We start from the raw sequence: 57,671 nt of genomic DNA, 5'->3' as shown, positions 1-57,671 counted from the left end.
CCGGGGAATTTGGTAAATGAAACATTTTCCGTCCTTTCATCACTGATCAACACCTCTTGTTTTTCATTGATCAATATACCGTACACTCTTACGTTAAATGGAAACATGAGTTAATTATGTTTGTATATATTTAGTTTTTTTATTTATAGTGGCATAAAGCCGTTGTCAATAGCAAGTTCGTCCAATCCGATATACGAATAATGTCTAGGAAGGAACCAGCCTATCGCTTCCATAATGTTCGTAAACTCTTTTTCTGTGCTAAATTGGTTGGCAACGATATTGAATGCTAAATCTTGTGTAGCATTTTCCTCATCTTTATAATTACGTGCCAGCAGCATAATTTTAGCATTCTTTACACCATGGTAATCCAAAAATTCACGTATTTGTGTACGTACTGTTTGTGGAAGAATAGTTTCAGCTGGCTGCCCAACTAATATTTCCTCATCTTTGCCAATAATTGTTGGTGTGTTTTTCTTTGAAAAAATGCTCTCATCCGTGTAAAATTCTTCATTCAGAAAGAAGTTGACCAAATCGCCATAGGTGAACACCCAATCTGGATTTTCATGCTGTGTATTAATTGCAATACCAAAACCCCTTGGTAACACAAAATCTTTTAGTCGATTTTTGATGACGAACGCTTGAAAGTTCTGATCTTTTGGAGCGCTTTCGAGTTGGAAATAAGGAAATCCGTCCGGACCAACAACCACTTCTGTCTCGGCTAATTTTAATGTACATTCAGCAATATTTTTTAAAAATGTATCCCGCCATTCCTCATCCCGATCTTCAAAAGGAATCTCCATCAGACTATTCACGATGATAGTTTTTTCCAGGTCTCCTAGACGGTTATCATCTCCGTTGTTACTATCATCAAATAAATGTATTGTATTCATCTCGAATTGTGATTTTATGATTTTCAAGTAAAAGTAAAAGAATATTTATTAATTAACGACGTTTTCTCGATTTTGAAGAACCTTTCCGCGGATTGGTTTGACTACTAGAAAGCATTTTCTCCCAGCTTAGCAAGTAAGGGTGCTGATCGTCAATTCTAATGTGCCGTTTTAAGGATAGTTGCAATTTGATCCATTTTTCGTTGTCTTCAGCGTCGCAAAACGTGAATGCTTTTCCGTCAGCGTCAGAACGACCAGTCCGGCCAATCCGATGGGTATATAGCTCTGGCGAATCTGGAACTTCGTAATTGATGATCGCTTCCAGATCAGGAAAATCTACTCCGCGTGCCAAGAGGTCTGTTGCAATTAAAACACGTATATCTTTTCGTCTAAACTGAGCAATGATCTCTTCTCGTTTTTGCTGCGACTTATCACCATACAAAGCCAAACAAGAAACACCATTTCGGTTTAAAGCAGTTTCAATCCGTTCGACTCCTTGCACCGTTCGCGTGAAAACGATGACCTGTCGTGAAATCCTGTTTTCAAGCAGATGGCTCAATAAACTCTTTTTATCATTCTTGTCGACATAAAATACAGATTCCTCTATTTGACCTTTTTTTAAGGCTGTATCAATAATGATCTCGACCGGGTTGTTTAACTTTTTTCGAACAATTTTTTCGATTTCGGCGGTTTTTGTGGCTGAACTAAAAATAGATTGTCTTTCAGCAGGCAATTTATTGATGATTTTGTTGATATCCGCCGCAAAACCGAGATCAAGCAATTGATCGAATTCATCGATCACCAAGGTATCTATCCTCTCTAAATCAATAATTCCCTGATCCAGAAAGTCCAGCAAACGACCCGGAGTCGCAAGGATCATATGCGCTTGAGGATAAACGTCCAATTGACTTTCATAAGTTCCACCGCCATAAAAGCTGGCGATGATCAAATCCATACCTTCGATAAAATTCGTTATGCGCTGTTGGGTTTGAATACAAAGTTCCCGTGTTGGGAGCAGTACAAGTACAGATGGACGGGCAGCGGTAACTTTAGTTTGTAAACGTTGAATAATTGGGATCGCGTAAGCCTCAGTTTTCCCCGTTCCGGTCGGTGCAATCGCTAAACAATCCCTGCCCTCTAAAATGGCTGGTATAGCTCTTTCTTGAACAGGTGTAAGCGAAAAAAGCTTTCGTTTTTCAAGATTAGCGCTAAGGAATTTATCGAGTTTTAGTGTTGAAAAATTCAAAATAATGAATATAAAATCCAAAAATAGAAATTAAAAAGGACAAAGCTGATTTTACGTCGTTATAGGTATTAAAAAATCTATGTAAATTAGGAATTTTTATCAAAAAGTACTAATTTGATAAATTAGAATATTCTATTTCAAATAAGGACTGTCGATTGTCAATTTATTTGACAAACACCAATTATATAGAATAATATTTTTGTTAAATTTGTTGAAACAAAAAAGAATATGTTTGATACTACATTTGACCAAAACAATGAATCTATTTCCACTTTGAGCTTTGATGAGTTCAAAAAGATTATTGTGAATGATTATCGAACTGCCTTGGAAAGTCGTTACGTAAGTTTATTGGGACGTAAAGAAGTGCTTACAGGTAAGGCTAAGTTTGGTATTTTTGGCGATGGAAAAGAATTGGCACAAATCGCGATGGCTAAAGTTTTCAGAAATGGAGATTGGCGATCGGGATATTACCGTGACCAAACATTTATATTTGCTTCAGGCATCAGTGATGTATACCATTTTTTCTCTCAACTGTATGCCCACCCCGATGTAGAGGCAGATCCTTCTTCTGCAGGAAGACAAATGAATTGCCATTTTTCGACACGTGTTGTGGATGATCAGGGAAACTGGTTGAACCAAATGACTCAAAAAAACTCGTTTTCAGATATTTCGACAACAGGAGGGCAAATGGCAAGGCTGCTAGGGCTGGGCTTGGCTTCCAAATTGTATAAGCAGAATAGAAATTTGGATTACCTGTCTTATTTTTCAAATAAAGGAAACGAAGTTGCATTTTGCTCGATCGGCAATGCTGCTACTTCTGAAGGTGTATTTTTCGAAGTCATTAACGCAGTAGGGGTTCACCAGATTCCGACCGTGATTTCCATTTGGGATGACGGATATGGTATATCTGTACCTAACGAAATTCAAACAACAAAAGGAGATATTTCAGAAGTGCTTCAAGGATTTCAGAAGGAAGAATTGACCAATGGGATTGAAATATTCAAAGTGAGAGGATGGGATTATGCGGGATTATGTGAAACTTATGAAAAGGCTGCCCATATTGCTCGCGAGAAACATATTCCTTGTTTGATCCACGTGACCGAGCTGACACAGCCCCAAGGGCATTCTTCTTCAGGTTCACATGAGCGTTATAAATCTAAGGAAAGATTACAATGGGAGACTGACTTCGATTGCATTGCAAAAATGAAAGACTGGATAATAAGTTCGGGAATCGCCACTTTAGAAGAGCTTGAACAACTGGATCAACAGGCTAAAGATCATGTTCGTCAAGAACAGAAGCGAGCCTGGACTGATTATATCAAAACGTTGAGCCTGGAGGCAAAGGAAGCCATAGATTTACTTCAGGGTATTCCAAACGAACGCGCCGATTTTGCTTCCAAAAAATTGCAATCGATGGTTGAACCTTCTTTAAAAGAGGTGTACGGTCAGGTCCGCAAGGTGCTGCATGAACTGAAAGGACAGCATAGTGAGCAACGTCAGCAATTATTAAGTTGGTACAAAGAAAAGCAGAAGGTTAATAAGAAACGTTATAACTCTAAGTTGTTTACAGCTGGTGTCGATTCTCCTGCCCATGTAAAGATTGTTCCTGCTTTGTACAGTGAAGAGGCTAAAGTTGTCGACGGCCGTGAAGTCCTCAATTTGTGCTTTGAGGAGAACTTTAGACGGGACGAAAGGCTGTTGGCTTTCGGAGAGGATGTGGGTAAAATTGGAGATGTAAATCAAGGTTTTGCAGGATTACAGGAAAAACTTGGCGTACATCGTGTATTTGATACTGGTATTCGGGAGAATTCGATTATAGGGAAAGGGCTTGGTTTGGCAATCCGCGGGTTTCGTCCGATAGCGGAAATCCAATATTTAGATTACCTAATTTACGGCATTACAGTAGCAAGTGACGATTTGGCAACTTTAAGTTACCGTACCTTTGCTGGGCAAAAAGCACCAGTAATTATTCGTACACGCGGCCATCGATTAGAAGGTATATGGCACTCCGGATCACCGATGTCGGTAATTTTAGGCGCCCTGAGAGGGTTACATGTATGCGTGCCGCGTAATATGACCCAGGCAGCTGGTATGTATAACACCTTGTTCCGCTCAGATGAGCCAGCTATTGTTATTGAATGCCTGAATGGGTATCGTCTTAAAGAACGCTTGCCTGAGAATGTAGGTGAATTTACAGTGCCAATTGGCTATGCGGAATGTATAAGAGAGGGGCATGACATCACGGTAGTATCCTATGGATCCACTTTGCGTGTTGTTGAAGAAGCTGCCATGGAATTGGAACGCTTGGGTATATTTATTGAAATTATTGATGCGCAAACGCTACAGCCTTTTGACAAAGGAAAACTTTGTGTTGAATCTTTGAAAAAAACAAATAAACTACTTGTTGTGGATGAGGATGTGCCAGGTGGGGCTTCAGCCTTTATCTTACAAGAGGTGTTAGAGAAGCAAAATGGCTATTATCTATTAGACAGTCAGCCGCGAACACTCACTGCCAAAGCGCATCGTCCACCATACGGCTCTGACGGAGATTATTTTTCAAAACCATCTTCTGACGATGTCGTCGAGATGGTCTATTCAATTATGCATGAAGCTAACCCAGAAAAATATCCATCTATGTTTTAATAGATGGATATTTTTCTGGGTTTATTTAATCCTAGCGTTGGAATGAAATCTCTTATCAGCTGAATATACTTGCAGCACCGATCATTGCCGCTTTTTCGCCAAGTATGGCCGTGTAAATTTGGAACTTTTCAAATTCTTTTCGATCCGCGATAAAAATAGGTAGGGCTTTTGCAATATTGCCACCGACAATAAATAGTTCAGATGAATGTTTCTCTGAGAAAAACTGCATAAAATCAAATAGATGTTTAGCATATTCATCTTTGATGATTTGAAACTCCGCAGTTTCCCTGTAATGATCTAAAATTTCTTTCAGTCCGGTCACATCCTTACCTGCTATCTCTTTGAAACGTTTTACGAACCATCGTGTGACCAGAAATTCCTCAAAGATACAATCTTCATAAGGGCTATTCCATAGAGCCGCATCAAAAGCCTTCTCGCCTTTATTCCAAACCGCAGATCCAAGTCCAGTCCCCAATGTAATTCCTAGTATACGCTTATTCGTTTGAAGTTGTTGTACGAATATTTCACCTTGTAAGAAAGCCGCTGCATCATTGATAAAGTGAATAGACATAGGGGAAAGTCCTAGTTCATTACCTAGCAGAGTTTTAATATCTTGGTCGTAAAGATGGTCGTATTTGCTTTGTCCTTGTATCTTTGATATTCCATTTTCGTAGTCAAATGGTCCTGGCATGGCAATTCCGATGAATTGAACAGGAGCAGGAGAGGTGGCTATGGTATCACTGATGGCTGATGCCCAGGTTTGTAAAATCGTTTTAGCATCTCCTTGAGAAAAAACGTGGTTTCTGGCCACGTTTTCTAAGTATATATTCCATTGTTTTGTGTCAATGATACAGGCAGAAATATGTGTGCCTCCAATATCAACACCTACGACATAATTATCTTGCAGCATGTTTGTAACTTTGATTTTTAAGTAGATGATCCGCGATTACAAGTGCCGCCATAGCTTCCACAATAATTACTGCTCTCGAAACAACACAAGGGTCATGTCTTCCCTTGCCACTAGCAATAGCAGGGTTGCCATGGACATCTACCGTTTCTTGATCTCTCATGATAGTGGCAACAGGCTTAAATGCTACTTTGAACGTAATATCCATACCATTTGAAATCCCGCCCTGAATACCTCCAGAGAAGTTGGTATGGGTGTGCACTCGAGTTAAATCATGGTCATCTGCTACAAATATATCATTATGTTCGGAACCTCGCAACTCTGATCCAGCAAAACCTGAACCATATTCAAAACCATGTACAGCATTGATGCTCATCATTGCCTTGGCAAGATCCGCATGTAGTTTATCAAAGACTGGTTCGCCTAAGCCCACGGGGACATGTCTGATGACAGCCGATATCCGTCCACCAACAGTATCACCAGCTTTTCTGATCGAATCGATAAATTCAACCATTTCATTCGCTGTTGCTGGATCCGCGCAACGTGCGATGTTGGATTCCCGTAAATCAAGAAGGCTCTTTAGATCTTTTGTATCCACATTTGGAGCTTCAATAGTACCAACTCCAGAAACGTGGGCAAAGATTTCTATACCAAATTGTTTTAGAAAGCTCTTCGCTACAGCGCCCGCAGCGACACGGGCTGCAGTCTCTCTTGCAGAAGAACGTCCTCCACCACGATAGTCACGGATACCATATTTCATCTGGTAGGTGAAATCAGCATGAGAAGGTCTGAAAATATCTTTGATATGTGTGTAATCTTTCGAACGCTGATCTTCATTTGGAATGACAATCGCAATAGGTGTACCTGTTGATTTTCCTTCGAATACACCGGATAATATTTGTGCTGTATCACTTTCTTTCCTCTGCGTCGTGATTTTGGATTGACCTGGTTTTCGTTTGTCGAGCTCAGACTGGATAAAATCCTCGTCTATTGTTATATTTGAAGGGCAACCATCAATAATTACACCGATAGCTTTGCCATGTGATTCGCCAAAAGTGCTGATTCTGAATAAGTCGCCAAATGAATTTCCTGCCATAAAAATTAAATTTCAATAAACTTAGATAAATTTGCTTTTATATGCAATTGTAAAGCTTGAGAAGGGATTCAAATTTGTGGATTTTTCTCGTCTATTAGTCCTTACTGATTGCATTCATTATTTTGTTCAAGGCGAAAAGCCTGTTGGGGTATAATAGGTGGAAACAGGGATTATGTTGATTTAATCCCTGTTTTAATATGCTATTCAATGACAAAAGCTTGCGCCTGTAAATGATTCCAAAAATCAGGATATGATTTTTCTACAACTTGAGGTTCAGCAATCTTAATCTGGTCGAAAACTAATGCCAGTGGTGCGAACGCCATCGCCATGCGATGATCTTCGTAAGTATCGAAAGTAACCTCTTCAGGCTGATATACCTGCGCTGTTTTCAGATGGTAGGTATCGCCATCTTCAATTAGCTCGGCTCCAAATTTAGCAATTTCCTTTTGTAGTGCCGCGATACGGTCAGTCTCCTTAATTTTTAAGGTCTCCAAGCCCGTAAAAGATGCATCTCGTTTTAACGCAGCCGCTACAACAACTACAGTTTGTGCGAGATCGGGACATTCTTTAAAGTTAAATAAGCTTACATCCGAACCGATTACCTTTTTATTTAAGTGTAATCCGTCCGATTCAAAGCTCGATTGTACACCAAAATGCTCCATAATGCTTATAATGGCAATATCACCCTGTAAGCTGTTTTTTCTTAATCCGGGCAATACGATCGATGCGTTTGCATCTGCTAGTGCGACGATAGCGTACCAATAGGAAGCAGCGCTCCAATCTGGCTCGACATATATTGTTTGTTTCTCAAATGCCTGCGGCGCAATTTTAATCGCATTGTTTTTCCATTCATGCTGAATCCCGACACTTTTCAGCATATCCAAGGTCATTGATACATAAGGTCTGGAGGTTAATTCACCCTCAATCTCTAAAGTAAGCCCTTTTTTTAATGCAGGTGCAATTAATAAGAGGGCTGATATATATTGGCTGCTGATATTACCTTTAATCTTGACGCGGTCTTTTTCTTGAAACAGCCCGCCCTCAATTTTCAAAGGAGGGTATCCGACTTTCTTGTCATAGTGGATGTCTGCACCAATTTCTTTCATGGCATCAACTAATATACCTATAGGACGCTGTTGCATGCGTTCAGTACCTGTAAGGATAAAATTTCCTTTGACAAGGTTGAGGTAAGCCGTTAAGAATCGCATGGCCGTTCCCGCTGGACCGATGTCAATTGTGTTGAATCCTGGTTTCGGATCTGAAGCAATTTGTAGCACACGGTTTAACGTTACCGTATCTGCAGCTTCAGAAAGGTTGGCTATTTCAACTTGTCCTTTACTCAATGACTGGATAATAAGAGCACGGTTGCTCTCAGATTTTGAACCTGTGAGTTGAACCGTACCCTGTATTTTTTTTGAAGGATGCGTCAGCGTGATGACTTGTTGATTCATTATGCTTCTGCTGTTGGTTGTTCCTGAGTGTTCATGACCACATTTTGTTTGCGAATAGATTCGTTGTGAATCAATTCGAGGAATTTTGTCGCAAACTCACTTCCCAACGAAAGCGCCTCTGCTAATTTGGTGCGTTTTTGAACAATCTCATCCCAACGGTTAACTTGCAAAATTGTCACGTTGTTATCGCGTTTGTATTCACCTATTTTCTCCGCTATTTTCATGCGTTCACCAATTTTTTGGATGATCAAATCATCTAATTTGTCGATGTTGCTACGCAATTCTGCTAATTTATCTTCGAAGGAAGGATTGTCAGAAGCTGCTTTACGTAACGTCAAGTGGTCGATCAACTCGGCCAATGCAGCTGGCGTTACTTGTTGTTTTGCGTCAGTCCAAGCGACAGATGGATCAATATGTGATTCGATGATCAATCCTTGCATATCCATATCCATTGCTTTTTGTGCGATGTATGGTAACAATTCGCGGTTTCCACAGATGTGGCTTGGGTCGTTGATGATCGGTAGATTAGGACAAGCAGTTTTTAACTGAATCGCTAAATCCCACATTGGTTCATTACGGAATGCTGTTTTCTCGTAAGAAGAGAAACCTCTATGGATAGCACCTAATTTTTTGATACCAGCACGGTTGATACGTTCCAATGCACCGATCCACAACGATAAATCTGGGTTTACAGGGTTTTTAACAAATACTGGAATATCTACACCTTGTAAAGCATCAGCAATTTCTTGCACGGTAAATGGATTGGCAGTTGAACGTGCACCTACCCATAGTACATCCACACCAGCAGCCAAAGCTTCTTCCACGTGTTTTGCTGTAGCAACTTCAGTAGCTGTGAATAAACCTGTTTCTTCTTTCGCTCTTTTCAACCACTCCAAACCAATTGAACCGATACCTTCAAATTCTCCCGGACGAGTACGTGGTTTCCAGATACCAGCACGTAAAATATTTACTTTTCCGGTATTTGCCAACAAATGCGCTGTTGATACCAGCTGCTCTTCTGTTTCTGCACTACAAGGGCCTGCGATAATTAAAGGTTTGTCTCCTGTGTCCAACCAAGATTTTAAAGGAGTGATGTCTAATGTATTTTTCATGTTAAGTTTGATTATCTATTTTAATATTGTATGCGTAAATTGTTAATTATAGTTTTTCGTTTTTGACATACTCGCCCATAATATTGAAATTGACACTATGTTTGAGTACTTTACGTATTGCTGCTTCGTAGTCTGTTTGTTTTTTCCATTCTACGTCAACGAAAAAATCATATTCATTGCGTTTTCCGATTACCGGCATTGACTGAATTTTGCTCAAGTTGATATTCTGTTCGGCAAAGCATTGTAAAATAGTCGCCAGAGATCCTACTGTATTTCCTGTTTGGAATGATAATGACGCTTTATTGGCATTCTTATGTTCGACAACCTCATTAGATAATACGAGGAAACGCGTTGCGTTCTTTTTATTGGTTTCGATTCTCTTTTCTAATATTTCAAGACCATAGATTTCAGCGGCCAATGTCCCAGCGATTGCAGCAGTATCCGTTAATTTTCGCTCCGCAATCATTTTCGCAGTTGCAGCGGTATCAGATCCCTCGGTTATACGTACACCTTCAAGTTCAGAAAGAAATTCTTCACATTGGCGAATGGCAATTGGATGCGATTCGATGTGTTTAATATCCTTTAATTTAACGCCTGGCAATACCATGAGATTCTGTTGGATGTTTAGGTAAACTTCACCAGTAATATGGAACTTGTAATCTCTTAATAAATTATAATTCGGTAATAGACTTCCTGCAATTGAATTTTCGATCGCCATAACGATATAGTCGACTTTTCTTTGCTTCAGCAATTCACAAGTTTTTTTAAATGAATCACATTCTACAATTTCAACTTCTCTTCCGAAAAATTTAAATGCGGCCTCTTCATGAAATGAAGCCTTTGCTCCCTGTATTGCAATTTTTAAACTCATTGTTTTTTTGTTCGCTATGTTGTCTCCAAAAAAAAGAGTCCCGATCATTTGAACCGGGACTCTTCTTGTTTGTATTTTTTATGATTTATACACAATCTAATCCCGGCTCTTATTTTTAAAATAAAAGAAGTTAAAATAGAAATATGTATATGTTCTGTTCATCCTGTTGTTGTTTGACATTTCAAATGTACGAATGTTTTTGAAATATCAAAGAAAAAAATAATTTTTTATTATAAATATTAAGCTAATTTCATGGTTTTTTTATGTGTTTTTATGTGGTTTTCATGATTAAATTTTAGTGGTTTATTTGTGTTCTTTTTAAAGCGTTTATTTCTATTTAATTATGTTATATTGTTGTTTTTTAATGTTTTAAATTTTTGTCCTGTTGTTTTTCTTCGATGATAAATTGTGTTTTTGTATTGTTTTTTTATGTTAAAAATAGCTTTATTTTTATGTGATTTTTTACTGTTTTTTTATATTAAATTTATGTGTTTTTAATATTAATATTTCCGTTTTTTTTGACTGTTTTGTTAAAAAAGTATTTTACTACCTTTGGACAAACGCTGGATTTTATGCTAAAACGAAGTAATTTTTATGTACGTGTATGTATGATCTGTTTTTTATTGACAGGTTTTACTTTTAAAGGAGAGGAAAAAGAAGCGAGGGTAAAGCGCGTTATCGATGGCGATACCTTTGTCATTGAAAATGGAACCTCAAAAGGGGAGAAAGTTAGGCTGATAGGGGTAGATGCCCCGGAAACGAGGCGGACGGCACGCAAGGAAATCGGTTACTATGGTCAAGAAGCAAAGCAGTATTTAACGGCAATGTTGAATGGAAAAAGTGTTAAGTTAGTCTTTGACATTGGAAAACGGGATCGGTATGGAAGACTTCTTGCCTATGTGTATATTGGAAAGAAATTCGTCAATCGGGATTTGGTTGAACAGGGTTATGCAGTTCCTATACGCTAGCACCAAATGTACAATATGCAGATTTATTTGTAAAATTGGAACGTCAGGCTCGTCAGGAGAAACGTGGCCTTTGGAAATAAATGAATTTTGAATCATGATTTTTGTTTTATTCAGTGTCATCTGTAGCGTAACCGTTGCTGTTTTATTAAAATTGGCAAAACAAAATGGAGTCGAAACCAAACAAGTTATCGTTTGGAATTACCCCATGGCGGTTGCACTGGCTTATTTTGTATTGCAACCGAATCTAAAATCGCTCGTATGGGATGCTATGCCGGTTACGTTGTATACGATTCTGGCGATATTACTTCCAGGGATGTTTGTTTTTATAGCTTTGTCCATTCGCTATGGTGGTTTGGTCAAGACAGAGATTGCACAACGCTTATCGTTGTTTATTCCCTTGCTTGCATCATTTTTCTTCTTTCATGAAAAAATGGAGGGACATAAGATGCTCGGAATAGCCCTTGGTTTATTGGCTATCCTATGTTCTATTGGCTGGCAAAAAAATGAGCATAGTGGCTCGATGGGAGATAGTCGTTATAAAGCGCTTTATCCATTATTGGTATTTATCGGTATGGGCATAATTGATATCCTCTTCAAACAGGTCGCCTTGCATGTTAATATACCTTATATCAGTTCCATGTTTATTATCTTTGTGATGGCGATGTTTATTGCAATGGTGCTGTTGCTGTATTTCCTTTTTGTGGAAAAGCAACGTTTTTCAAAGCAAGCTGTGGGATATGGATTGGTTTTGGGCGTATTTAACTTCTGTAACATCCTATTCTATATGAAAGCGCATCGTGCCCTACCAGACAATCCATCAGTCGTATTTACTGGGATGAATATTGGTGTGATCTCATTGGGCGCTCTAATTGGCGTCTTATTTTTTAAAGAAAGGTTATCATTATTGAATTATCTAGGCATAGCGCTTTCTATTGTTTCAGTTTTAATCATAGCATATCTATGAGTTTATTTGAAGATACTTACCGGACTATTGATGCAAAATACGAGGGAATTTTTAGAGATAAGGGCAGTAAATTTATTGCTTATGCTTTTCCATTTAAATCCGAAGAGCAATTAAAAGATCTGATTTTGGAAGTGAAAGCGATTCATCCGAAAGCGAGACACCATTGTTGGGCTTATCGTCTCACGCCAGATCGTGCTGTCTTTCGTGTGAATGATGATGGAGAACCGTCGGGAACAGCAGGACGCCCAATTTTAAATGTGCTATTGTCTATGGATGTCACCAACATTACTGTGATTGTTGTACGATATTTTGGCGGTACATTGTTGGGCGTGCCAGGTTTGATTAATGCCTACAAATCGGCCACCCAAGACGCTTTGAACCAAGCAGAAATTATCGAGCGTACAGTGAATGACCATTATGGTATTACCTTCGATTACCTCCATATGAATGATGTTATGCGGATAATTAAGGAAGAAGGCGTAGGAGTTGAAAAACAGGAATTTGACAATCAATGTTATTTGGAGTTTGAAGTCCGAAAAACGCAGGTCAATCGAATTGTTGATCGGTTCACTAAAATTGAGGGCTGTCAGTTAACTTATTTATATACGCTATGATTAACGAATCGGAATTAGTTTTGAATGCAGATGGCAGTATTTATCATCTGAATTTGTTGCCAGAAGACCTGGCCAATACCGTAATTACTGTAGGCGATCCAGACCGGGTGGCGAAAGTTTCGGCGCACTTTGATCGCATTGAACTCAAAAAGGGGAAGCGTGAATTTATTACACATACCGGGTATTTGGGGAATAAACGGCTGACCGTAATATCCACCGGTATAGGTACGGATAATATAGACATCGTATTAAATGAACTGGATGCACTTGCAAATATTGATTTTGCCAGCAGAACCGTCAAGTCCGTGCTGACCTCGCTGGATATAATACGCATCGGAACTTCAGGCGCTGTACAACAAGATGTAGAAATGGGAACTATTTTGGCCTCTTCTTACGGTATAGGTCTTGATGCCTTGATGAACTATTATGAGGGTACTTATAACGATGAGGAAAAAGAGCTTGAGGCGGAATTAGGTAGGCATTTTTCGGCATTGAACTTGCAGCCTTATGTTGCCAAAGGGAGTAGAAGTCTTCAGGAACAGATAGCTTTTGATCTTCCCAAGGGGATCACATTAACCGCACCAGGTTTTTATGCACCACAGGGGCGTAATTTGCGGGCGAATAATAGCATTCCTAATTTTTTGAGTTTAGTAAATTCTTTTCATTACAAAGCGCTACGCTTAACTAACCTGGAGATGGAAACCGCCGGTATTTATGCATTGGCCAATCTATTTGGACATCAAGCTTTATCCATCAATGCTATTTTGGCAAATAGGGTGAACGGCCATTTTTCCGCTACGCCCGAACAAGTAGTCGATAAAGCTATACAGCTCGTTCTAGGACGCATTTAACTCTTTTTGGAGAACAACCTTGTGCAATAGACGGTTCGTGACGGATGCAATAAAAGAGTGGATGTTGTAGAAAAGATTCAAATCGAAAAGGAATTGTCTTAGACAATTCCTTTTCGATTTGAATCAAATTTAAGCATGATGAACAGCAAGATCGTGAAACTCCACAAAGATGAACCTCCGTAGCTGATAAAAGGTAGTGGTATCCCGATAACGGGTACAATACCTATTGTCATGCCGATATTGATAAACAAGTGAAAAAATAGAATAGAGGCTACACCATAAGCATATATCCTGGCGAAGGCCGAACGCTGTCGTTCGGCAATGTGAATAATGCGTAACAGTAGCGTAAGATAGATTAGTAATAAGGTAACCGATCCGACAAAGCCCCATTCCTCTCCAACCGTACAGAAAATAAAATCTGTACTTTGCTCAGGTACGAAATTATATTTTGTCTGGGTTCCCTGTAAATAACCTTTTCCCAAAAGCTGTCCCGATCCAATTGCAATTTTAGACTGATTCAAATTATAGCCCTTTCCCTTAGGATCTTCCATTTTGCCTAAAATGATGTCAATACGATCACGTTGATGTGATTGTAAGACATGATCATACACGAGGTCTACACAGAGAATAAATACTGCACATGCCGCAAAAAGTATACTGAGATTAATAATGTATTTCCTTCTCTTGCGGTAGTTCCACATCACGAGGCCAATGAGTAATGCCAAAACCAAAATAAGTATCCATGGATTGACCAATAAAGCAAGTACGAAAAGCAAAATGCAGAGACCTCCAAATATCAGAAGTTCATTATTCACATAGCCCTCCCGGTAGAACACAAAAATCAACGAAAAGAATGCGAGGGCAGATCCAGTATCGGGTTGTAACATCACCAGAAATACAGGAAATAATACTATACCGGCTCCCATAGCTAAAGTTTGCATCGTTGGAGCTTTATTGCTTTGAGAACTTAAAAAGTTGGCCAGCAACAGGCAGGTAGAAAGTTTCGCAAACTCCGAAGGCTGTAAGCGGAAAAAACCGAGGTCGATCCAGGCCTGGTTTCCACCAACATTTCGTCCGACGACCAACACGATCACAAGCAATACAGCAGTTATACCGTAAAATATTGGTGAGGCTGAGCTGAAAAATTTAGCGTCTATGATCAAAATGGACACCCCCAAGATAATAGCGGAAACAAGATATAAAGACTGTTTTCCATAATTCGTACCCAACGTAAAGAAATTGGGAAGTTCGGGGTTAAACACAGCCGCGCGGATATTGAATAAGCCGATTAAGCATAGCGCAAGCCAAAGGGTTATGGTCAGCCAGTCTATCTTTCCAAAGAAACTTGTTTTTTGATTATTCATATCTTCTCTTTATCTCGCTATGGTGAACAATTGTTTCTTTTGGTTTTGTCAAAGCGGCCAGCTGCCGTTTAGATTTTAACGTGTCCGTTTTGGATTTAACTGAGTCCGTTTTTTTTACATCCTTAGAAGCCTTTGGATCCACCACTTTTTTAGGCGCAGGAAGAAAATTTGCATTATAGATGCGGTCCTGGATATACTTAGGGGCAGTGATGGTGTCTTTGAGGTATTTCTCGACCATCATACTGGCAATAGGTCCTGCCCATGTCCCACCATAACCTGCATTTTCAACAAAAACAGCAATGGCGATTTTAGGATTTTCCCGCGGCGCAAAAGCAAAGAAAACAGCATGGTTTTCTCCATGCGGGTTCTGAGCCGTACCTGTTTTTCCGCACATTTCAATACCCGGAATACGATTGGACCAAGCTGTTCCTTCAGGTGTATTGACAGCATCGCTCATGCCCTGAATAACTACAGGATAGTATTTTTCATCGACACCGGCACTGATTTTTTCCGTGAATTCCTTCTTGGCAATTTTCTTTTCTCCAATTCCTTTAATCAAATGCGGTCTGTAGTAAAATCCTTTATTAGCAACGATAGCCATGATATTGGCCATTTGCAATGGCGTTATTCCCATTTCCCCTTGTCCGATGGATAAAGAAATGTTAAAACTTGAACGCCATTTATCGTTACCGTATCGTTTGGTATAAAAATCTGATGTCGGCAATAAACCTGGTTTCTCTCCGGGTAGATCAATGCCCAATTTATGACCAATTCCAAACTGCGTCACTGCATTGCGCCATAAATCATAAGCTTTAGGTCCCGAAAGGCCACGTCCATCAATCATTTTGGCATACGTAAAACCATAATAAGTATTGCATGATACGGCTACCGATCGCTGTAAAGTAGTTGATCCATGATAGTGGGTACAGCCCATCCATCCACGTCCACCACCATAACTGTATCCATGCGGGCAGAAGAATACCGTATTGCGATCAATCACACCCGCTTGTTGCGCAGTCAATGCAGATACTACCTTAAATACAGATCCGGGTGGGTAAGAAGCTTGAATAGGACGGTTAAACAGCGGTTTCGTTTCATCCTTTAATAATTTCATATAATTATTGCCAGATTGTCGTCCCACCATCATGTTTGGATTATAGCTCGGGCTGCTGACATAAGCCAAGATTTCACCCGTTGCAGGCTCGATAGCGACTATGGATCCCAATTTATTTTTCATCAGGTTTTCCCCTAGAATTTGAAGGTCTTTATCCAAAGAGGAAACCAGCCCTTCCCCTGCAACAGCGAGGGTGTCGTATTTTCCCTCCATAAATACACCCTTGGGGCGATTCAGCGCGTCGACCATCAAATTGTTAACACCGCGTTTCCCACGAATGAGGTCTTCATAGGAACGCTCTACGCCGCTGCGGCCGATATAGTCACCGCTGCGATAAAATCCATTGGAACGTTCAATATCCTTGTCATTTACCTCACTGACATAACCCAAAAACTGAGCCGCTATGCTATCGGGATAACTTCTGATTGTTCTCTTCTGCACATAGAAACCCCGAAATTGATATTGATACTCCTGATATTGGGCCCATGTCCGTACAGAAAGCTGTTTTTCAAAAATAGATGCACGATAAGGCGAATGTATTCTAGCCTTTTCCATCCGTTTGATAAAGCCTTCTTTATCGATATCTATCAATTTGCAAAACAGTGCCGTATCAATTTCTTTTACTTCACGAGGGGTGACCATAAGGTCATATACCGGTTCGTTCTGAACCAGCACCTTTCCTTTCCGGTCCAATATAACGCCTCGCGCAGGGTACACAATGACCTTGCGCATCACATTACTGTTGGCAGAGTGTATGTACGAATCGTCTATGATCTGTAAATAAAATAAGCGGGCCATCAGCGTCAATGTGATGGCGATAAAGATTCCGGAAACGACGTACTTGCGCGCAAAAAAACTGTTCATAGAAATAAATTTCTATCCATCGATCTACTATAACCGATCTTTCTTTTTATAGAATAATATGCTAAATAATAGCATGATAATTACCGTAAATATACAACTTAAAACGATACTCAATAAGGTGTATTGGAGGTGTTGGAAGGAAAAAGATTCTAAGAGATACAAAAATGTATGATGAATCAATGTTCCGAAGAAGATATAAGAAAAGAACCAACGGATATTCATGAATCCCAACATTGGGGTGAAAAAAGACTCGCGTTCTTCCACTTCGAGTGTAATTTTCATGAAGAAAATTCGGAAAGCAGCTAATGCCACACAGGCCGCGGTATTGATGCCTAGAGTATCATAAAAAGAATCTACGGTAAGTCCAGTTAGAAATGCGATCAAATAAACCAAAAAATTAGGCGTTCCCGTTGGGAGCAAAAAAACAAATAAAATGTAAGGAAATGCCGCGACCAGATTGTAGTAACCAATGTTTTGAAATAGGAAAACTTGCATGCCTATCAACACGATAAATCGAATAATATTAAATATTAAAATCCTAGCCATTGTCCTTTGTCGATTCTTCTAGTGTTTTTAATTCGTTATTTAACAGGTCTTTTACAACGTACACATGCTGTAAGTTGGAGAAGTTGGTACTTAAAAGTATTCTAAGATCTAAAAAAGCATCTCCAGAGGAGATACCCGTCTGAATGACAGTCCCAACAAAAATCCCTTTTGGAAAGTGGCCCGAATACCCCGAGGTATATACTTTGTCTCCCTTGTTGACTTTAATGTGATTTGGGATTTCCTTCACCATTGCCGCGCGATAGTCCATGCTATTTCCCCATACCAACGAACCAAATACTTCAGTATGACCGAGGGTAACCGATATTCTCGTGTCAGGATGCAACAAGGATTGAACCGTCGAGAAATGAGGTGAGACATTTAAGACAATACCTACTACGCCATTGGGGGCGATCACACCCATTCCGCGCTCGATACCATCTTTACTACCTTTATCGAGTGTAATTGTATTTGCTTTTTGGTGAATGCTGTTGTTGATGACATTCGCAATAATAAATTCATAACGCCCAAATTCGCTGCTATCAATAGGCGGTACAGGACCGATGTTGACGCTGTCCGTTGACCGATAGGCCTGCAAGTCCTTTCTCAACTGCGCATTTTCTCTTGCGAGCGCATCGTTAGTTTCATCGAGGTGAAGGTAGCTTTTCCAGGAATTGACTTTCGCATAGAGGCCTCCGATGATACTATTCGAAGAATTTAAGACCGAATTACGTTGGAAGGAATTATTGGTGATGACCAAAAATAAAGAGAATCCAAAAAAGAGGATAAACCAAAAGAATGCATTATATCGTCTTAGGAATAACCAAAGGTTTCTCATTTTTTAATGTGGGTATTTAATAAGCAAGCGATATAATAGTTTTGCATATTATATCGCTCTTTAATAAAATATTGTTATTAATTATCGAACGGTTAGGATTGCATCAGAAATTTAAATCGTCCGATATTTTTTAGTGCAATACCAGTTCCTCTTACGACAGCGCGTAATGGATCTTCAGCAATGTGCACCGGAAGTTTAGTCTTAGCTTGTATACGACGATCTAAACCGCGTAATAATGCACCACCGCCAGTTAGGTAAATACCTGTTTGATAAATATCTGCTGATAATTCTGGAGGAGTAATTTCTAAAGCTTTTAAGATCGCCTCTTCAATTTTCGAGATGGATTTATCCAGACAATGGGCTATTTCGGTATAAGAAACAGTGATCTGTTTAGGAACACCAGTCATCAAATCACGCCCTTGAACAGCAAAATCTGCAGGTGGTTCCTGCAATTCCGGAAGAGCAGCTCCCACTTCAATTTTTATTTTTTCAGCCGTACGTTCACCGATCATGATGTTGTGTTGTCGTCTGATGTATTGAACGATATCAGAGTCAAAGTTATCACCTGCAACGCGAATAGATTGGTCACATACGATACCCGACAAAGCAATGACCGCTATTTCGGTAGTACCACCACCGATATCAATAATCATATTACCCATCGGTTCTTCCACATCAATCCCTATACCTACAGCAGCGGCCATCGGCTCGTGAATCAAATAGACTTCCTTAGCACCAGCAATTTCAGCTGAGTCGCGTACCGCTCTTTTTTCCACCTCTGTAATACCGGATGGAATACAAACAACCATACGAAGTGAAGGGAAAAACCAACTCTTGCCATTATTTACTAATTTTACCATTCCCCTGATCAAATGCTCAGCGGCCGTAAAATCGGCAATTACGCCATCACGTAAAGGACGTACTGTCTTTATATTGTCGTGTGTTTTACCCTCCATCTGCATGGCTTGGCGGCCAATGGCGATCACTTTATTTGTGGTGCGGTCAAATGCAACAATAGAAGGTTCATCCACTACTACTTTGTCATTATGAATTATTAGGGTATTTGCAGTACCCAAGTCAATCGCAACTTCTTGCGTAAACCAATTAAATAAGCCCATCTGCTAATCCTTAAGCTATTTTAAAATAATATGCAAACCTACCAAAAAAAATTAATCTTTTTGAGGTTATACATCAAAAAAAAAGATATTATGAAAGTAAATTCGATCTGGAAAAAACTGTCTTTAAATTTAACGAATATAATCTGTAAATGTTACGTGCTAAGCAAAGTTATTTTAAATTGGATACCCCTAAGAGATGCATAAAACAGGTTTTTTTTGAAATCGTTGGCTGTTAAAACAAAGAATCCAATAAAGAACGTTGGGTTTTGAAAAGTCAGTGGAAGGCTAATGTTGTGATGTGATGAGATACTCAACTAGTGCACCATTATGGCCAGTGGTAAGCTGATTAGAGGGGGGATAAAAAAGACAGCGCCATGATTGTAAGATCATGGCGCTGTCGGGGATATTGATTTATTTCAGCTGGGAAATACTGTTAAAAGACTATTGCACTGTTTCTGCCTGATTCTTTTCCGGAATTGGTTCATCGTACTTGTGGAATATTAAACGTACACCGCTGTTTTTTGTGAAAAATTTAATGGACCAGTTCACAAAAGTAATGAGTTTATTTCTGAATCCATAGATGGACATCAAGTGGACAAACATCCAGGTCATCCAGCCAAAGAATCCATTAAAATGAATTTTTCCCATATCAACTACCGCTTTATTACGGCCTATAGTAGCCATTGAGCCTTTGTCGAAATAATTGAATTTCTCAGTTGGTTGGTTGGAAATTGTTTGAAGGATGTGCTTAGCAACATATGCTCCCTGTTGTTGAGCTACCGGTGCAACACCTGGTAAGCCACGAGGAAGATCATCAGTAATAAACGCCGAAACATCACCAATGGCATAAACACCTGGCATATCGATAACGCGACATTGGTCGTCCGTCTGTATACGGTTTCCGCGCTGAATAATTTCTTTCTTGAAGCCATCAGGATATTGTCCAGCTACGCCGGCACCCCAAATCACGGTTTTTGTCTCAATGCTTCTGCCGTCGGCGAAAGTAATCGAATTACCATCATATCCCGTTACCTGAACATTCAATAACACTTCTACACCTAGATCTTTCAGGTACCTTTCCGAATCTTTGGAAGATTTTTCAGACAGATTGGCCAATACTTTCGGAAGTCCTTCGACCAAGTACACCGACATCTCAGATTTTTTTAATTCTGGATAGTCTTTTTCAAGAACGTTGTTTTTGATTTCTGCGATTGCACCCGAAAGTTCTACACCTGTCGGACCACCTCCGACAATAACGAAGTTCAGATTGGCTTTACGATCAGCCGGATTTTCTATCCGTACCGCCTCTTCCAGGTTCTGTAAAACATAGCTACGAATGTTTAATGCTTCTTGTATGTTTTTCATTGGCAAAGCATATTTCGTGATTTGTTGATTGCCGAAGAAGTTCGTCGTAGCGCCTGTCGCAACGATCAAATAATCATAGTCAAAATCACCAACATCTGTCCTTACAATTTTGGCCGCATTATCTACACTCTTTACGTCAGCAAGTCTAAAGTGAAAGTTGTCTTGGCCTTTGAACATTTTGCGGACAGGGAAAGAAATAGAATCCGCCGAAAGAGTACCCGTGGCTACCTGATACATCAAAGGTTGAAAAGTATGAAAGTTATTTCTGTCCAGCAACAGAACATCAACTTCCTTATTTTTAAGCTTTTTAGCAACTTCAATTCCTCCAAATCCAGCACCAATAATGATTACTCTTGGGAATTTTCTATTTGAACTATTGCTTGGCATATTTTTAATAGTTTGTTGTAAAAATTCGGTACAATCGAATTAAGCTGCAAATATCTTAAATTTTGGTTCAAAAAACTAAAAAATATTTATTTATTGCGCCGATATGTTGTGAATTTTATTGTGAAAAGGCTAAATCTTTCAATCATATGTTTTGTAGATGTTTGATTTTTAGTCTTTTATGTCGGTCTCCTGACGTCTAAAAAAAAGGCTGTTAGTAGTGAAGCCATGGTGTATAAAATACACCATGGCTTCACTACTGCAGTGCGCCTTTTATCTTGATCTTCATGCCGTTGTTGCAATTCTGTAGATAAAGCTGACAGGCGAGCCGACTTTGATCATCAGCATCGGGGAGTGTGTCTAACATATCGAGCTCCTGATCGCTCGCTGAAGCCAGCGATTCTAGACCTTCAATAACCTCAACATGGCAGGTAGCGCATAAAGCCATCCCACCGCAGGTTGCCAATATTTCATATTCTGATGCCCTTAAAATTTCCATCAGTGAAAGATTGATGTCGGTCGGAATCTCCAGCATATTTTCGGTTCCCTCCCGATCAATAACAGTAATGTTAATTAGATTATTATCCATGGCTAGAATGTATTTATACCGTTTACCGTGGTGTATTTGAATGTTAATTTTTGATCTGGGTAGACAAATTTAAAAGCGCTTTGACACATCAGGGCAGCTTCATGATATCCACAAAGAATCAGTTTCAGCTTGCCGGGATACGTATTGATGTCTCCGATTGCGTAAATACGTTCTACATTGGTGGAGTAATCAAAAGTGTTGACCGCTATCGCATTTTTATCGATATTTAATCCCCAGTCTGCGATTGGACCAAGCTTGGGTGTAAGTCCATATAGAGGAATAAAATAATCTGCCTCTGTAGCGATAACTTCTTTGTCTTTATTGGTTGTTTCAACATGGGATAAACTGCCATTGCCATGAATGTTGATCAGACTGTGGGAAAGCAATAAATTGATTTTCCCCTGCTGGGCCAATTTGAACACCTTTTCAGCTGAGTCTGGAGCACCTCGAAAGGAGTCGCTCCGATGTATTAAAGTTACCTGCTGCGCAATGTCTGCGAGGTGAAAGGTCCAGTCAAGCGCAGAGTCGCCACCACCGGCAATAACAATTTTTTTATCCCGGTACTTGGCGGGATCTTTTACCATATAGTCTACCCCTTTTCCTTCATAGAAATGAAGATTCGGAATCTCCGGTTTACGCGGCTCAAAACAGCCCAAGCCCCCGGCGATAACAATAACTTGTGTGTGAACAACCGTATGATCATTAGTTGCCACGATAAAAGAGCCATCGTCCTGTTTAGTAATTTCTTCTACACGTTCACCTAAGGTGAAAGTAGGGTCGAAAGGTTTAATTTGTTCAAGCTGCTTATCGATCAGCTCCTGTGCGGTTATACTTGGATAACCGGGTATATCATAGATAGGTTTGTGTGGGTAAATCTCCGACAGCTGTCCGCCTACCTGAGGTAACACATCAATCAAATGGCAGCGCATTTTTAAAAGCCCAGCTTCGAAAACAGCGAATAGGCCAACAGGTCCTGCTCCAATGATACAGATATCCGTATTTATCATAACTATTCTATATTTAAGTTGTTATATATAGTGTTCAGAATCCTTGTAAAAGCATCGAAATCTTCCGCTGTTAAATTTTCCCAGGCCTTCATACGAATCTCCGCAACAATTGGCGAAAGCGATGCTACTTTTAATTTTCCTTCTTCCGTCAAATGCAAATAAAGACTCCGGCGGTCTGTTTCGTCAATGACCCGTTCAGCTAGATTTTTTTTAAGAAGGATATCAACGATCCGTGTCAATGTTGGCTGGTCTTTTCCGCAGCGTTTCGCCAGTTCCTTTTGCGAAAGCTGATCCGTTTCATACAAAGCCTTTAAAATCGTCCACTGATCCACAGTGATATCAAATCCTTTCTCCGCAAAAGAGGATTGGGCAAATTGCTTTACCTTCTTGGCTGTTTGGTCCAAGATGAAAGAGTAGCGGTCAAATTTTTCGTTTAGCATACAAATATTTAGTGCAACAAATATATTTAAAATATTTAGTGTGACAAGTAATTTGAATGCAATAAAAAAGGGCGTTCGAATGAATGCCCTTTTTTATTTTATCAATATCAGCTATTATGGTCTTACGACTTCAGCTTTTTTAGCAGTATTACCTTCTGCCAAATGCTTTCCTTTGCGTAAATCATATACTGAAGGTGCAGCTAAGATAATCGATGAATATGTACCTACGATAACACCGATTAAGATTGCGAATGAGAATCCACGGATAACTTCACCACCAAATATAAACAATACAGCAAGAACAAACACGATTGTCAATGATGTGATAATTGTTCTACTTAATGTCGAGTTGATCGCATGGTTTACAACATCACCAAGATCTTCATTATGTGCATTTGGTTTAGATACGAATTCACGTAAACGGTCAAATACAACCACTGTATCATTCACCGAGTAAGCAATTACAGTTAATATCGCTGCTACAAAGTGTTGGTCAATATCAAGCGAGAACGGTACGATACCATCCAAGAGAGAGAATAATCCCAATAAAATAATCGCATCGTGGATTGTTGCAATAGCTGCCCCAATTGAATATTCCCATTTATGGAAACGGATCAAGATGTAAGCTGCAACAATGATGATAGAGAATATTGCCGAACTGGTTGCTCTGGACTTGATATCAGTGGCAATACTTGGTCCAACTTTTTGAGACGAAAGGATCTCATGTTTATTGGAAGCATCTACTTTCGATAGACCTTGATTCAATTTGTCCAGCACTTCTTTATCAGCTGCATCAGAAGTTTCTTCAATATGGTAGGTTGTTGTGATACGTAACTGATTGGATGCACCAAAAACTTTTACTTCCGTTGTTTTCTTGAAGATATCATCCAAGTTTGTACGTACAGCTTCCAAGTCTACAGGCTTATCGTAACGAACTGTATAGGTACGTCCACCTTGAAAATCTACGCCTAAACTAAATCCTTTTGTGAAAATAGATGCAGCAGAAATTAACACCGCTACGATAGAGATCGCATAGAAGATTTTACGTTTCTGAACAAATTTGAAATTTGCATTTTGCAAGGTTTTTGCAGACCAAGGGAAAGAGACTTTAATTTTGAAATCTTTCGCCAACATCCATTCAAAGATCACGCGTGTCACTAAGATTGCCGTAAACAATGAAGTAATAATACCCACCATCAACGTTGTTGCGAAACCTAATATCGGACCACTACCAAATAAGAATAGAATGATACCAATTAAGAAGGTTGTGATCTGCGAATCCAGGATGGATGGTAACGCATGTTTGTAACCATCTGCTACCGCCTGACGGATCGATTTACCTAAGCCCAGTTCTTCACGGATACGTTCGTAGATCAAGACGTTCGCATCCACTGCGGTACCCATCGTCAATACGATACCCGCGATACCCGGTAAGGTGAGTACAGCATTTAAGGATGCCAATACCCCCATAATGATAAATACGTTTAATAACACCGCGATGTTTGCTACGATACCTGCTGTATTGTAGTAAGCAATCATAAAGATCATTACGACGATAATACCGATAACAGCCGAGTTAACACCGGCGTCGATGGCAGCTTGCCCCAAAGTAGGACCCACGATGGCTTCTTCAACAATTTTAGCAGTTGTTGGAAGACGGCCAGCTTTTAATACGTTTGCCAAATCTTTCGTGTCTTCTACCGTAAAAGAACCTGAGATTGAAGAACTACCATTCGGAATCTCGCCATTTACAGAAGGAGCAGAATACACCACATTGTCAAGAACGATCGCAATTGCATCTCTGTTTTGAGCCGCTTTTGCGGTAATTTTCTTCCATTCACGTGCACCTTCGCTGTTCATTTGCATACCAACCACGGGTTGATTTTTCTCATCAAAGTTCGCGGTAGCATCGGTAATCACATCGCCTGTTAATACTGCTCCATTGTCCTGTCCTGAGCCTTTAATTGCGTATAAGGATAATTGCTCAGGTGTCTTTTGTTCAGGTTTAACAGCCCATAAAAGTTTTAAGTTTCCGGGAAGAATTGATTTTACCTCAGGACGTTGCAAGTATGCATTTACTTTTGCGGTATCTTTTAACGAAGCAATACCCACCATTGAACCTGGCATAAGTGCCATTTGTTGGTTTTCGCCCATATAAACAGCTGGACGTAAGGCTTCAAATAGTGGATTTTTCTGACCTAGATTTACAGCAGCACTGTCTTTCTTAGCATCTTTTTTACCACCGGTTAGATTAGACAATAAATCATCTGATTTTTTGCTTGTATCTGCTGTGGCATTTGTCGTAGCAGCTGGAGCAGCTTTTAACGTTGATGCTAAAGTTTTATCGATATTTTCCAGTAATGGATAAACTTCTTGGTTAGTATAGGTCTCATAAAACTCCAGTTTTGCGGAGCCTTGAAGCAGGTTACGCACACGGCTTTCATCTTTGACACCAGGTAACTCGATCAAAATACGGTTTGTACCTTGTTGAATTTGAATGTTTGGCGATGCAACACCAAACTTATCGATACGTGTACGAAGTACTTTGTAGGAATTTTGGATGGCATTGTCCGCTTCTTTTTGAAGGAACGATTCAACTTTGGAGTCTGAATCACCAGGTTTAATTAGCGCAGCATTATCTTTTGTTGAAAAGAATGTTGAAAGTGGAGTTGTCGCACCGATGGATTTGTATTCTTCCATAAATAAAGCAACGACTGTTTTTGCACTCGTTTTGCTTTTTGCTACGGCCTGTTCCAACGCTTTGTTGAATTTCTCATCTTTTGGGTTATTTGCCAAATTGCGGATCAATTCGTCCAACGAGATTTCCATGGTTACGTTCATACCACCTTTCAAATCCAATCCCAAAGCGAGTTCATTTGCTTTGGCTTCCCGATAGGTGTATTTTGCAAACCCTAAATTGTACACTACTTCACCTGCCATTGAGTCTAGATAGCTCTTCTCTTTTGCCAAATCTCCCTTGGCAAAATTCTCAGCATCGCGCTCCACATTGCGGGTCACCCAAGTAAATGATAGGGAGTATAGACACGCTAATGACACCACTATCACTAAAAGTTTAATCAGCCCTTTACCTTGCATCGTCTGTTATTAATTGTATTAATTATAATGTTAAATACTGTTTATGTAATTGATAATTAGTTCTTGTTTAATCACATTTTACCAAGAATGGCAAAGGTATAAAATTTTTGTAGAATGAAAAGTTTTATTTATGCCAATTAGGTCAACGGCATAAAAATAGGAGAATTGAAGAAAAAAAGAAATACTTATGCATTTTATTTCATAAAAAAAGGTCCTCCTCATGATGAGAAGAACCTTTTTTTAAGCTATTTGAACTGCTTCTATTATCTTAATGTATATTTGATACCAAATGAAAATGTTGAAGCGTCAAAATCAGAACCATGGTTTAAAGTCCAATTTGGTTTCCAGTCAGCGTGAAGACCGATAGGAGCCGATGGAATTTTAAATTCTAGACCCAATTGCGGTCTTAATCCCACATAAGTGATGTTATCACCAGCGTCTACAAACGTTAATTGTGCACCGACACCTGCGTACCAGCCTAAACCTGGAGCGCCACGGAAAGGTCTTGCATGTTGCCAATCAGCACCAACTGCTACCACATGGTCATCAAACATTACCTGCGCTTGACCATTGTTTGCGCCACCCATTGATTGTTTGTATTGAACCCCCCATAAGTCACCGATCGATCCGTCGAAAACCACACCGATAGCAGCGCGTTGAGGAGATTGAGCTTTTACTTCTTGTGTACCAAATGCTAATGCTGCGACTGCAGCTAATGAAAGTAGTGTCTTTTTCATAATTATCTTATCTTTATATTTTCATTAATTAAAATAACTTTTCGTGTTACCGAAAGCAAATAGCTTGCCAAAAAATAATCGCGTCTGAAATAAAGAAAATGGAATGTTTAATTCATAATGGTTCTAATTTGTCTTTCGATTGTAATTTATATACTTTATTTTTTTATATTACTTATTTTTCTTAAATTTGCCTGGCAAATAGAAAACCCAATACATATTTGCCATGCAATTAGATCCACAAAAATTCGTAGCAGAAGGTCTCACTTACGATGACGTCTTATTAATTCCAGCTTATTCTGAAATTTTACCCCGTGACGTTGATACGAGTACTTCGCTAACAAAAAAAATCAAATTAAATATCCCATTGGTTTCTGCAGCAATGGATACGGTAACTGGTGCTGATTTAGCCATAGCGATTGCACAAGCTGGCGGTATTGGTATGTTGCATAAGAACATGACTATTGCAGAACAGGCTGCTGAAGTACGCAAAGTTAAGCGCTCGGAGAGCGGCATGATTCAGGATCCTGTTACTTTATTGGCAACAGCAACAGTAGGAGACGCCTTTAATATCATGAAGGAGCACAAGATCGGCGGTATTCCCGTTGTGAATGAAAATGGGCAGTTAGTCGGTATTGTAACCAATCGTGACCTTCGTTTTCAAAAAGATATGCTTCGCCCAATCAATGAATTGATGACGAAAGAAAATCTTGTCGTGGCACCGGAAGGAACAGATTTGGTAAAAGCTGAAGAGATTCTTCAAAACGAAAAGATCGAAAAACTTCCAGTCGTCAATAGTGAAGGGATTTTGAAAGGTTTGATTACATTTAAAGATATTCAAAAATATAAGCATTACCCCAATGCCGCTAAAGATAGTCATGGACGTTTATTGGTGGGCGCTGCTGTAGGCGTTACACCAGATACGTTGGACCGCGTTGAAGCTTTGGTGAAGGCAGGAGTAGATGTGGTCACCATTGATACGGCACATGGGCATTCAAAAGGGGTGATCGATAAACTGAAATTAGTGAAAGCCCAATTTCCTGAACTTCAGGTAATCGTTGGAAATATTGCGACAGGTGCAGCAGCAACAGCTTTAGCTGAAGCAGGTGCAGATGCCGTAAAAGTAGGTATCGGACCGGGCTCAATCTGTACAACACGTATTATTGCTGGTGTCGGTGTTCCTCAGCTTTATGCCATATATGAAGTCGCGAAAGCACTGAAAGGAACTGGCGTACCATTGATTGCTGATGGTGGTATTAAACAGACAGGCGATATTGCAAAAGCAATTGCCGCTGGAGCAAGCACAATTATGGCCGGTTCATTATTCGCAGGAGTGGAAGAAGCCCCAGGTGAAACCATTATCTACGAAGGACGTAAGTTTAAGTCTTACCGCGGTATGGGCTCAATTGAAGCCATGGAAAAAGGGTCTAAAGATCGTTATTTCCAAGACGTGGAAGATGATATTAAAAAACTGGTTCCTGAAGGTATTGTTGGTCGTGTTCCTTATAAAGGCACACTGGCTGAAGTCGTTTATCAATATGTCGGTGGATTGCGCGCTTCCATGGGTTACTGTGGTGCTGCCACCATTGAAAAGTTGCAGGAAGCTCAGTTTGTCCGTATTACAGGAGCAGGCTTGAGAGAGTCTCATCCGCATAATATTTCGATTACGAAGGAAGCACCAAATTATAATAGCAGAGGCTAAATAGCACTTATTTGATATAAAAACCGATAATCTTTATTATCGGTTTTTTTTGTGTAAAAATATTAGCAAGATAGCCTGAGGGATCGACAGGAAATTTGTACTTTTATACCCTATTCTCAGGTTATAAAATTTAAGGAGTTAATTTGGATTATTTAGCGGGTTTAAACCCTTCACAACGAGGAGCCGTAGAGCAAACAGAAGGTCCTGTGATGATTGTTGCAGGGGCTGGTTCAGGAAAAACACGGGTGATTACCTATCGTGTAGCACACTTGATTCGAAAAGGTGTTGATCCATTCAATATCTTGGTATTGACATTTACCAACAAGGCAGCCAAAGAGATGCGTGCCCGTATCGTTTCTGTCGTAGGGAGCGAAGCGAAAAATATTTGGATGGGAACATTCCACTCCGTATTTGCAAAAATACTCCGGGTAGAAGCTGAATTGATCGGGTATCCCAGAAACTTTACCATTTACGATACCGACGATACCAAAAGCTTGTTGCGTGCCATCTTAAAAGAAATGAATCTTGACGATAAACTGTATAACGTCAATCATGTGTACGGACGGATCTCGCAAGCAAAAAACAACCTGATATCACCGCAGGAATATAATAAGAATGAAGCCATCTTGGCCGAAGATATTTCCAACGGTCGTGGGCAATTGGGACAAATTTATATGACCTATGCGCAACGCTGCTACAGGGCAGGAGCCATGGATTTTGATGATCTGTTGTTTAAAACAAATGTATTATTGAATAAACATCCAGAGGTACTGCATAAATATCAGCACCAGTTTCGTTATCTGATGGTCGATGAGTATCAGGATACGAACTTTTCACAATACCTTATTGTCAAGCGACTGGCAGCAGTCAACGAAAATATCTGTGTCGTAGGGGATGACGCACAGTCTATCTATGCATTTCGCGGGGCAAATATTCAGAATATCCTAAATTTCCAAAAAGATTATCCGGATGTGAAGATCTTTAAACTGGAGCAGAATTATCGATCTACCAAGATGATCGTGAATGCAGCTAATTCGGTGATCGCCAACAATCAGAATCAATTGGAGAAAAATGTTTTTTCAGATAATGAAGAGGGCGAAAAAATCAGGGTTTCACGTGCGTTCTCTGACAATGAGGAAGGTAAGATCGTCGCCGACCAGATCATTGAAGAGAAATCGTTAAAAGGGCTTAATTTTAAAGATTTTGCTATTCTGTATCGTACCAACGCCCAATCCAGGGCAATGGAGGAGGCCTTACGCAAAATTAATATTCCCTATAAAATATATGGTGGTACTTCTTTCTATCAACGGAAAGAAATTAAAGATCTAATCGCGTATTTTAGGCTTACCTTCAATCCAAACGATGAGGAAGCGTTAAAGCGCGTTATCAATTACCCGCGCAGAGGGATAGGGGATACAACAATCGAGAAGATTATGATCGCCGCAGATCAGAATCAATACCGCATTTGGGATGTTGTTGCCAATGCAGCTCAGTTTCTTGATGGACGTAGTGCAACCTCTGTTGGTGGTTTTGCACAGATGATACAGAGTTTTCAAGCCCTGGCCAAAAATAATAACGCCTTTGATACGGCCATGCACATTGCTCAGCACTGTGGTATTCTAAAAGAATTGTATGAAGATAAGTCCGTAGAAGGATTGGCACGCTACGAAAATATCCAGGAACTTCTTAATGGTATTAAGGAATTTTCGGAGCGAGAGGACATTGAAGAGCGTGGACTGGACGTATACATGCAAGATATCGCTCTGTTGACAAACGACGATAATGATAAAGATCCAAACGCTGATACCGTATCCTTAATGACCATCCACTCTTCGAAAGGACTGGAGTTTCCGATTGTTTTTATCGTTGGTTTGGAAGAAAACTTATTTCCGTCGCAGTTATCTTTAAATTCCAGGTCGGAATTGGAGGAAGAACGAAGACTTTTTTATGTCGCTGTGACTAGAGCTGAAAAAAAATTACTACTTTCGTATGCTACTTCGCGATATCGTTGGGGAACGCTCAATAATTGCGAACCCAGTCGCTTCTTGGATGAATTAAATCCGGCATGTCTAGCATTGGATTTTAAACCACGACAAACTTCTGCCTCAGCCGGAAGTTTTCAAGGCGAACGAATTGCATGGCAACAAAAGGACAGTGATGACACATTTTCTAAACCTAAGCCTAAGCCGATGGTGAAAACGACGTCAATACTGCCAAAAGCCCACAAACCTACTGCGGGTTTTGCTCCTTCAGATACATCAAACCTTCAAGTCGGCATGGAAGTTGAACACGAACGCTTCGGATTTGGGAAAGTTGTTAATCTCGAAGGAAATAAAGGAGATATTAAAGCAACTATTTTCTTTAAAGAGTTGGGACAGAAACAATTGTTGCTTAAATTTGCAAAACTTAGAATAATTCAATAATAAAATACCAAAACGACATCTTGATCGTTTACTTAGGTACTTATATTAGCTATATGAACTTTGACTACAACAGCACTAGACCAAAATTGATCCTTGCAGAATATGGTCGCAATGTGCAAAATATGGTAGATTACATCTGTACTTTACCCACAAAGGAAGAAAGAAATAAACACGCACAAATTGTAATCGATATGATGGGGGTGTTAAACCCACATCTTCGAGATGTGTCTGATTTCAAACATAAGCTGTGGGACCACCTGCAGATTATTTCTGATTTTAAATTGGATATCGACTCGCCTTATCCAATTGCTACTGCCAAAAGCGTGAAACACGAAGTGGAGCACCTCGGCTATCCACAGCATTCCATCCGATTCAAGCATTACGGTTTTACCGTAGAGAAAATGATTGAGAAGGCGCTATTGGCTAATGACGAAGCCAAAAGGGAGCAGATGGTTATCGGTATTGCCAATTTTATGAAAATGGCTTACCTGACCTGGAATAAAGATTCCGTTTCGGATGAATTGATCATTCAGGATCTCAAAGAGCTGTCAGGTTATCAATTGAGCTTACCAGAAGGTACTGTTTTGACGAAACTTGACTTTAAAACGCCGCCTCCGGGAAATCGTGTTAAAGGTCCGGCCAACAGTAATTCGGGCGGAAATAATAACAACAACAATAACAATAATTCCGGTCATCAGTCGAAAGGTGGTGGTAAGCCCCGTATGGCAAACAACAATAACAATAATACCAAACGCAACAACTACGGAAGCAACAGTAATAGCTACGGAAGTAACAATAACAATAGTTACGGAAGTAATAATAACAGAAACAGAAAGCCACAGGGTAACTATAATAACAAACGAGGCTAGTTCTTAAAATTGTTCAAAGAAGCAGGCAATTGCGAAGTGATTAACAGATTTCTTTACAATTGCCTGCTTTTTTTAAAAAATTCGGTGTTTTACGCAACAATAAAACCAAATACCCAAGGGAAATACAAGCGGAGAGTATGTATTAAGAAGATATCACTTATAGAATAAATGAACGCATTTGAAATAATCGGTGGAAAACCGTTAAAGGGAGAGATTATTCCTCAAGGAGCAAAAAATGAGGCCTTACAGATTCTTTCAGCAGTTTTGCTGACAGAAGAACCCATGACCATCAGTAATATCCCAGATATTAAAGATGTCAATAAGCTGATCGATCTGTTAGGAGCGCTAGGTGTTAAAATCAATCGCATTGATAAGGATACCTATGTTTTTGAAGCTAAAGATATAAATATAGACTATTTTCAATCACCCGAATTTAAAGAAAAAGGAGGGGGGTTGCGGGGCTCAATTATGATTGTTGGACCTTTGTTGGCTCGATTCGGCAAAGCAGCTATCCCAAAACCGGGGGGCGATAAAATTGGCCGTAGACGATTGGATACACATTTTTTGGGCTTTGAAAAACTGGGGGCCAAATTTATTTACGATCCTACCAATCATTTTTTTAATGTTGATGCAACAGAGCTTAAAGGAAGCTATATCTTATTGGACGAGGCCTCAGTGACCGGTACTGCCAACATTGTAATGGCTGCCGTATTGGCTAAAGGCACAACAACAATATACAACGCGGCTTGTGAGCCTTATTTACAGCAATTATGTAAGATGCTAAACCGCATGGGAGCAAAAATATCCGGTATTGGATCTAATTTGTTGACCATTGAAGGTGTAGAACGTCTTGGCGGTACTTCACACCGTATGTTGCCCGACATGATCGAAATTGGTTCTTTTATCGGATTGGCTGCAATGACAGGTTCTGAAATCACTATTAAAGACGTCTGTTTTGAAGAACTTGGTGTTATCCCATCTGTATTTTCGCGTTTGGGTATCAAGTTTGAACTGCGTGGTGACGATATTTTTATTCCTGCACAAGACTCTTATGAAATTGATACATTTATAGATGGATCTATTCTGACCATCTCGGATGCACCTTGGCCAGGTTTTACACCAGATTTATTGAGTATAGTGCTCGTGGTGGCAACGCAGGCTAAAGGTAATGTATTGATTCACCAAAAAATGTTTGAGAGCCGTTTGTTCTTCGTCGATAAACTGATTGATATGGGAGCTCAGATTATCTTGTGCGATCCGCACCGCGCCACTGTTATTGGATTGAACAAATCGCACCACCTGAGAGGTATTGAAATGACTTCCCCTGATATCCGCGCCGGAGTATCCTTACTCATTGCAGCCTTATCGGCAAAAGGCAAGTCTGTGATCCACAACATCGAACAAATTGAACGCGGCTATCAAGATATCGAAGAGCGCTTACGGAAATTAGGTGCAGATATTAAACGTATAGACGCCGAACCAAAGGGACATTAAATAATCTTATCAGCCCGAATGGCAAATTGAAGAAAAAGAGCTCCAGATATTATTACTGGAGCTTTTTTGTGATATATGCCCCAAATAAGGTGAATTTGTATAAAATACATTTAAACAAAAATAGATATGAAAAAATATCTAATAAAGTATGGCCTATCTCTCCCTTTATTTGGCCTATCGCTACTCTTTTACAATTGTCAGTCTTCTACCCCTAAAGAAGTTAAATTACACGAAGAATCAAATACAACAACTGACATTCGTTCTTCAAAACCTATCAATGCTGCAGTAATCGAACAAAAAGTTACCTTTCCGAATTTGCCTTTTGCTGAACTCCTCAGGTTGATGAATCTGAATAACGATAGCTCACCTGCCGTTTTGTGGAAAACGATATCCGCACTGCCCGAATCCCAAAAAGAGGAAGCAGATAGCTTTGATATTGGAAATCCCTTCCAACGCATGGAACTTATGCGTGTTCCCTTACGCAAGATGGAAATTAGATTTGATCAACAACAAGCAATATCCATTGCTGAAGGTTTAACTTATCGGTTGCAGAATTATGTGAATTAAAGTAAAGGTTCATGGGGCTGACGGTCCCACTGGTCAAAATAGCATTGAACAGAGAGTGCTTGATGTCGTGTTTCATTAGTACGTCAAATAAAAAACGGAGTTGATCAATAATCAACTCCGTTTTTTATTTGACGTAGGTAAAAACTACATTAAAGGAGCAGGAGCTTCTTCTTCAAATAAAGGAAATTCTTTGATAATATTATACCAAGTAATCACCTTTTTAATATCCGATGAATAAACACGTGATTCATCATGGCCGGGAGCTACTTCACGGAAGAAATTTCTCAACGTTTCGCCATCCGATTTCGTATCCGGTAAAGCAATCCCTTTCTCTTTGATAGTTTCAAAAATATTCAATAATCGAATTTCTTCTTCTTCACCATAAATTGTGATGTCTTCCAAAGTAGCCATTTTTGTCGAAGATAAACTGACTACAGTTTTTATTTTTGCCTGATCCAGGGTTTCTAAAATAAAACCTCCTTTATTTTGTCCAACCAATTTGAACAATCCTGGTTTACCAGTTACGGATACTAATGCTCTTAAATTCATTTTAACTATATTTAAATCTCCAAGAATTAATCTTCGATAACTTCAATTGATAAGATACGGTCACCCTGTCTGATATCGTCAACGATGTCTACGTTTTCGATTACTTTTCCAAAACAAGTATGGTTACGATCTAAGTGCGCAGTGTTGTTGCGGCTATGACAGATGAAAAATTGTGAACCACCTGTATTACGGCCAGCATGTGCCATAGATAATACACCTCTATCGTGATATTGATTTTCGCCAGTCAGTTCACAATCAATTTTATAACCTGGGCCACCTGTTCCCGGTGTTCCTGCCGCACCTTCTCGTGAATTTGGACAACCGCCCTGGATCACGAAATCAGGAATCACACGGTGAAATGCTAATCCATCATAATATCCTGATTTAGCAAGTTTGATAAAATTGGCTACTGTATTTGGAGCATCGGCTGTGTAGAACTCCACAGTCATGTCGCCTTTTTCTGTTTTAATGATCGCTTTACTCATATTCAAAAATTTTTATGAAGTACAAAGATAACGTTTCAGAGTGAAATGTGAAGTAAATCCCCATTGCCAATTTTTTTTAATTGATGCATTGTTTATTTCTCAGCATATTAAGTAGCTTTTTTTGTATATTTATGTACGCTAGCCTTTTATAACTTAATTAAAAATGTCAAACTCGTACAAACTAGTCATTCGGGATTGGGCTGAGGCTGATCGCCCGAGGGAGAAACTTTTGAAGCAAGGTCGTAGGGCACTTACAGATGCCGAATTATTAGCGATCTTGATTGGCTCTGGATCTAAAAATGAAAGTGCCGTAGAACTGTGTCGGCGTATATTAGCTGATGCCAATAACAGCCTGCAGACACTTTCCACAATGGATGTCGCAGAGCTGAGCAGGTATAGAGGCATAGGAGAAGCAAAAGCCATTTCCATTCTTGCCGCCTTGGAGCTCGCTCGTCGCAAAAACGAACTGCCCGCCGAAGAGCGTAAACAGGTGGCTAGCAGTCGCTACGTATATACTCTTATGAAACCAATATTACAAGACCTCCCGCATGAGGAATTTTGGGCAATGTATTTGAATACTGCATATAAAATATTGGACAAGCAGCTCATTGGCCGTGGCGGGAATGATTTTACGCCAGTTGATGTCCGGATAATCTTACGAACGGCAATCAGCCTCAAAGCTCACGCCATTATACTTATTCACAATCACCCTTCAGGTACGTTGTATCCGAGCAATGCTGACAAAATCCTGACGCAAAAAATTGTCGAAGCCTCTAAAATTATGGATATTAGAGTTGCCGATCATTTAATCTTTACCGATAACGGATATTACAGTTTTAAGGATGAGGGTATCATCGATTAGTTATAGTATGCTTAGTATGGATAGAAATAGTATTGATAGATTCACAGACCGGGTTGTTGATTACGAAAAATTTAGACCTAATTATCCTAAAGAGATTATTCAGGTGCTAAAAGAACAGATCGGGTTACATAAGCAATGGTTAGTCGCCGATATTGGCAGCGGCACCGGTCTCTCTACTCAACTCTTTCTCGAAAATGGAAATAACGTTTTTGCCGTTGAACCCAATCGTGAAATGCGTGAATCTATGTTGCACCATTTTAAAACCTACAGGAATCTAATTGCAGTGAATGCCACCGCAGAAGATACAACCATTGAGTCCGGATGTGTTGATCTTATTTTTGCCGGACAATCGTTCCATTGGTTCGACCAGCAAGCCTGTCGAAAAGAGTTTGACCGTATTTTAGCTGAAAATGGACATATGGTAATTGTCTGGAACCGGCGCGATCCCGCGGATGCCTTCCAGCAAGAGTATGAACAATTTTTACGCAGTCATATCCCCAGTTATCAACCGGTCAGCCACAAAAATATAAGTGATGACGATCTTAAACACTTTTTTGGACCCCGGGCAATGAAGAAGGTTACTTTGCCAAACCAACAGATCTTTGATCTCCGATCTTTTTTGGGAAGAGTGCGTTCATCTTCCTATTTCCCAAAAGAACAAGACAAAAATAAAACGTTGTATGATGATCTTCGTATTCTCTTTGATAAGTACGCAATCTCCGATCGTATCATATTCAAGTATATAACTGAAATTTATATCAGTTAACTCAGACTCCAGAATCTGTAAGGCCTTTGTAATAGCGTAGGAATGTAATAGCGTAGGAACTGTAAATTGAAATTTACTTTAGTTAAAAATGTGTTAAACATGTAGTGCTAAGGAGGGGATGGCATTTTATTTGGGCGTATTTCGACGAAAGAAAAAAGAGATATGTTAGGAGCCGAATTAATAATTTTTAGACGTTGCTTGCTGTTGGTGATGATAGGAGTAGGTGGGGTCCATAGTGTAATAGCGCAACAGATGCATGCTTTTTATCAGTCAGTACCTGAATTTCATGGAGTATATCGCTGGTTAGATCCATTTTTCCCTATAAACCCAAAGGTCGCCGCCAAGGAGAATCTTGATGTAATAGAGGACGATTATACAGAAAATCACAATAAAGCAATACGTTCAACGGAAAAAAAGCATTTTAAGGGTAGGGTAAGTGACCAGGTATATCAGGGTTCGGAAGTAATCAGTAACCCCTCAAAATCAGTTGGAAATATCACATACAGTTCGTCCAGTTCAACCACTCGGTATCGCGTCGCTATCGATCGACGTATCGACGAACAATACCTCGGCAAACCTGTCTTTGTAGATGCTAAGGGAATAAAATATATAATTGATTCGAAGTATAGGAAACAGATCGTAGAATGATGCTGAATAACGTTAATAGTTAGTTCGTTGCTGTGTGATATACGATAAAGAAACCATATAAATGAATAAAAGAGCTTAAGATAACAAGTGAAAGCTTAAATTATCGCAGCAAATCCATTAAATAGCTTTTATCCAGATAAAAGTTGCCCAAACTCCCGCCTTCATCCAAAATACTTTTGCTTATTTCCTTTTTGTGTCGCTGTAAGGCTTGAATTTTATCTTCAACGGTATTGGGGCTGATCAACCGAACTGCAGTGACCATTTTTTGCTGCCCCATGCGATAAATCCTGTCAATGGCTTGTTGTTCGACTGCCGGATTCCACCAAGGATCCACCAGATAGACTACATCGGCAGCCACAAGATTGAGCCCAGTGCCCCCTGCTTTTAGGCTCACCAGGAAAACAGGTATATCCTTATCGTTTTGGAAATCGCTAACCAGCTGACCTCGATTTTTGGATTTCCCAGTGAGCATCAATGAACGGATACCCTGTTTATCCAAAGCCTCTTTAATCAGATTGAGCATCGTTACGAATTGTGAAAATACGATCATTTTATGCTGTTCTTTTTTATGCAGAATCTGATCCATAAGTACTTCAATTTTGGCAGAGTCCTCTGTGGATGTCAACTCTTCATTTTGGAGCAGTTTGCTAGAATTGCATATCTGACGCAATCTCGTTAAACCTTTCAATATATGCATAGGGCTTTTTCTGATCTCATCCCCATCCTTGGCCGAGATAAATTCTCGGAACTCCTTTTCATAAAGATCATAAATTCGCCGTTGAGCACTTTTCATTTCACAGTAAAGAACCAGTTCATTCTTCGCTGGAAGATCAAGTAATACATCCTGCTTTGTGCGGCGCAAAATAAAAGGCTTTATTTTTTCTTTCAGCATTTCTTTTCTCTTGCGGTTGTGGAAGGCATCTACAGGAGTGGTGTAAACATCTTTGAAGTATTTTTTACTTCCTAGTAAACCGGGCGCAATAAAGGAAATCTGCGCATAGAGATCCATGGTATTATTTTCGATAGGGGTTCCTGTTAAAATAATACGATTTCTTGATTTTAGTAAGTTTACTGCTTTATAGCGCTGCGAATCTGGATTTTTTATTTGTTGCGATTCATCCAAAATCACATAATTGAACTTTAAATTTTTCAGCCTATTGATCGCTGTCAACAGGTTGTGATAAGAAATTAAAATCAGGTCATAGGACTCAGGTTGCAGCGCTTTCTGTAGGCCATTTGAACCATCTAAGACGAGCGTTTTAAAAGACGGAAGAAATTGCTGAATTTCATGCTGCCAGTTAAAGATTAAGGTGGTGGGAAGTACCAGTAAAGTTGCGGCACTTTGTCCCCTTTCTTTTTGAGTGGCCAAGAATGCTAAAATTTGGATTGTTTTTCCAAGCCCCATGTCATCGGCAAGGCAGCCGCCAAAGTTAAGCCCATCCAAAAAATGTAACCATTGTACACCCTCTTGCTGATAGGGGCGTAAATTTCCCACAAAGGATGAAGGAATCTGAAGTTTGGAGAACGAAGAAAAATTAGTAAGTCGATTTCTTAGCATGCTAAGCTCAGCGGCTACGGTAGGATCTATTTCAGATTGATCAAAAAGATGGTCAATCTCATTAAACTTATATTTTGGAATTTCAATGAAATCATCGGTGATCGTTTCGGCAGCAGTAAAATAAGCCTCAAATTTATCGAGCCACTCCTGCGGTAAGATTCCTTGGGTGCCATCATCCAAAGTGATGAACTGCGAACGGTTCCGTACGGCCTTTTCAAGTTTTTTAAGGGAAACACTTTTAGGTCCGAATTTAACCTGTATATGAGCATTGAACCAATTTTGACCACTCAGTACCTCAACGTGTATTTTGCCTTTAAAACGACTTAATTTATTGCCCCGAAGGGCATTAAACCCAATAATCTGTATGCCATGATGCTGCCACGCATCAAAAGCATCTAAAAACCAGTCTTTATCTAGAAAATAACGGCGATGGAGATAAAAATGTTGGAAGCTTCCATCGTCCATCTGTTCCTTAAAATACGGATGTTGCTTTAGTAAAAGCGAAATTATGTTAGTTTCCGCTCCGTGCCTCCGATCTACCAAAAACTGGTTGCCTTTACTATCCGTTCCAAATATGTTTCGTTTGCTTAAAATAGGAATTTCGACTTCACCATAGCGCATGACAGGAATAAGGTTGACAAAATCTTCCGATTCCTCCAGAAACAAAAGTGGCTGCATGTCCTCATAATAAAGATTTTCCTTCAACTGCGGCTTTTTCGCTTTAGGAATATCCTGGAAATGCAAATCCACCGAGTGCGCGAGCGGTTCCAAAAATAAGCTGTTGAATTCTTTGAATTTCCGCTGATGAATCAACAACTGCTCACCCTTGTTGGTAAACAAACGTATCAACTTCAGGTGAAGCTTATTTTCAATCAGAAAAAGCTGATTTCTGATGGAGATGAAATGATCCAAAAGAATAACTAAATCCTGTAAACTGTAGGCTATGGTATGGATATGAATTTCTCCCTGAATAGCATAAAATGAGCCTTTTTTTGTAATAAAGAGCTTAACATCACCTTTCTTCAGACTAAGCTGAACGGACGATAGGGAGGAGGCTGTTATATTTTCATATTGTTCATAATTATGTAGATAAAAATCCATACGTAGCGGGTTTTTTGCAATTGCCTTCAGGCTGGAAATAATTTCCAGATCTTGTTGTACTACTTGGGAAAGCTGAAGCACAGCCGTATAAAATTGCATTTCCTCTATTGAGCTGCTCCGCCAGAGACATGTTTGGATATCACCATCGGAAATCGGGTTTTTGAGCATACCGGATTTTGTTAATGAAGCCCGGCAGAGGAGCACCTGCAGATTTTTGTAATACCGATTGCGTGTTAATACAACAAAATGATGCTGCTGTTCGATCGGAGTTTTGGTTTTGGGTGCAATAGATTCTTCCACCAGGTCAAAGTCATCGATGGAAGTTAACTGTTTGTTTTTCAAGACAAAATCAAGTTTATCCGCTTTGATATGTGCAGAAAAATAATTTTCCAGAGCCGGTTCATCTTCCAGTCCATATTGTGCCGCAACTTTTTTTAGGAGAACATTATACCTATTGGCGTCAAAGAATGCCAGCCAATTTTCCTGCATAAATAATTTACTCAAAGCCGCCTTTTGATGACGACAAAATCCTATATCGAGACAGTTGCAGAATACAGCTGTCGTGGGAGCGTTATGGATAATCATCACCTCAAAGTGGTTATAATTTTCCTGTACACGAAACGTTGCCTGATTGATCGTTATTTCTAATGCATTTACCTGAAAATGAGTTAATTTTAAGTCCATCCAAGGGAAATAAGAATGCCGGCTTATTTTGTTGAAATCAATATCGGTCAATATATGTTGATGAAACTCCATGCGACTTGATTAAAAGTTAAAACTCATACCCCCATAATAATTACGTAAGGGAGCAGGATTAAAATAGCGGCCCCCAAAGGCATTGATATCATTTCCAAGACTATATTTTTCATTGAGAATATTGTCTGCACCTACAAAAAGTCTGATTTGATACCCTGATCCGACAGGTTTTGTCAAAGATAATTTGCCCTGCAAAAGATGATACCGGTTGGCATAAACAGAATTTGCATCATCCAACGGTATTGCTGCTGTTAGATTAGAAAGGAGATCGAATCGAAATTGATTGGAAAAAAGTATATTCAATGAATTCAACCATACTGTTTTCGGAACCGCAGGAAGCTTATTACCCTGGTAATTTTTGTCGCCCACCTGATAGTTTTTAAATGTATAATCATTGAAGGAAAAATTACTGGCGAACTGTAGGCTACGGACAACACCGAATACTTGCGGTGTAATCAAGTAGAGCAGTATTGATGCTTCTAAACCCTTTTGGTTTATTTTACCCGCATTTTGAAAATATTCAGCACCATTATCCCTTAACTGTCGGATAATGGCATTGTTCATTTGATACGTGTAAGTCGCTGCATCTAGAACGACACGGCGATTCCACAGATGCAAGCGCAAGCCCAATTCATGATTCGTACCCGTTTCTGGCTTGAGCAGCATATTAATAGAATTATCCGATGAACGGACCTCCGCAACAGTTGGGGCAGAGAAACCTTTAGAAATCGATGCTCTAAGTGCAAGCATTGGAGTGATCAGATAGGATAGTGCAGCTCGTGGCATCCATGTACTCCCGAAATCAATATTTTCTTTGTTTTCTTGTGCGACAGGATAACGTTGCTGGTAGCCAATTTTATTCTCATTTAATCCGAGTGACAACTCTACCTGGAGACGCTCTAGCCACTCCAGTTGGGTGCGTGCAAAAAATGATTGCTGACTATTTTCCAATTTGTCTTTGGCCTGCGGATCGGTAGCGACACCTAGGGCGTTGTCATAATTGTCAATAGCATACCAGCCCTTTTGCGCTTCCAAGCCCAGTTGGACTTCATATTTTAAATCTTGGCTCAACAGATCGACATAAGATAAATACAGGCGCGTTCCGAAATTCTTTTCATCTCTTTTCTCGTAATTGGTGATGAAGGGATTTTTGATCTGATTGGATGAACCAAATACACTGGCGAATAAGGTCATCTTAGAACTGAGATGCGTCTGGTTGCTCAGTCCACCAAAGAATGTTTTATCGTAGATTGCTGCTTTTTGTTCAGCAGCACCAAGATTTGGTCCGCCCTTAGGCCTAGCCTGCCTGCGGTCGCTCTCCATTTGTGCTGCGGTGAGCCCTCCTGGAGTTTGGTAACCGAGATCCGAATAGAAACCAGTGAATTTTAATTCGGATGTTTTTGCGTATTGCCAATTGTAATTGAGCTGGATATTCTTTTTGGTCAAAGCCGAATTTTGTCTATATCCATCACTTCGGGTCCAGCTCTGATTGATGGCTAACTGCTGTGTCTGGCTGAATGGTAATATTGCATTGAGCTGTTCTTGGAAAAGACCATAGGAGCCCCCCGTTAATTGGAGGTTGACTTCCGGTTTGGAAGACCGGTCAAATCCCTTGCTGTATAAGGAAACTACACCTCCCGAATTAGCACCATAGATCGATCCATCTGGACCTTTCAAGATATTAACTTGGCCGATTGCATAGGGATCTATCAAGTTAAGATAGGTGTTCCCGCCTGCGTCAGTTAGCGGAAAATCGTCCAGATATATTTTGACATTACGAACACCAAACGGTGAACGGATCATACTCCCACGGAGTGCTAGCCGGTAACTTCCAGGGGAACGTTCTTCCATGCGTAAACCCGGCACCCTGTTCATTGCTGAAACAAAGGAGGGCGACTGCTGGGATTGGATCATTTGGCTGCTTAACACAGCCGCAGAAGATGTCAATCGCAATAGCGGTTGTTTATTGAAGTAGGCTTTAACTTCGACTTGTTCCAGCCGATTAGTCGTAGTATCCACTTCCTGCGCATATAATTTGCTACATAAACCAAGGGTAGCAAGTAGGTAATATCTTTTCATCTTTAGGGTTTGGTCGGCTTAGTCTGCAAATTCCTGACTGAAATAAATTTCAAAAATCTGCTTTTTCTTATTGTATTTTAGGCATTGAAAATTCGCATATACGGAGCTGGTCGGCACACAAAGACTGTTGGCCATGGCTTCTTTTGAGAATTTTTTGTTCAGACAGCCCTGCTGCAAATCAAAGTTTTTGTTCGTAGAAATATCGGTCACATTAAAGGAATTGTCATCAATCAGGTAATTTGAATTGTTTAAACGAATATAATGCTTTTGATAAATTAGTTCGGAAGCAACGAGATAGTCGAGCGATCCAAAGCTGGATGAACAATCCAGATTTTGAAGGGTATTGACAACTTTTAACTCTTTATACAGTGTGTTGTATGTATTGCTTTTATGATCGAATAAGGTGATCTCGATGCGATGATTATCTTTGTTGTACAATATATACCCAAGGTCTCCGGAGCCATTTGCGAAGATATTTCCTTTCGCGATCGCTAAAACAGCCAAGTTAGGATGCCCAAGGAAATAATCCTTTTGGTCTGCACTTAACGCTGTCGTTAATTTCCGATGCAGTTTATCGAAGAGGCCTTCGTTGTTCATTTTCATTAACTGCTGCGTTTGTTCTTTAGTTCTATCTGCAAAACGTGGGCTATCGTAGCTCGAAGTATCCGATGGGAGCGCTAGGTATGTAGGAAGGACTACCTGCTCTTTCTTTTTTCCGTCACTCTTTGTTGCTATTGGCGTCTTTGTCTGATGACAGGAGACAAGAACTGATAATAATAGAATGTATAGAAAGAAGGTTTTTAAATTCATGATGAAGTATCGTCAATGCCAATTCAGTCGCTCTTCGTGAATAGAAAGCGCAACAACATCGGCTAATTTAGTTATTTTATGGCAAATGGGGATGCCTTAAGGATGGATTAGAAGGCTTCATTTAGCCCTAAAAAGAATCCTCGGGAGCCATATTTTCCGAAGGCATAATCCAAACATAGATTTGTACGTGTCGCTTTATTAAACAGCACCCGCAATCCGGCACCGCCACCAGGCTGCCACCGTTCGAAAAGTTTAGTGCCCAGTTCATCACTGGCTGTCTGTAGGTTAAAAAATGCAGCTCCGCTTAAAAAGCGATTCTTGAGAATTGGAAAGCGGTATTCTGTTTCAGCATAACCGAAGGAAATTCCTTTAAAATAGCCAATGGTATAACCACGGCCACTTCTAACAGCAACGTCCCTTCCTGTTCCCGGCAGGTCAAAGTAGGGAAGTGTGCCACCAAGTCTGTACGATCCCCAATACCAAAAAGCCAGGACATGGGCAGGGTCGGACTGCGATAAGCCAAAGTACTTCCTGAAGTCGGTGGTAAGCTGCACAGCATTTTTGCTACTGCCCAGCAGCGTTGTGTTCCATCGAACTCCAATATCCGAATAAATTCCTTTATAAGGCCTATTGGGGTTGTCCCTTGTCATATATTGCATATTGAGCAGTAATCCATTGGAATTGTAACTGTCGGGTTCGAAGCCGTGTTTTTCTGTATAGATTGTATTGGGTGTAACGTTTCCGTTAGGACCGCTACTGGTTATTTTACGGCGTAGGTCGAAAGCCAGTCCTGCCCCGGCAAAGAGATTGTCTGCAATGCGCTTATAGACTTTTTCATTAAATGTAAAGGCATTATATTTTGCTCCATACTTCTTGTGCTCTGGGTTGGCAAGGATCTCCTCATCTGCATTGTTCCATTTGCCCTGAGGGGTCATACCCAATCCAGCGTCTAAAGCGACCATTTTAACAAGCGCAAACGCACCTTGGAAATTTAACTTATTGTTCGGTGTAAACACATTGTGACTAATATAGAACACCATAATGTTTTTTGTGGTGATTGAGGCCGATGTCGCAGCAATGGACATCGTCGTTGTTTTTGGATCTCCGAGTATCTTTCCGGCGACAGCTTTAACGCCAATCTGACCACCAATGGTCGGATTGTACGCAATATTGGGCATTAAGGTAATAGGCGAGCGTTTGCTGGCACGTGCCTTCTTTCGTTTGGGATGGATAATTCTTCCAATTAGATCAGAAATATCATATTGACGTGCCAGAGCCGAGTCGCGCTGATGTTTATATTGTGTAATAGAATCTGTCTTTGCTTCGGTTTGAGCATTAAGCAGCATCGGAATTAAGATTAAAAGCGTACCTAAAAAAGCGTATCCGAGAAAGTTGTTATAACGTAGAAGATGATGCATACCTTTGAATTTGTCTTAAAAATAAACGTTAAAAAAAATAAAAAGTTTTCCAGGGTTTGCATGCTGTCTTCCTTTTGCCATTTTAACGATGGTCAATAGTCATAGGGGCAAAAGGGATATTTTTGTGGTAAGCTGGAATATTAAACTTGCAAATCACAACAAATTTATCTTAGTTTGATTATTGAAATTAGGATATGATAGGACGCACGATATTTAATTATGGATTGTCTCTGCTTTTATTAACGGGGGCGGCCCATGCCCAAGAGTTGTATACACCAAGAAATATTCAGCAAGCAATTGAAAAAGGAACCCGAACCACGTCGGGTCTACCTGGCAAAAATTATTGGCAAAATTTTGGAAAATATGACGTGCGGGTAAAATTGGATCCAAAAACAAAGATAGTAAGTGGAACAGAGACCATATTGTACAATAATAATAGTCCCGATACACTGAATAGCATTGCTATTCGATTCGTCAATAATGTTCATAAACCCAATGCGGTACGTGCGGCGTACGCTTCGGACGATTACCTGACTTCGGGGTTGAAGATTAAGTCGTTTAAATTGAATGGTCAAGTTTATGAAGTGAACAGCAAGGATTGGGGAACCGTAAAATTAGCCGATTTTGGACAAAAAATCCTTCCGGGAAGCACTGCAACATTGGACATTAGCTGGGAATATCCGTTATCTGTCGAAAGCGACCGTGAAGGGCTGTTGAATGCTTCCACCTTTTATTGTGCTTACTCTTATCCGCGTGTGTCTGTATACGACGATTACAATGGCTGGGATCTTCTGGAACATAATGGCCGACAAGAATTCTACAATGGTTTCAACGATTATCAATTTGAGATATCCGTTCCGAAGAACTTTGTTGTGTGGGCGACAGGTGAATTGACAAATGCGGCTGAGGTATTGCAGAAACCTATTCTGGACCGTTTCGAAAAATCAAAAGTCAGCGATACGCCAATACATATCGCGACAGATGCCGAAATGAAAGCGGGGAAAGTGACAGCACAACAAGCGTGGAATACGTGGAAATTCAAAGCAGTCTATGTTCCTGATTTTTGTTTCAGCGTCAGTGACAATTACATTTGGGATGGCGGGAGTGTAGATTTGGGAAGTAAGCGCGTGAGTGTGCAGTCAAGCTATGTCGCCGGAACGCCAGATTTTGAACAATACATTGATTGGCAGCAATATTGCATTGACTGGTTTTCTAAAAATTGGCCCGGTGTCACCTACCCATACCCAACAATGACAGCCGTTCAGGGATTTGCCGATATGGAATATCCAATGATGATTAACGATTCGAGTGTCCCAGATAATCTTGTGGACGCACGACAAACAGCGGACCACGAAATTGCCCATACGTATTTCCCTTTTTACATGGGTATCAATGAGACGCGATACGGTTATATGGATGAAGGCTGGGCTACGGCATTGGAATTCTGGATCGGAAATGCGGAGATTGGTGCCGAAAAAAATAAAGAACTTTTCAAAGATGCCCGTGTAAAGCGCTATATCTTTGACCCCTCTACAGAAGAAGACCAACCCTTGATTACCATGACCTCTCAGTTGAGTGGTTTAGGTTACGGCAACAATGCCTACATCAAGGCCGCATTGTCTTATATTGCGTTACGGGATTACCTGGGTGATGAACTGTTTAAAAAAGCACTACACCATTACATGATGCTATGGAATGGAAAACATCCTACGCCTTGGGACTTCTTTTATAGCATCAATGCCGGAGCAGGACAGAATTTAAACTGGTATTGGAAAAATTGGTATTTCAGCAATCATTACATCGATCTTAAGGTAGATAGCTTTAAGCGACTGAGCAACAAAAACACCCTTACAGTAACCAATGTGGGCGGATTTGCAATTCCATTTGAGGTAGTGATCACTTATGCAGATGGTTCTGTAGAAACAAAGCATCAAACGCCAGCAGTTTGGCAGCACAATGAAAAACAGGTAACGATAACCTGGTCCTCTGCTAAAAAAATCATGAATATTACGTTGGATGGAGGCATTTTTATGGATTACACCCCTAAAGACAATAGTTTGGACAACCTTTAGTAATCCAGTCGCTCGTGTCAGCTTTGATGTTTCAAAAAGGTTTACACGATTGAGGCTTGATTCCGAATAGCAGAATTTGGTTTTGCACCCTGTTCCCAATGTAACTGATAGGGCTGCGTGCTCACCAGTAACTGGTATGTACGATTACTAACGTACAGGGTTAGGGCTGATCGATGGTTCTAAATGTCAGATTAATTCTTGCTCCGAAAGCCTTTTTTGTAGGTGGAAGTCGATGCAGCCAATACGTTTGCGTCAGATCTTTCATGACCAAAAGACTGCCATGTCCTAAAATAATATCTATTTTTTCCTTACTGGTCTTATGCTTAAAGGCAAATTTGCGTTCAGCACCAAAGCTTAGCGAAGCAATTGCCCCATTTTTTTTAAGATCCTTCTCCGCGTCACTGTGCCAGGCCATACCTTCGTCGCCATTGTGATAAAGATTCAACAGACACGAATTATATGTCTCCAGTGTCAGTTTTTCTACTATTTTTTTCAGCTCAAGAAGTTCCTTTGTCCACGGAAGTGCCTTTTTGGTGGTGTTAGAATAACTATACTCGAATGCATCATCCCCATACCAGGCCACTTTTCGTTTGGTGATTATTTCATTTCCAAAAATTATGGCCCGGTCGTTTACCCATTCAATTGACTCCATGAGTCTATCAAAATAGCGGTTTGCCTCCAGCACAGATAATACTTTGCCATAGTAATTGACGGTACCGTCGTAAGGGAGTAAATTTCTATTGCCATCGAAGAGATTATCGAAAAGTTCCATATGAGTATCTTTTTTTTATTAAACAGCTGTATGAAAGCTCTCCCATCCGATCATCGCTGTCTTTCGCATCGGATCCCAACGGTAGCCACCAAACATACCGCTGTTTTGTATCACACGGTGGCAGGGGATAAGGTAAGCAATTGGGTTACTTCCAATAGCAGTACCAACGGCGCGGGAGGCTTTTGGGTTACCTATTTGAGAAGCAATAGCACCATAAGTGCTCAAGTTACCCATCGGAATTTTTAACAAGGCTTCCCAAACTTTCAATTGAAAGGCAGTTCCTTTTAAATGTAATTTTACCTGTCGGATATCTTTATGTTGAGGGTTTAATGCCTTGAGTGCACTATCGTGCATGCCATTTCCCTGTTGAAAATAGGTTGCTTTGGGGAATCGTTGCTGGAGCGATGCAAGGGCTTGAGCCTGATCGTCTGCATAGGCAATATGGCAAACGCCTTTTGGTGTAGATGCAATGAGCATGGTGCCGAATAAGCTTTCATAGTAATCGTACAATATAATTAGATTGGCGCCCTCGTTTTTATATTCGGCAGGACTCATTCCCTCGATATTGATAAATAGCTCATGAAGTCTGCTACTACTGGACAGACCAAGCTGGAATGTCGTTTCGGCAATAGTACTTTCCTGGAGCAATGATTTCGCGTGAGTTATGCTTATGTATTGCAAGAATTTTTTCGGGCTCGTTCCCGCCCAAGCGGTAAACATACGTTGAAAATGAGCTTCACTCATATAGACATGTGAAGCAATCTGACCCAATGTAGGCTGTATCTTAAAGTTTTCCTGTAAGAAATGAATCGCCTTGGCGATACGTTGAAAATCCACTTCTTGTTGAATAGTCATGATTGTCATTTAATTTATTCAAAGTTGCTAAAAAGAAGAAGCCTATAAAATCCGATTTATGCTAAATTACAGGTGGGATGAAGTAGATTTGTCCGAATGGCCCAAGGACTTGTCCGGTGCGACAATGTCGCGGATCAGTTGTTTGAGCTCTTTTATTTCGGGGAAATGACCGGCTTTTTTTCGATCAAAGATCTCGCTGTCCGCCACGCGTATGGTATAACGGCCCGCAATTTCGCTGGGAACGAGCATTACCCCATGGATTTCTTCCGTAAACGTACTCAGCAGCTCCTGCGCCATATAGGCGGCGCGAAGCATCCAATTGCATTTTGGACAATATTCAATTTCGATAACAGGTTTTGTTGCCATGCGTTAAGTTGAGGTAAATTGTTTTGGTTCAAACAAATTTATTGATCCTACTGTTGGAATCAAAGCCATTTTTGTCAAAGAAATTTCGAGAATGTCGTAATTCCAGCTTTTTAACATACCTACAGGCCATTCCATTATCCTGGCGAATAGCTCAACAGAAGGACTTGTAGGTATATAGAATAGCCTGTATTTATTTGGTATTGTTGCTATGTCATTTGGTAGTTTAACCAATTTTCAATGACGTCATCGTCAGCGAGCCTGCTACAGCGTTGTCGTTGAAGAGAAAGAGTTCCTCATTTTTATCCTGTAAGCCCAATGTATAGATTAAAGGCAGGTAATGTTCAGGCGTTGGAATTGCCAAGTCAAACTCTTTACCCTGTAACCTAAAATCAATTAAAGCCTGGTGGTTGCCGTCCTGTATAAATTTTTTCATTTTTTCATTGGCTATTGTCGCCCACTCAAAGGCATAACCAGTTGTGTTCAGCTTGTCCCAGGCCACCATTCGCAGATTGTGCACCATATTTCCGCTGCCGATAATCAGAACACCTTTTTTCCGTAGTTCGGTTAATTGCTGTGCAATCTCATAATGGTATGCAGCCGGCTTCGTATAATCGATGCTCATTTGAATAATGGGTACATCTGCATTGGGATAAAGATGTTTAACAACCGACCAAGATCCATGATCCAGTCCCCATTTATCGTCGAGGTGAATTTCCGCTTTGCTGACTATACGCTGCGTTTCTGCAGCGAGTGCCGGACTTCCAGGGGCTGGGTATTGCACATCAAATAAAGCTTGAGGAAAGCCGCCAAAATCATGTATGGTGGCCGGATGTTCCATAGCTGTGACAAATGTTCCACGTGTTTCCCAATGTGCAGATACCACTAGAATCGCCTTAGGCTTCTCGAAAGTCTGGCCTATTTTTTTGAACCCCTGCACAAATTCGTTGTCTTCGATGGCATTCATCGGACTTCCATGGCCGAGAAATAGAACCGGATATTTGTCCGTTGCTTCGAGTTCGCCAGAAAATCTATGTAAGGAGCTCACATGGTGTGCTGCACCAATTAAAGGTAATGTTGCCATAATTTTAATAAAATCCTTTCTACGCATTTTATAGATCATGTAATCGCGTCAATTTTCTGTACAAAGGTAAAAGATGGCGGTGAGGCAGGGGTATAATAATTTGGTCAAACTGTTGTACTATTCGGAAATAAGCTTCTGAATTTCATTTCTGAATTCAGAAGGCGTCATGCCGGCTTTCTTTTTGAAGACATTGGTAAAGTAAGCTTTTTCTTGATAGCCCAGTTCAAAGCCAATTTCCGATATTGTCTTATTCGTTGTCAACAGTAGATTTTTTGCTTCAATAAGTTTTCTTGTTTCAATAATCTCGGAAACGCTTTGTTGTAAGATACTCTGACAAATTAAATTTAGGTTTCGGGTAGACATAAAAAGTTTCTCCGCATAAAAATTAACTCCTTCCGGTCGTCGATAATTATTCTCTAAGATGGATAGAAAATTCTTGAAAGTTGTTCCCTGATTTTTTAATTGTTGCTGTGCATCTGGAAATTGCCTTTTCCGTTCGGATTCAATCATCGTAAAAATAGTACTCAGCAGTTGCTTAATGACACCATAATCGATAGCAGGCTGCAGTGTTTCCTGCTGCATGAGCTGACACAAGGTCGTTAACCTGTCGAAGCAGTAGGGGCTAGCGAAGCTTAATGTTGCGTTTTCATGAAAGTGAGCATAGAGTTGGAAGGTAGTTTCGGGAATAAATTCGCTCTTGAAACGAATTACCCAAAATTCAATACGATTATTAGTCAAAAGAGGTTTGACGCGGTGGTTTTTGCCCTGCGTAACAAAACTTATAAAAGGGGCGGTATACGTTTTCGTTTTAAAGTCAATAAAATGTTCGAGCCTTCCGGCTACGCCAATAATGAGTTCCTCGAAATCATGCTGGTGTATTTCGTTTTTGGATTGCTGAATACGCAGTGCCTCATCGGCGTCAATTTTATAGATTTTGAAAAGTTCGTTCAAAATGAGTAACAATATTAATCACTATACGAATATACGGTTTCGCTTGGAGATTTTTTATTTTTAGACGTGTAGTAGGGTAGCTTGCGATGACTAATTATCTCCAACTTCGATTATATGGTATAGATGCTTTTTTTCCTGTTTCCGATTATGCTCTTTGGGTTTTGCTTTCATCGCTAGGCCATTGTGCTCCGAGTACGGGTAACCTGCGTTATGCCCTTCTTATCCATTAGTCTAGAATTTGTATACCTATAGCTTAGCCTTAAGTTAGGTTTAGTATGGGTTCGACCTATACTAAACCTAAACAAACCCTAACTAAACCCTAAGTAAACCCTAAACTAAGCTATAACATGGTAGGGTCTTTGATGCCTTCGATCGGCCGTCTTATATTTCGAATTCGGTAGGGCGTCTAGCCCGGCGGCGCCTGCGGCATACAACCTATGCACGAGACCACGCTTCAGTTCCCGGTGAATGTAATACAATTTGCTCCTACAATGCTGCGGTGCCGGCCTAACACGGCGCTGCCAACGGCAGGCAACCTGCACAAGATACCGGTCATGAGTTCCGCGGTGCGCCTTCTACCGGCTTCGTCCTCCCGGGCCATTTTGTCCTGGCGCAGCTGCTGGCCGCCCGCCTCCCCGCCCGGAGCTTCTTTTATCTGCGATCTGCCCCTGTAATTGCCTCCGGGAGGGGCCTGCTGAAAAAGAATCTTCCATCCTTCCAGCGAGTTATGTCCAAAATGAAATAAATAAGAACAAAAGGCTTGGAGGTTTGTCCCCAAACTTCCTATCTTTGCACCACTCCGCAAGGGAGGGACGGTTACTTCGAGAGAAGGAACCCTGAAAAAAGAAGGGTTTAAGAGAAGTCTGGCAGGATCTAAAATCCCGCCCGGTTTATTTTAAACGCTGAAATCGAAAAAAGGGAAAAGAAAAAAAAACTTCAGAAAGTTTTTGGAAGTTCAGAAAAGATTTCTACCTTTGCAGTCCCAACGGAAACGGAGGGAAAAACAAAAAAGATAAAGACGGCCTGGTGCCATCGGAATATAGCGGATACGGAAGTTGAAGCGATAAAGTTCTTTAAGAAAACACAATCATGTAAGCGTGACGAGTAGACAAACGAAAGTCATGAACAAATTCAAGTAATTGTTCGATTCGATCCAAGATCAGAGATATAAAAAAGAATTCTGATTATTATAAATAGTTGGAATCAAAAACTTCATTTTACAATGGAGAGTTTGATCCTGGCTCAGGATGAACGCTAGCGGCAGGCCTAATACATGCAAGTCGGACGGGATCCGGTGGTAGCTTGCTACCACTGGTGAGAGTGGCGCACGGGTGCGTAACGCGTGAGCAACCTACCTCTATCAGGGGGATAGCCTCTCGAAAGAGAGATTAACACCGCATAATATAATTTCCCGGCATCGGGAAATTATTAAATATTTATAGGATAGAGATGGGCTCGCGTGACATTAGCTAGTTGGTAGGGTAACGGCTTACCAAGGCGACGATGTCTAGGGGCTCTGAGAGGAGAATCCCCCACACTGGTACTGAGACACGGACCAGACTCCTACGGGAGGCAGCAGTAAGGAATATTGGTCAATGGGCGGAAGCCTGAACCAGCCATGCCGCGTGCAGGATGACTGCCCTATGGGTTGTAAACTGCTTTTGTCCAGGAATAAACCTAGATACGTGTATCTGGCTGAATGTACTGGAAGAATAAGGATCGGCTAACTCCGTGCCAGCAGCCGCGGTAATACGGAGGATCCGAGCGTTATCCGGATTTATTGGGTTTAAAGGGTGCGTAGGCGGCCTGTTAAGTCAGGGGTGAAATACGGTGGCTCAACCATCGCAGTGCCTTTGATACTGACGGGCTTGAATCCATTTGAAGTGGGCGGAATAAGACAAGTAGCGGTGAAATGCATAGATATGTCTTAGAACTCCGATTGCGAAGGCAGCTCACTAAGCTGGTATTGACGCTGATGCACGAAAGCGTGGGGATCGAACAGGATTAGATACCCTGGTAGTCCACGCCCTAAACGATGATAACTCGATGTTGGCGATAGACAGCCAGCGTCCCAGCGAAAGCGTTAAGTTATCCACCTGGGGAGTACGCCCGCAAGGGTGAAACTCAAAGGAATTGACGGGGGCCCGCACAAGCGGAGGAGCATGTGGTTTAATTCGATGATACGCGAGGAACCTTACCCGGGCTTGAAAGTTAGTGAAGGATGCAGAGACGCATCCGTCCTTCGGGACACGAAACTAGGTGCTGCATGGCTGTCGTCAGCTCGTGCCGTGAGGTGTTGGGTTAAGTCCCGCAACGAGCGCAACCCCTATGTTTAGTTGCCAGCATGTAGTGGTGGGGACTCTAAACAGACTGCCTGCGCAAGCAGAGAGGAAGGTGGGGACGACGTCAAGTCATCATGGCCCTTACGTCCGGGGCTACACACGTGCTACAATGGATGGTACAGCGGGCAGCTACATAGCAATATGATGCTAATCTCTAAAAGCCATTCACAGTTCGGATTGGGGTCTGCAACTCGACCCCATGAAGTTGGATTCGCTAGTAATCGCGTATCAGCAATGACGCGGTGAATACGTTCCCGGGCCTTGTACACACCGCCCGTCAAGCCATGAAAGTTGGGGGTACCTAAAGCATGTTACCGCAAGGAGCGTGTTAGGGTAAAACCGATAATTGGGGCTAAGTCGTAACAAGGTAGCCGTACCGGAAGGTGCGGCTGGAATACCTCCTTTCTAGAGTATCGCGGATCGGTACTCGTCACGTTACATATGATTGCAAAAGAAGAAAAACATCAGAAGAAAGTGCCCGCCCCTAAGGGAGCAGGACCGAGAGAGATAGATGAACAGGAAATAGCTAGTCCCGTAGCTCAGTTGGTTAGAGCACTACACTGATAATGTAGGGGTCAGCAGTTCAAATCTGCTCGGGACTACGAAAATTAAAGGGGAATTAGCTCAGCTGGCTAGAGCACCTGCCTTGCACGCAGGGGGTCAACGGTTCGAATCCGTTATTCTCCACATCTCCGGGGAAGTATATAGCGATATACTTCATATATACCGGAAAAAGAGTTCTTTGACATATTGAAAGAGAAAAAAAATTACAAGAGAAGACAACAGTATAGAGACAATACGTGTATGTGTTTGATGTAGAGAGGAGACCCTCGGTCAAGGCCGAACGAATCTTTACGTAGCATACGTGTATATATATCAAAAGCAGCCGCATAGTAGCAAAAGGCTATGCCGGTGAAGAAAGTAAATAAGGGCACACGGGGGATGCCTAGGCTCTCAGAGGCGAAGAAGGACGTGATAAGCTGCGATAAGCTGCGGGGATTGGCAAATGCGACGTGATCCGTAGATTTCCGAATGGGGCAACCTGGCTATTTGAAGAATAGCCGTATAAAACGCGAACGCGCTGAACTGAAACATCTAAGTAGGCGTAGGAGAAGAAAATAACAATGATTTCCCAAGTAGTGGCGAGCGAACGGGAAAGAGCCCAAACCGTTTATGTTACGGCATAGACGGGGTTGTAGGACCACGAGATTGTACAGCGCTATGAACTGGAAGCAGGTGGGAAACTGCGCAATAAGGGTGAGAGCCCCGTACAGGTAAAGAATGTTGACATAGTGGTATCCTGAGTACCGCGGGACCGGAGAAATCCTGTGGGAATCCACCAGCACCATCTGGTAAGGCTAAATACTCCTGAGAGACCGATAGTGAACCAGTACCGTGAGGGAAAGGTGAAAAGAACCCCGAACAGGGGAGTGAAAAGAACCTGAAACCGTGTGCTTACAAGCGGTTGGAGCAGACGAGTTCTGTGACAGCGTGCCTTTTGCATAATGAGCCTACGAGTTACTCTTGTCTGGCAAGGTTAAGTCCTTCAGGGACGCAGCCGAAGCGAAAGCGAGTCTTAATAGGGCGGATAGTCAGATGAGGTAGACGCGAAACCTTGTGATCTACCCTTGGGCAGGTTGAAGTTGCAGTAACATGTAATGGAGGACCGAACCGATAAACGTTGAAAAGTTTCCGGATGACCTGAGGGTAGGGGTGAAAGGCCAATCAAACTGGGAAATAGCTCGTACTCCCCGAAATGTTTTTAGGAACAGCGTCGGCGTAGAGTTTGATAGAGGTAGAGCTACCGATTGGGTGCGGGGGAGTCAAATCCTACCAAATCCAGACGAACTCCGAATGCTATCAAATATAGCCGGCAGTGAGGCTTTGGGTGCTAAGGTCCAAGGCCGAGAGGGAAAGAACCCAGACCATCAGCTAAGGTCCCCAAATTCGTTCTAAGTTGAACTAACGAGGTCCGGTTGCCCAGACAGCTAGGATGTTGGCTTGGAAGCAGCCATTCATTTAAAGAGTGCGTAACAGCTCACTAGTCGAGCGGCCGGGCGTGGATAATAAACGGGCATCAAGAACGGTACCGAAGCTATGGATTTGCACTGAAAGATGTGCATCTGGTAGGGGAGCATTCCATCGCCGGAGAAGCACAGTGGTAATGCTGTGTGGAGGTTATGGAAAAGCAAATGTAGGCATAAGTAACGATAAGGCGGGTGAGAAACCCGCCCACCGAAAGACCAAGGTTTCCTGATCAACGTTAATCGGATCAGGGTCAGTCGGGACCTAAGGCGCACCCGAAAGGGGCAAGCCGATGGACAACTGGTTAATATTCCAGTACTCTTCATAACTGCGATGTGGTGACGGAGTAGTGACACTGCCGCGAACTGACGGAATAGTTCGTTGAAAGGCGTAGGTATTGGGGTTGTAGGCAAATCCGCAACTCTAGCTGAAACCCAATAGTACAGCAAAGCTCCGGTGGCGCTGATAGAGCAGGTAAACAGACTTCCAAGAAAACCCGCTAAGCTTCAGGTTATGAAGACCCGTACCGCAAACCGACACAGGTGGTCGAGGAGAGAATCCTAAGGTGCTCGAGTGAGTCATGGCTAAGGAACTCGGCAAAATGGCCCTGTAACTTCGGGAGAAGGGGCGCTGTCTCGAAAGAGCAGCCGCAGTGAAAAGGCCCAGGCGACTGTTTAACAAAAACATATGGCTTTGCAAAATCGCAAGATGAAGTATAAGGCCTGACACCTGCCCGGTGCTGGAAGGTTAAGAGGGGATGTCATCGCAAGAGAAGCATTGAATCGAAGCCCCAGTAAACGGCGGCCGTAACTATAACGGTCCTAAGGTAGCGAAATTCCTTGTCGGGTAAGTTCCGACCTGCACGAATGGTGTAACGATCTGGGCGCTGTCTCAGCCATGAGCTCGGTGAAATTGTGGTATCGGTGAAGACGCCGATTACCCGCAACGGGACGGAAAGACCCCATGCACCTTCACTATAGCTTAACATTGAGATTGGGTACAGGATGTGTAGGATAGGCGGGAGATGTTGAAGTGGCTTCGCCAGGAGTCATGGAATCAACCTTGAAATACCGCCCTTTCTGTATCCGGTTTCTAACTCGGCAATGCCGAGGACATTGTTTGGTGGGTAGTTTGACTGGGGTGGTCGCCTCCAAAAAGGTAACGGAGGCTTTCAAAGGTAAGCTCAGTACGCTTGGTAACCGTACGCGGAGTGCAATGGCATAAGCTTGCTTGACTGTGAGACCGACAAGTCGAACAGGGTCGAAAGACGGACATAGTGATCCGGTGGTTCTGTATGGAAGGGCCATCGCTCAAAGGATAAAAGGTACGCTGGGGATAACAGGCTGATCTCCCCCAAGAGCTCATATCGACGGGGAGGTTTGGCACCTCGATGTCGGCTCGTCACATCCTGGGGCTGGAGAAGGTCCCAAGGGTTGGGCTGTTCGCCCATTAAAGTGGCACGCGAGCTGGGTTCAGAACGTCGCGAGACAGTTCGGTCCCTATCTGTTGTGGGCGTTGGAAGTTTGAGTGGATCTGACCTTAGTACGAGAGGACCGGGTTGGACAGACCTCTGGTGAACCTGTTATGCCGCCAGGTGTACGGCAGGGTAGCTACGTCTGGAATAGATAAGCGCTGAAAGCATCTAAGTGCGAAACTAGCCACGAGATGAGACTTCCTTATAGGGTCGTAGGAGATGACTACGTTGATAGGCCATAGGTGTAAAGGTTGAGAGACCAAAGCCAAGTGGTACTAATAGCCCGAAGCTTTCTCAAGCAGACAGACACTGTTGTCTTCCTCTTTAATTTTTGAAACAGACAGAAACGTAACTCTTTCAGTATATATGTCATTTGGCATGGATAACATGATATGGATATCATATATCAGCCAATAAAGATTTTTAGGTGCCTATATCGGCGGTGTCTACCTCTTCCCATTCCGAACAGAGCAGTCAAGCCCGCCAGAGCCGATGGTATTGCCGTAACAGGTGGGAGAGTAGGTCGGTGCCTTTTTTTACACGGAAGCCCTTGCTGGAAACAGTCAAGGGCTTCTTTCGT

General features: G+C 41.1%; 45 protein-coding genes, 2 tRNA genes and 3 rRNA genes (1 of these 50 running past the window's edge). 19 read left to right on the top strand and 31 right to left on the bottom strand.

Annotated features, from left to right (window positions below; translation table 11 throughout):
- The 3 genes in view from VXM68_RS00250 to VXM68_RS00240 are tightly spaced (at most 52 nt apart) and all read right to left on the bottom strand, a layout consistent with a single transcriptional unit that may run on beyond the window.
- Positions 1–107, bottom strand: partial view of an NUDIX domain-containing protein gene (locus VXM68_RS00250; protein ID WP_367210126.1) — the start only. Its footprint begins 349 nt before the window's first position; only the first 107 of its 456 coding nucleotides appear in the window; its start codon is at positions 105–107; the stop codon falls past the left edge of the window.
- Positions 108–143: 36 nt separating this feature from the next.
- The gene (locus VXM68_RS00245; protein ID WP_367210125.1) at positions 144–890 is read right to left on the bottom strand and encodes a hypothetical protein; all 747 of its coding nucleotides are present in this window, start codon (positions 888–890) and stop codon (positions 144–146) included.
- A 52-nt stretch (positions 891–942) separates the two neighbouring features.
- Positions 943–2,133 carry a DEAD/DEAH box helicase gene (locus VXM68_RS00240; protein ID WP_293957787.1) on the bottom strand — a complete coding sequence of 397 codons (1,191 nt, stop codon included), beginning with the start codon at positions 2,131–2,133 and terminating at the stop codon, positions 943–945.
- A 228-nt stretch (positions 2,134–2,361) separates the two neighbouring features.
- On the opposite strand from VXM68_RS00240, the gene VXM68_RS00235 reads away from it, so the two are divergent.
- The gene (locus VXM68_RS00235; protein ID WP_367210124.1) at positions 2,362–4,776 is read left to right on the top strand and encodes a thiamine pyrophosphate-dependent enzyme; all 2,415 of its coding nucleotides are present in this window, start codon (positions 2,362–2,364) and stop codon (positions 4,774–4,776) included.
- Between the two features lie 55 nt (positions 4,777–4,831).
- On the opposite strand, the gene VXM68_RS00230 is transcribed toward VXM68_RS00235, so the two are convergent.
- From VXM68_RS00230 to VXM68_RS00210, 5 genes are all read right to left on the bottom strand, one after another.
- Complete coding sequence (locus tag VXM68_RS00230) at positions 4,832–5,686, bottom strand: ROK family protein (RefSeq protein WP_312331365.1); 855 nt, start codon at positions 5,684–5,686, stop codon at positions 4,832–4,834.
- Positions 5,673–6,779, bottom strand: a complete 1,107-nt coding sequence (gene aroC, locus VXM68_RS00225) for a chorismate synthase (RefSeq protein ID WP_293957790.1) — start codon at positions 6,777–6,779, stop codon at positions 5,673–5,675. Before aroC ends, VXM68_RS00230 begins: the two co-directional genes overlap by 14 nt.
- 200 nt (positions 6,780–6,979) lie before the next feature.
- Positions 6,980–8,230, bottom strand: coding sequence for a 3-phosphoshikimate 1-carboxyvinyltransferase (gene aroA / locus VXM68_RS00220; protein ID WP_367210123.1), 1,251 nt, complete (start codon positions 8,228–8,230; stop codon positions 6,980–6,982).
- Positions 8,230–9,342 carry a chorismate mutase gene (locus VXM68_RS00215; RefSeq protein ID WP_367210122.1) on the bottom strand — a complete coding sequence of 371 codons (1,113 nt, stop codon included), beginning with the start codon at positions 9,340–9,342 and terminating at the stop codon, positions 8,230–8,232. Before VXM68_RS00215 ends, aroA begins: the two co-directional genes overlap by 1 nt.
- A 46-nt stretch (positions 9,343–9,388) precedes the next feature.
- A complete protein-coding gene (locus tag VXM68_RS00210; protein ID WP_046671823.1) occupies positions 9,389–10,213 on the bottom strand; it encodes a prephenate dehydratase in 825 nt (274 codons plus the stop codon).
- Between the two features lie 572 nt (positions 10,214–10,785).
- Between VXM68_RS00210 and VXM68_RS00205 the strand changes: the two genes are divergently transcribed.
- The 4 genes from VXM68_RS00205 (at position 10,786) to VXM68_RS00190 (ending at position 13,610) form a co-directional block, all read left to right on the top strand.
- Positions 10,786–11,181 carry a thermonuclease family protein gene (locus VXM68_RS00205; RefSeq protein WP_367210121.1) on the top strand — a complete coding sequence of 132 codons (396 nt, stop codon included), beginning with the start codon at positions 10,786–10,788 and terminating at the stop codon, positions 11,179–11,181.
- A gap of 94 nt (positions 11,182–11,275) precedes the next feature.
- Positions 11,276–12,145, top strand: coding sequence for an EamA family transporter (locus VXM68_RS00200; RefSeq protein ID WP_367210120.1), 870 nt, complete (start codon positions 11,276–11,278; stop codon positions 12,143–12,145).
- On the top strand, positions 12,142–12,759 hold the full coding sequence (locus VXM68_RS00195) for a YigZ family protein (protein WP_293957795.1): 618 nt from the start codon (positions 12,142–12,144) through the stop codon (positions 12,757–12,759). The genes VXM68_RS00200 and VXM68_RS00195 overlap by 4 nt, the downstream gene beginning before the upstream one ends.
- A complete protein-coding gene (locus VXM68_RS00190; protein ID WP_367210119.1) occupies positions 12,756–13,610 on the top strand; it encodes a nucleoside phosphorylase in 855 nt (284 codons plus the stop codon). The genes VXM68_RS00195 and VXM68_RS00190 overlap by 4 nt, the downstream gene beginning before the upstream one ends.
- Before the next feature lie 98 nt (positions 13,611–13,708).
- Here the strand turns inward: VXM68_RS00190 and rodA are convergent, their stop codons facing one another.
- The 11 genes from rodA to VXM68_RS00135 all read right to left on the bottom strand — a co-directional run bounded on the left by rodA (position 13,709) and on the right by VXM68_RS00135 (position 27,069).
- Entirely contained in the window at positions 13,709–14,974 is a 1,266-nt protein-coding gene (rodA, locus tag VXM68_RS00185) for a rod shape-determining protein RodA (RefSeq protein ID WP_209578797.1), read from the bottom strand.
- Positions 14,967–16,952: a penicillin-binding protein 2 gene (gene mrdA / locus VXM68_RS00180; RefSeq protein ID WP_293957798.1), complete on the bottom strand. Its 1,986-nt coding sequence runs from the start codon at positions 16,950–16,952 to the stop codon at positions 14,967–14,969. Before mrdA ends, rodA begins: the two co-directional genes overlap by 8 nt.
- A gap of 27 nt (positions 16,953–16,979) precedes the next feature.
- Positions 16,980–17,498, bottom strand: coding sequence for a rod shape-determining protein MreD (locus tag VXM68_RS00175; RefSeq protein ID WP_293957799.1), 519 nt, complete (start codon positions 17,496–17,498; stop codon positions 16,980–16,982).
- Positions 17,491–18,333 carry a rod shape-determining protein MreC gene (gene mreC / locus VXM68_RS00170; protein ID WP_293957800.1) on the bottom strand — a complete coding sequence of 281 codons (843 nt, stop codon included), beginning with the start codon at positions 18,331–18,333 and terminating at the stop codon, positions 17,491–17,493. The genes VXM68_RS00175 and mreC overlap by 8 nt, the downstream gene beginning before the upstream one ends.
- A 92-nt stretch (positions 18,334–18,425) precedes the next feature.
- A complete protein-coding gene (locus tag VXM68_RS00165; RefSeq protein ID WP_046671815.1) occupies positions 18,426–19,451 on the bottom strand; it encodes a rod shape-determining protein in 1,026 nt (341 codons plus the stop codon).
- Between the two features lie 441 nt (positions 19,452–19,892).
- A complete protein-coding gene (locus VXM68_RS00160; RefSeq protein WP_293957801.1) occupies positions 19,893–21,203 on the bottom strand; it encodes an NAD(P)/FAD-dependent oxidoreductase in 1,311 nt (436 codons plus the stop codon).
- Between the two features lie 253 nt (positions 21,204–21,456).
- On the bottom strand, positions 21,457–21,789 hold the full coding sequence (locus tag VXM68_RS00155; protein ID WP_294186192.1) for a 2Fe-2S iron-sulfur cluster-binding protein: 333 nt from the start codon (positions 21,787–21,789) through the stop codon (positions 21,457–21,459).
- A 2-nt stretch (positions 21,790–21,791) separates the two neighbouring features.
- Entirely contained in the window at positions 21,792–22,796 is a 1,005-nt protein-coding gene (locus tag VXM68_RS00150) for an NAD(P)/FAD-dependent oxidoreductase (RefSeq protein WP_294347431.1), read from the bottom strand.
- 2 nt (positions 22,797–22,798) lie between these two features.
- Positions 22,799–23,236 (bottom strand): MarR family winged helix-turn-helix transcriptional regulator, encoded by a 438-nt coding sequence (locus tag VXM68_RS00145; protein ID WP_294186187.1) that lies wholly within the window; start codon positions 23,234–23,236, stop codon positions 22,799–22,801.
- A 114-nt stretch (positions 23,237–23,350) separates the two neighbouring features.
- Positions 23,351–26,332, bottom strand: coding sequence for a protein translocase subunit SecDF (secDF, locus tag VXM68_RS00140; RefSeq protein ID WP_294186185.1), 2,982 nt, complete (start codon positions 26,330–26,332; stop codon positions 23,351–23,353).
- A gap of 263 nt (positions 26,333–26,595) precedes the next feature.
- Complete coding sequence (locus VXM68_RS00135) at positions 26,596–27,069, bottom strand: hypothetical protein (protein ID WP_293886918.1); 474 nt, start codon at positions 27,067–27,069, stop codon at positions 26,596–26,598.
- Positions 27,070–27,292: 223 nt separating this feature from the next.
- Here VXM68_RS00135 and guaB point away from each other — a divergent pair, with 223 nt between their 5' ends.
- From guaB to VXM68_RS00110, 5 genes are all read left to right on the top strand, one after another.
- A complete protein-coding gene (guaB, locus tag VXM68_RS00130) occupies positions 27,293–28,768 on the top strand; it encodes an IMP dehydrogenase (protein WP_293957806.1) in 1,476 nt (491 codons plus the stop codon).
- Positions 28,769–28,911: 143 nt separating this feature from the next.
- A complete protein-coding gene (locus tag VXM68_RS00125; RefSeq protein ID WP_293957807.1) occupies positions 28,912–31,191 on the top strand; it encodes an ATP-dependent helicase in 2,280 nt (759 codons plus the stop codon).
- A gap of 53 nt (positions 31,192–31,244) precedes the next feature.
- The gene (locus VXM68_RS00120; protein ID WP_294186181.1) at positions 31,245–32,060 is read left to right on the top strand and encodes a DUF4290 domain-containing protein; all 816 of its coding nucleotides are present in this window, start codon (positions 31,245–31,247) and stop codon (positions 32,058–32,060) included.
- Between the two features lie 168 nt (positions 32,061–32,228).
- A complete protein-coding gene (murA, locus tag VXM68_RS00115; RefSeq protein WP_293957809.1) occupies positions 32,229–33,554 on the top strand; it encodes a UDP-N-acetylglucosamine 1-carboxyvinyltransferase in 1,326 nt (441 codons plus the stop codon).
- 126 nt (positions 33,555–33,680) lie between these two features.
- On the top strand, positions 33,681–34,121 hold the full coding sequence (locus tag VXM68_RS00110) for a hypothetical protein (protein ID WP_367210118.1): 441 nt from the start codon (positions 33,681–33,683) through the stop codon (positions 34,119–34,121).
- A gap of 144 nt (positions 34,122–34,265) precedes the next feature.
- On the opposite strand, the gene VXM68_RS00105 is transcribed toward VXM68_RS00110, so the two are convergent.
- Both VXM68_RS00105 and VXM68_RS00100 read right to left on the bottom strand, forming a co-directional pair.
- Positions 34,266–34,670 (bottom strand): DUF5606 domain-containing protein, encoded by a 405-nt coding sequence (locus tag VXM68_RS00105; RefSeq protein WP_209578782.1) that lies wholly within the window; start codon positions 34,668–34,670, stop codon positions 34,266–34,268.
- 26 nt (positions 34,671–34,696) lie between these two features.
- Positions 34,697–35,155, bottom strand: a complete 459-nt coding sequence (locus tag VXM68_RS00100) for a peptidylprolyl isomerase (RefSeq protein WP_293957811.1) — start codon at positions 35,153–35,155, stop codon at positions 34,697–34,699.
- Between the two features lie 163 nt (positions 35,156–35,318).
- Between VXM68_RS00100 and radC the strand changes: the two genes are divergently transcribed.
- The 3 genes from radC to VXM68_RS00085 all read left to right on the top strand — a co-directional run bounded on the left by radC (position 35,319) and on the right by VXM68_RS00085 (position 37,431).
- A complete protein-coding gene (gene radC / locus VXM68_RS00095) occupies positions 35,319–36,017 on the top strand; it encodes a DNA repair protein RadC (RefSeq protein ID WP_293957812.1) in 699 nt (232 codons plus the stop codon).
- Positions 36,018–36,033: 16 nt separating this feature from the next.
- Positions 36,034–36,783: a class I SAM-dependent methyltransferase gene (locus tag VXM68_RS00090; protein ID WP_293957813.1), complete on the top strand. Its 750-nt coding sequence runs from the start codon at positions 36,034–36,036 to the stop codon at positions 36,781–36,783.
- Positions 36,784–36,945: 162 nt separating this feature from the next.
- Positions 36,946–37,431, top strand: a complete 486-nt coding sequence (locus VXM68_RS00085) for a hypothetical protein (protein WP_367210117.1) — start codon at positions 36,946–36,948, stop codon at positions 37,429–37,431.
- 100 nt (positions 37,432–37,531) lie between these two features.
- Here VXM68_RS00085 and VXM68_RS00080 read toward each other — a convergent pair whose 3' ends face one another.
- The 4 genes from VXM68_RS00080 to VXM68_RS00065 all read right to left on the bottom strand — a co-directional run bounded on the left by VXM68_RS00080 (position 37,532) and on the right by VXM68_RS00065 (position 45,153).
- On the bottom strand, positions 37,532–40,846 hold the full coding sequence (locus VXM68_RS00080) for a DEAD/DEAH box helicase (RefSeq protein WP_367210116.1): 3,315 nt from the start codon (positions 40,844–40,846) through the stop codon (positions 37,532–37,534).
- A 9-nt stretch (positions 40,847–40,855) separates the two neighbouring features.
- Positions 40,856–42,925, bottom strand: coding sequence for a TonB-dependent receptor (locus tag VXM68_RS00075; protein ID WP_367210115.1), 2,070 nt, complete (start codon positions 42,923–42,925; stop codon positions 40,856–40,858).
- An 18-nt stretch (positions 42,926–42,943) separates the two neighbouring features.
- On the bottom strand, positions 42,944–43,735 hold the full coding sequence (locus VXM68_RS00070) for a hypothetical protein (RefSeq protein WP_367210114.1): 792 nt from the start codon (positions 43,733–43,735) through the stop codon (positions 42,944–42,946).
- 107 nt (positions 43,736–43,842) lie between these two features.
- Positions 43,843–45,153, bottom strand: coding sequence for a BamA/TamA family outer membrane protein (locus VXM68_RS00065; RefSeq protein ID WP_293957818.1), 1,311 nt, complete (start codon positions 45,151–45,153; stop codon positions 43,843–43,845).
- A gap of 194 nt (positions 45,154–45,347) precedes the next feature.
- Between VXM68_RS00065 and VXM68_RS00060 the strand changes: the two genes are divergently transcribed.
- The gene (locus tag VXM68_RS00060) at positions 45,348–47,225 is read left to right on the top strand and encodes a M1 family metallopeptidase (RefSeq protein WP_293957819.1); all 1,878 of its coding nucleotides are present in this window, start codon (positions 45,348–45,350) and stop codon (positions 47,223–47,225) included.
- Between the two features lie 160 nt (positions 47,226–47,385).
- On the opposite strand, the gene VXM68_RS00055 is transcribed toward VXM68_RS00060, so the two are convergent.
- The 6 genes from VXM68_RS00055 to VXM68_RS00030 form a co-directional block, all read right to left on the bottom strand.
- A complete protein-coding gene (locus VXM68_RS00055) occupies positions 47,386–47,997 on the bottom strand; it encodes an alpha-ketoglutarate-dependent dioxygenase AlkB (RefSeq protein WP_294186165.1) in 612 nt (203 codons plus the stop codon).
- An 18-nt stretch (positions 47,998–48,015) separates the two neighbouring features.
- The gene (locus tag VXM68_RS00050) at positions 48,016–48,852 is read right to left on the bottom strand and encodes a methylated-DNA--[protein]-cysteine S-methyltransferase (protein WP_293957821.1); all 837 of its coding nucleotides are present in this window, start codon (positions 48,850–48,852) and stop codon (positions 48,016–48,018) included.
- Between the two features lie 66 nt (positions 48,853–48,918).
- Complete coding sequence (locus VXM68_RS00045) at positions 48,919–49,218, bottom strand: SelT/SelW/SelH family protein (protein WP_293957822.1); 300 nt, start codon at positions 49,216–49,218, stop codon at positions 48,919–48,921.
- 223 nt (positions 49,219–49,441) lie between these two features.
- Positions 49,442–50,299: a 4,5-DOPA dioxygenase extradiol gene (gene ygiD, locus VXM68_RS00040; RefSeq protein ID WP_293957823.1), complete on the bottom strand. Its 858-nt coding sequence runs from the start codon at positions 50,297–50,299 to the stop codon at positions 49,442–49,444.
- Between the two features lie 117 nt (positions 50,300–50,416).
- Complete coding sequence (locus VXM68_RS00035; RefSeq protein WP_293957824.1) at positions 50,417–51,250, bottom strand: AraC family transcriptional regulator; 834 nt, start codon at positions 51,248–51,250, stop codon at positions 50,417–50,419.
- A gap of 575 nt (positions 51,251–51,825) precedes the next feature.
- Positions 51,826–51,963 carry a hypothetical protein gene (locus VXM68_RS00030; protein WP_294346847.1) on the bottom strand — a complete coding sequence of 46 codons (138 nt, stop codon included), beginning with the start codon at positions 51,961–51,963 and terminating at the stop codon, positions 51,826–51,828.
- Between the two features lie 506 nt (positions 51,964–52,469).
- Here VXM68_RS00030 and VXM68_RS00025 point away from each other — a divergent pair.
- The 5 genes from VXM68_RS00025 (at position 52,470) to rrf (ending at position 57,626) form a co-directional block, all read left to right on the top strand.
- A 16S ribosomal RNA gene (locus VXM68_RS00025) occupies positions 52,470–53,997 on the top strand.
- Positions 53,998–54,120: 123 nt separating this feature from the next.
- Positions 54,121–54,194, top strand: a tRNA-Ile gene (locus tag VXM68_RS00020).
- A gap of 11 nt (positions 54,195–54,205) precedes the next feature.
- A tRNA-Ala gene (locus tag VXM68_RS00015) sits at positions 54,206–54,279 on the top strand.
- A 228-nt stretch (positions 54,280–54,507) separates the two neighbouring features.
- Positions 54,508–57,389: ribosomal RNA gene (locus VXM68_RS00010) — 23S ribosomal RNA — on the top strand.
- A gap of 125 nt (positions 57,390–57,514) precedes the next feature.
- Positions 57,515–57,626, top strand: a 5S ribosomal RNA gene (rrf, locus tag VXM68_RS00005).
- The 16S, 23S and 5S rRNA genes sit together here with 2 tRNA genes alongside, the layout of an rRNA operon.
- The last annotated feature ends 45 nt before the right edge of the window (positions 57,627–57,671 follow it).

Source organism: Sphingobacterium sp. R2 (assembly GCF_040760075.1).
Lineage (GTDB): Bacteria > Bacteroidota > Bacteroidia > Sphingobacteriales > Sphingobacteriaceae > Sphingobacterium.
The sequence above is the reverse complement of the archived record's forward strand: the minus strand, read 5'-3'. Positions and strand labels throughout refer to the sequence as shown.

Excerpts from the sequence above, each read along its gene's own strand:
- VXM68_RS00245 (WP_367210125.1), bottom strand. The coding sequence starts at position 890 with ATGAATACAATACATTTATTTGATGATAGTAACAACGGAGATGATAAC.
- VXM68_RS00235 (WP_367210124.1), top strand. The coding sequence starts at position 2,362 with ATGTTTGATACTACATTTGACCAAAACAATGAATCTATTTCCACTTTG.
- VXM68_RS00230 (WP_312331365.1), bottom strand. The coding sequence starts at position 5,686 with ATGCTGCAAGATAATTATGTCGTAGGTGTTGATATTGGAGGCACACAT.
- aroC (WP_293957790.1), bottom strand. The coding sequence starts at position 6,779 with ATGGCAGGAAATTCATTTGGCGACTTATTCAGAATCAGCACTTTTGGC.
- aroA (WP_367210123.1), bottom strand. The coding sequence starts at position 8,230 with ATGAATCAACAAGTCATCACGCTGACGCATCCTTCAAAAAAAATACAG.
- VXM68_RS00215 (WP_367210122.1), bottom strand. The coding sequence starts at position 9,342 with ATGAAAAATACATTAGACATCACTCCTTTAAAATCTTGGTTGGACACA.
- VXM68_RS00210 (WP_046671823.1), bottom strand. The coding sequence starts at position 10,213 with ATGAGTTTAAAAATTGCAATACAGGGAGCAAAGGCTTCATTTCATGAA.
- VXM68_RS00205 (WP_367210121.1), top strand. The coding sequence starts at position 10,786 with ATGCTAAAACGAAGTAATTTTTATGTACGTGTATGTATGATCTGTTTT.
- VXM68_RS00200 (WP_367210120.1), top strand. The coding sequence starts at position 11,276 with ATGATTTTTGTTTTATTCAGTGTCATCTGTAGCGTAACCGTTGCTGTT.
- VXM68_RS00195 (WP_293957795.1), top strand. The coding sequence starts at position 12,142 with ATGAGTTTATTTGAAGATACTTACCGGACTATTGATGCAAAATACGAG.
- VXM68_RS00190 (WP_367210119.1), top strand. The coding sequence starts at position 12,756 with ATGATTAACGAATCGGAATTAGTTTTGAATGCAGATGGCAGTATTTAT.
- rodA (WP_209578797.1), bottom strand. The coding sequence starts at position 14,974 with ATGAATAATCAAAAAACAAGTTTCTTTGGAAAGATAGACTGGCTGACC.
- mrdA (WP_293957798.1), bottom strand. The coding sequence starts at position 16,952 with ATGAACAGTTTTTTTGCGCGCAAGTACGTCGTTTCCGGAATCTTTATC.
- VXM68_RS00175 (WP_293957799.1), bottom strand. The coding sequence starts at position 17,498 with ATGGCTAGGATTTTAATATTTAATATTATTCGATTTATCGTGTTGATA.
- mreC (WP_293957800.1), bottom strand. The coding sequence starts at position 18,333 with ATGAGAAACCTTTGGTTATTCCTAAGACGATATAATGCATTCTTTTGG.
- VXM68_RS00165 (WP_046671815.1), bottom strand. The coding sequence starts at position 19,451 with ATGGGCTTATTTAATTGGTTTACGCAAGAAGTTGCGATTGACTTGGGT.
- VXM68_RS00160 (WP_293957801.1), bottom strand. The coding sequence starts at position 21,203 with ATGCCAAGCAATAGTTCAAATAGAAAATTCCCAAGAGTAATCATTATT.
- VXM68_RS00155 (WP_294186192.1), bottom strand. The coding sequence starts at position 21,789 with ATGGATAATAATCTAATTAACATTACTGTTATTGATCGGGAGGGAACC.
- VXM68_RS00150 (WP_294347431.1), bottom strand. The coding sequence starts at position 22,796 with ATGATAAATACGGATATCTGTATCATTGGAGCAGGACCTGTTGGCCTA.
- VXM68_RS00145 (WP_294186187.1), bottom strand. The coding sequence starts at position 23,236 with ATGCTAAACGAAAAATTTGACCGCTACTCTTTCATCTTGGACCAAACA.
- secDF (WP_294186185.1), bottom strand. The coding sequence starts at position 26,332 with ATGCAAGGTAAAGGGCTGATTAAACTTTTAGTGATAGTGGTGTCATTA.
- VXM68_RS00135 (WP_293886918.1), bottom strand. The coding sequence starts at position 27,069 with ATGAAAAAGACACTACTTTCATTAGCTGCAGTCGCAGCATTAGCATTT.
- guaB (WP_293957806.1), top strand. The coding sequence starts at position 27,293 with ATGCAATTAGATCCACAAAAATTCGTAGCAGAAGGTCTCACTTACGAT.
- VXM68_RS00120 (WP_294186181.1), top strand. The coding sequence starts at position 31,245 with ATGAACTTTGACTACAACAGCACTAGACCAAAATTGATCCTTGCAGAA.
- murA (WP_293957809.1), top strand. The coding sequence starts at position 32,229 with ATGAACGCATTTGAAATAATCGGTGGAAAACCGTTAAAGGGAGAGATT.
- VXM68_RS00110 (WP_367210118.1), top strand. The coding sequence starts at position 33,681 with ATGAAAAAATATCTAATAAAGTATGGCCTATCTCTCCCTTTATTTGGC.
- VXM68_RS00105 (WP_209578782.1), bottom strand. The coding sequence starts at position 34,670 with ATGAATTTAAGAGCATTAGTATCCGTAACTGGTAAACCAGGATTGTTC.
- VXM68_RS00100 (WP_293957811.1), bottom strand. The coding sequence starts at position 35,155 with ATGAGTAAAGCGATCATTAAAACAGAAAAAGGCGACATGACTGTGGAG.
- radC (WP_293957812.1), top strand. The coding sequence starts at position 35,319 with ATGTCAAACTCGTACAAACTAGTCATTCGGGATTGGGCTGAGGCTGAT.
- VXM68_RS00090 (WP_293957813.1), top strand. The coding sequence starts at position 36,034 with ATGGATAGAAATAGTATTGATAGATTCACAGACCGGGTTGTTGATTAC.
- VXM68_RS00085 (WP_367210117.1), top strand. The coding sequence starts at position 36,946 with ATGTTAGGAGCCGAATTAATAATTTTTAGACGTTGCTTGCTGTTGGTG.
- VXM68_RS00080 (WP_367210116.1), bottom strand. The coding sequence starts at position 40,846 with ATGGAGTTTCATCAACATATATTGACCGATATTGATTTCAACAAAATA.
- VXM68_RS00075 (WP_367210115.1), bottom strand. The coding sequence starts at position 42,925 with ATGAAAAGATATTACCTACTTGCTACCCTTGGTTTATGTAGCAAATTA.
- VXM68_RS00070 (WP_367210114.1), bottom strand. The coding sequence starts at position 43,735 with ATGAATTTAAAAACCTTCTTTCTATACATTCTATTATTATCAGTTCTT.
- VXM68_RS00065 (WP_293957818.1), bottom strand. The coding sequence starts at position 45,153 with ATGCATCATCTTCTACGTTATAACAACTTTCTCGGATACGCTTTTTTA.
- VXM68_RS00060 (WP_293957819.1), top strand. The coding sequence starts at position 45,348 with ATGATAGGACGCACGATATTTAATTATGGATTGTCTCTGCTTTTATTA.
- VXM68_RS00055 (WP_294186165.1), bottom strand. The coding sequence starts at position 47,997 with ATGGAACTTTTCGATAATCTCTTCGATGGCAATAGAAATTTACTCCCT.
- VXM68_RS00050 (WP_293957821.1), bottom strand. The coding sequence starts at position 48,852 with ATGACTATTCAACAAGAAGTGGATTTTCAACGTATCGCCAAGGCGATT.
- VXM68_RS00045 (WP_293957822.1), bottom strand. The coding sequence starts at position 49,218 with ATGGCAACAAAACCTGTTATCGAAATTGAATATTGTCCAAAATGCAAT.
- ygiD (WP_293957823.1), bottom strand. The coding sequence starts at position 50,299 with ATGGCAACATTACCTTTAATTGGTGCAGCACACCATGTGAGCTCCTTA.
- VXM68_RS00030 (WP_294346847.1), bottom strand. The coding sequence starts at position 51,963 with ATGGAAGATTCTTTTTCAGCAGGCCCCTCCCGGAGGCAATTACAGGGG.